Below are 42,656 nucleotides of genomic sequence, written 5' to 3' on the forward strand. Positions count from 1 at the left end.
CCGCCGGCGCTGCCGCGAGTTCGCCCGCCGCGCCCGCCTCGCCGTCCGCCGCCGCGCCCGACGCCGCCACCGTCGGCGCGACCGTCAAGGCCGCGATGAAGAAGTCGACCGCGGTCCACGTCAAGGGCACGAAGAGCGAAGACGGCAAGATGAAGGTCGACATGCAGTTCAACAAGGACAGCGTGAGCGGCTCGATCGAGAAGGACGGCGTCGAGGTGCCGGTGCTGCGCGTCGGCGAGAAGGTCTGGATGCGGTTCAGCAAGTCGCTGGTCAAGGAGACCGGGATGCCCGCCGAGGCCGCGGCGATGGTGAACGACAAGTGGGTGTCGCTCGACTCCCCGCTCGCCCAGGGCATGGGCGAGGTCTTCAAGCTGTTCATGGACTTCGACGTCTTCATCGGCTCCATGGCCGACGACGTCGACAAGCCCGGCTACTCCGCGGCCGAGCCCGCCGACGTGGCGGGAACCCCGGCGCTGCGCTACAAGAACGGCAGCCGGACGATCTTCCTCGAAGCCGAGGGCTCCCACCGCCTGCTGCGGCTCGAGTCCCCCTCGGAAGGCACGATGGAATTCAGCGGCTGGGACCAGCCCGTCCCGGCCCAGGCCCCGCCCGCTGCCGAAATCTACTCCGGCCCCGGCTCCTGACCGGACGGCCTCGCGTTCCCGCGCCGTTCGGGAGCGCGAGGCCTTGCGTCCACTGTGGACCGCAGCGTCACGAATCCGCTTTGGGCCGAGATAAGCCGTAACGGACCGCCGACCCGCTCGACCCCGCGGCCATCAAGGCGGCGATGAAGAAATCGACCGCGGTCCACGTCAAGGGCACGGTCAACAGCGGCGGCGACATCAAGATCGACCTGCAGCTCAACAAGGACAGCGTCAGCGGCTCGATCGAGAAGGACGGCGTCGAGGTCCCCGTGCTGCGCGTCGGCGACAAGATCTGGATGCGGTCCAGCAAGTCGCTCACCAAGAAGGCCGGACTGCCCGCCGCGGCCGCCGCGATGGTGAACGACAAGCGGGTGTCGCTCGACTCCGGCCCCGGTTCCTGACCAGACAGCCTCGCGTCCACTGTGGACCGTAGCCGTAACGAACCGCCGGACCGGGCGATAAGCGGATGCGCCCGGGGGTGTCCCAGGCCTGTCCCGAACGGAAACCGCATGACTCGCCCGGTCCCAAACCGTCTCCTCCTGCGCTGCGGTGCCATTGCGGCCGCGCTCGTGTGCGCCGCCTGCTCCGGTGCCGGAGGGAGTCCAACCCTGCCGCTGGTCAGCGCGGCGGCGAGTTCGCCGGTCAAGCCGTTCGACGCGCCGCCCGATGCCGCGACGGTCGGGGATACCGTCGCGAACGAACTGGGCATGGCCAGGGCGGTCCACCTCAAAGGCACGAGCGCCGACGGCCTCACCGTCGACCTGCAGCTCAACCACGACAGTGCGAGCGGCTCGATCGAGAAGGACGGCGCGCCGCTGTCGCTGGTGCGCGTCGGCGACAAGGTGTGGATCAAAGTCACCGGCGCGCTGGCCAAGATCACCGGACTGTCCGCCCGAGCCATGTCGACGATGGACGGCAAGTGGCTGCCGGCGGACGCTCCCCTGCTCCACGGCCGCGGCGCGAAGTTGAAGGACCTCCTGGACTGCGACTCCTTCCTCGACTCCGCCGCCGACGAGCTCGGCCAGCCCGGTTACTCCGCGGGCGAACCCGTCGACCTGGAGGGCACTCCGGCGGTGCGCTACCGGAACGGCAGCAAGGCGATCTACCTCGGGCGCTTCGGGACGACCTACTCCCTGATGCGGTACGAGTCCCCGCGGGACGGCGCACTGGACCTCGACCTGGGCGAACCCCACCCGGCCAAGGCCCCCTCCGCCGACGAGATCTACTCCGGTCCCGGCTCCTGAAGTTCTGCCGTCCGGGCGAACGAGTGCGACACTGCCCGAGATGATCGGTCTGCTGTACCCCACTCGCGATTGCGCCGAGGACGACTTCACCGCCCTCGCCGGATGCCTGGACGCCCGGCCCGGCGTGGAGTTCGCCTACGTGCCCTGGGCGCGGCGCGTGGTCGAGCGGGAGAACGTCCAGACCGCCGTGCGCGAGCTGAGCGAGCCGGACCGGCTGGTCCAGACGGCGGCGAAGTTCACGACGTCCCCGCGCGTGGTCAGCTGGGCGTGCGCGAGCTGCAGTTTCCTCGACGGCGTCGCCGTGGCCAAGACGCAGACCGACGCCCTGACGGACGCGCTGGGCGTCCCGGCGAGCAGCACGTCGCTGGCGTTTCTCGCCGCCGCGCACCGGCTCGGACTCAAGCGGATCTCGCTCGCCTCGGTGTACGCGCCGGACATCACCGACGCGTTCTCGGCGTTCCTTGCCGAGGAAGACATCGCCACCGTGCACGCCGTGTCGGCCGATGCCGGTTCGGACCGCGATCTGGCGGCGTGGGACAGCGGCCGCATCCGCGAACTGGTCGATTCCGCGGCCTCGTCGGACGCCCAGGCCGTCCTGCTCCCGGAGACCGCCCTGCACACCGCGCCGCTGCTCGCCGAGCTCGAAAACCGGGCGGGCAAACCCGTGCTGACCGCGACGCAGGTGACGCTCTGGCACTGCCTCACCCTGCTCGGCCGGCCTGCCGCCGGACCGGGTCTCGGCACGCTGCTCGCCCACCCGCATTGACCGTCCACTGTGGACAAACAAGATCCCGGGCATAACCGCGGCCGATCGCGGGTAATTCCCCGATCATGAGCAGCCACCTGATCGCCGTCACCGTCGACTGCCGAGACGCCGACGCGCTCGCCGAATTCTGGCGGGAAGCGCTCGGCTACCCGCCTGCCGAGCGGTGGCCGGACAGCCACGGACTCACCTACGTCGAACTGAAAGCGCCGGACCGGCCGTCGCTGCTGTTCCAGCCGGTGCCGGAGGGGAAGACCGTCAAGAACCGGCTGCACCTGGACATCGCGCCGGACACCGTGGAACAGCGCGACGAAGTGGCCCGCCTCGTCACTCTTGGCGCGAAAGTCGTGGAAGATCCGGAGAACGACCACTGGATCGTGCTGAAAGACCCCGAAGACAACGAATTCTGCGTCCTCCCCCGGCGGTCCTGACCCCGCGCTACGATCTCCGCCGTGCCCGACCCCCGAATGCCCGCGCATCCCGACCTCGGCATGCTCGCCGGGCGGTTGCTGTTCGCGGTGCAGCGGGAACTGTTCACCGCGCTGGCCGCCGAGGGTTTCGCCGACCTGAGCCCCCGGCACGGCGCGGTGCTCGCCTATCTCGGCCCGGACGGCGCCCGCGCGACCGAACTGTCCCGCCGCTCCGGACGGCGCAAGCAGGTCATCGGCACGATGGTCGACGAACTCGCGACGCTCGGCTACGTCGAACGCCGCCCCGACCCGGCCGACCGGCGGGCGAAACTCGTCTGCCCGACCGAACGCGGAGAAGCCATGATCGAGGCCTCGACCCGCATTCTCGCCGGGATCGAGGACCGGCACGCCCAGCGCCTCGGCCGGGACGAGTACGCGGAGTTCAAACGGGTGCTCACCGAGGTCACGGACGAGCAGCGGCACTTCGCCGGGCAGTGATCACTGGCCCGGCCAATTCTGCTGCGGCGGGCCGGAGGCGGGCCATTGCCCCGGCATCGGCTGCTGCGGATACGGCGGCTGGGGATACTGCGGTTGCTGCGGGTACTGCTGCGGCATTCCCGGAGCGCCGTACTGCTGCGGATACTGCTGCCCCGGATACTGCAGCCCCATCGGATACTGCGGCGTCCCCGGAACCGGTGCCCCGTAAGGCATGTCGTATCCCACGGGCGGAGGCGTCTTCGCGGACACCGCGGGCAGCCACAGCACCACCGCCAGGATCGCGATCACGCCGAACGCGATGGTGTCCCACCAGGAATGAGCGAGGATCACCCCGGCGAGCGCGCACAGCAGCTGCACCGGCGCGCCCCACAGCAGAATCCGGCCGACCGATTGCCGCCGCGCGAAAATCAACGCGATGCCGACGAGTACCACGATCGCCAGCAGCAGAGACGCCGCAGACAGATAACTGGACGGGCTGACGCGTCCGCCGCTCACGATGCTGCCGACCGACCAGAATCCGCCGAGTACCACATAGATCTCCAGCAGTGCGAGGACCACCGCCACCGCGATCCCGATCCCCGTCACCCTCGGCCGCACTGCCGGCTGAGTCATCCCCGGTCCCCTCCGTCACCCTCCGGAGGGAACACTCTACCAAGCGCATCCACCGTCCACAGTGGAACAACCGCCCCGGCCCCGGCGACCGGCCCGCCCGCCGTCTACGATCGGCCCCGTGACCGCCTACGACGACGTCTTCGACGACCTGGACGCTTCGGCCCTGCCCGAGCGGCAGCAGCGCATCCTCGCCACCATCCGGGACTGGGTGGGCAGGCACGGATACTCGCCGAGCACGCGCGAGATCGGCGAAGCGGTCGGGCTGCGGTCGACGTCCTCGGTGTCGAAGCATCTCGCCGCGCTGGAGGACAAGGGGTTCCTGCGGCGCAGCCCCACCGTCTCCCGCCCGATCGACGTGCGCGCCTTCCTCGGCGACCTGCCCACGCGCGAAAGCAGCGACTCCGTGCCGGTGCCGGTGGTCGGCGACATCGCCGCGGGCACGCCGATCTCCGCGCAGGAGCACGTGGACGACGTCATGCAGCTGCCGCGCGGGCTCACCGGCCGCGGCACCGTCTTCGGGCTGCGCGTGCGCGGCGATTCGATGGTCGACGCGGCGATCTGCGACGGCGACATCGTCGTGGTCAAGCAGCAGCCGGAGGCGCATTCGGGGCAGATCGTCGCCGCGATGATCGACGAGGAGGCGACGGTCAAGGTTTACCGCCGCCGCGACGGGCACGTCTACCTCGAGCCCCGCAACCCGGCCTACGACGTGATCGACGGCGACCGGGCCACGGTGCTCGGCGTGGTCGTCTCGGTGCTCCGCAGCATGTGAGCGGCGATGCCGGGGCGCACCGGCACCGCCACCCACGAGCCACCTCAGTCGACGGCCACCGGGACCCGGGTGTCGGCCAGCACCTCCGGCTCGGCCGCCCGGCCCTGCCACGGCCGCGCGACCACCCACAGCACCAGGCCGGACACCACCAGTCCGCCGAACATCACCGTGGCCATCGCGACCGCGTTGTTGCCCAGCAGGCCGACCACCGGCGACACCGCCGCGCCGACGCCGAACTGCACCGCGCCCAGCAGCGACGCCGCGGTCCCGGCGTTGTCGCCGTGCGCGTCGAGCGCGACCGCCGGCGCGTTCGGCAGGATCAGCCCGGCGAAGAACAGCACCACCCACACCGGCACCGCGACGCCGAACATGCCGCCGAAGCCGGTCAGCGCGGTCGCCAGCAGCACCGCGGCCGAGGCCGCCGCCGCGACGCTCGCGAAAAGCAGCACCTGGTGCGGTTCGAACCGGTTCATCAGCCGGGCGTTGACCTGCGTCGCGGCGATCAGCCACACCGCGCTCGCCCCGAACATCAGGCCGAACTGCTGCTGGTCGAGTCCGTACTGCTGCTGGAACACGAACGACCCGCCGCTGACGAACGCGAACAGCCCGGCCATCGCGAACCCGGCCACCAGCACCAGCCCGACGAACGAGCGGTCGGTGAACAGCGTCCGGTAGGACCGCATGGTCGCGCGGACCTTGAACGGCTGCCGCCGCGCGGGCGGCAGGGTCTCCGGCAGCGCCAGCGCCGCCGCGACGCCGCTCGCCAGCCCGATCGCGGCGAGCGCCACGAACACCCCGCGCCAGTGCGTCCACGCCAGCAGCGCGCTGCCGAGCGTCGGGGCCAGCACCGGAGACACGCCCATCACCAGGATGAGCTTGGACAGCAGTTTCGCCGCGGCGCGATCGGTGTAGAGGTCGCGCACCACGGCCAGCGCCAGCACCGCGCCCGCCGAGGCGCCCAGCCCCTGCAGCACGCGCGCCGCGCTCAGCAGCTCGACCGTCGGCGCGACCAGGCACAGCAGCGACGCGAGCACGTGGATCGCGCTTCCCGCGACGAGCGGAATCCGCCGCCCCATCGCGTCCGAGAGCGGGCCGGCGATCAGCTGGCCCAGGCCGAGCCCCAGCACCGTTCCGGTGAGGGTCAGCTGGATCGTCGACTCCGTCGTCAACAGTTCGCGGGTGATGTCCGGCAGAGCCGGCAGATACATGTCGATGGACAGCGGCCCCAGTGCCACCAGAACGCCCAGCACGAGCACCAGCTTCAGCTGGCTCCCGGCTTTCGGCGCTTCGCGTGTTTCGTTCACGCCACTCCCCTTCGTCGTGAGCACGCCAGTGACTTACGACGAAGGGGGCCGAGAAATTCCGGAACCCCCGAACAGATCACACCCTGGGAATCCCGCTTGACAAACTCAGCCGAGGCCGAGGGCGAATACGTGGAGGTCCGGATCGGACGGGAGCGTCACCGTCGCGATCTTCTTGCCCGCCGGGATTTCCAGCGGCGACGTCGCGTAGACCGAGGCGCCGATTCCCTGGCCGCCGGGCTGATTCCGGTACGCGGTGCGGGCCACGAGCGTATTGCCGAATACTGGTTCGGTTTTTCCGCCCGGCAACACCCAGTCACCGAACGAAAGATCGGCGGTCGCCGTCGTGCCGTCGGTGAACGCGACCGTCGCGCTCCCGCGATGGTCTCCGTTCGTCGCCGAACCGACGAAAAGCAGGCGGGCGGCTGAAGTTCCACCTAGATCGAGCTTCTGCCCGGACGGCACCGCGTTGTCCGGACGGCCGGACGGCGCGGCGGGCCAGACGAACGTCGTGCCCGCCGCGTGTCCGGTCGAACCCGGAGTGAGACCGGCGTCCGCCAGCGCTTTCCGCGAATAGCTGTTTCCGGCACCGTCGAAATTCGCCGAACCGCCGTCGCCGTCGTCGGAAATCCCGGCATTGCCGAAGGTCGCGGCGAGGCTTCCCTTCGGCGCGACCAAAACAATTACCGAGGAAGAAACGGTATGTCCGGCTCCGCGCAATGTCACCGGCACTTCGTAGTAACCCGCGGGAGTGCCCGCCGCCGCGGTCACGGTCAGGTCCGTTTTACCGCCGCCGGTGTGGTTGTCGAGCCACACCGAACGCGGTCCGGACACGGTGATCCCGGCGGGCGCCGACGTCGAGAGGTTAAGCGAGCGCAGGTGCCCGCCGAGCCGCTGGCCGTTCACCACGACGGTGCCGGAGCCGCCCGGTTCGAGGGTCACCTGGTTGGCCACCGAGCCGACGAACGGTTCCTCGTTGTCCCGATAGGACGGTGGTTGCGTGTTCGCCGCCCAGTTCCGGTCCGGCTGCGCGGACAGCGCGAAGTCGAGCCGACCGCCGTTGCGCGCGAGATCTTGCGGCAGCGACGTCCGGTCCCACCGGTGCCCGTTCAGCGCGAGGCCGTGGACGTACTGCGTGGTCGTCGAGGCTCCCGGCGCGCGGATGTCCAGCGTGCGGCCGCCGGGCAGGGTCAGCACCGCGCGCTCGAACAGCGGGCTGTGCACGGTGAGGTCCGGCGTGCCCGGAGTCGACGGGTACAGGCCCAGCGCGGCCCAGACGTACCAGGACGATTGCGCGCCGAGGTCGTCGTTTCCAGGCTCTCCGTCCGGCGTAGCGCTGAACAGCGTGGTCGCGATCCGGCGCACCACCTCTTGGGTCTTCCACGGCTGGCCGACGTGGTTGTACATCCAGGGAACGCCGAAGTCGGGCTCGTTGCCCGCCCACATGTACGGCTCGTTCGGGCCGACGTTGAGCTTCTGGAAGAACGTGTCGAGCCGCGCGGACACCGCCGCCGGACCGCCTATCGCGGTCACCAGCCCGGCCGTGTCCTGCGGCACGAGCCAGGTGTACTGCGCGGCGTTGCCCTCGTCGAAACCGTCCTGGCCGAAGGTGCCGGGCGCGGGCGGCTGGTAGGCCGGGCCGTCCGGGAACCGGCCGTCCTGGCCGCGCGGCTGCAGGTAGCCGGTCGCCGGGTTGAACAGGTGCTGCCAGTTCTGGCCGCGTTTCGCGAAGTCGCGGGCGACGCGTCGGTCGCCGATCGCGCCGGCGAACTGCGAGATGGCGAAGTCGTCGATCGCCCATTCCAGCGTGATCGAGGCGCCGACGCGGGCGTGGTCGCCGCGGGAGGCGTCGTTGTTGGGCAGGTAGCCGCGGGCGAGGTAGTCCGCGATCCCCCGGCGTTCCTGGTACGCGCCGGGCGTCTCGTCCACCGACGTCGCACCCTTGACCAGGTACTTCAGCGCGGTCTTGACGTCGAAGTCGCGCGCGCCGAAGGCGTAGAGGCTCGACAGCAGCGCGACCGAGCTGTCGCCGGTCATCTGCCCGGTGTAGCCGTTGGCCATCGGCCAGCGCGGCCACCAGCCGCCCTGGACCGCGTCGTTGGTCAGCGACTGCGCCATGTCGCTGGCTTCCTTCGGGAAAAGCATGCCGTGCAGGGGCGCGAGCGAGCGGTAGGTATCCCAGTCGGAGAAGTTGGCATACTGCGAATGCCCGGCCGGGAGCGTGCGGACCTGGTTGTCGAAGCCGAGGTAGCGGCCGTCGGCGTCGTTGAAAGTGTTGGGGTGCATCAGGCCGTGGTAGAGCGCGGTGTAGAACGTTTTGAGCTGCGCGGAGTCCTTGCCCGCCACGCGGATCCGGCCGAGTGCGTCGCGCCAGGCGTCCTTGGTGCCCTTGCGCATCGCGGCGAAGTCCCAGCCGGGGGTCATGTTCTTCTTCGCACCCTGAACGTCCACATAGGACATCGAGACCTTCGCGTGGACCACGCCGGCGTCGCCGAACGTCAGGTACGCCCCGGCTTTCGGCGCGTCGACCTGGTCGCTGCCGGGCTGGACGGTTTTGCCGTCCCAGGTGCCGTGCGCGGTGAACGGACGGTCGAAGGTGATGTCGTAGAAGACGGTGTACGTGTTCGGCTTTCCGCAGAAATGGCCGGTCGTCGCCTGGCCGCTGACCTCGCGGTCGCCGGTGATCCGCAGCCCCGCCGCGGAGTTGCCCGCCAGGCTCGCGCCGCCCTTCACGAGCACCTGCGCGTTCTGCCCCGCCGGGAAGGTGAACGCCGCCATCCCCGTGCGGGTGGTCGCGGTCAGCTCGGTGCGCACGCCGGAATCGGGGAACGTGACCGCGTAGTAGCCGGGTTCAGCCTGCTCGCCGTCGTGGGTGAAGCGCTCGACCCGGTCCCACGGTTTCGCCCCGACGTCGCCGGTGACCGGCAGGATCGGGACGTCGCCGAACGCGTTGCAGCCGACCGACGCGTGGTCGAGGCTGAAACCGCGGATCTTGTCGCTGTGGTACTGGTAGCCGGCGTAGGACCCGTCGGTGTCCGGCGAGAACTGCATCATCCCGAACGGCGCCGCGGGCCCGGGAAAGTTGTTGATCTCGCCGACGGAGGTACCGCCGCGGCCGGTCCCGATGAGCGGATCCACGTACGCCGCCGGATCGCCGACCAGGGCCGCCTGCGGCGCGGCCGCCGCGACGGTCCCCGCTCCGACGACCGCCGCCGTCGCCAACGCTGCCACGACTGAGTACCGCACAGCACCTCCCAGACCTCGTGTTGTCCGACCTTTCCGGCTCGCGGGCGGCGAGGTCAACCGGATGACAGAGATCTGGCCGGTTTCGACCGGACAGACATCCGACCGGCGGCACGGCAGACTCCTGCGGAGGTGCGTACGGGAATCAGATTCCGTCCGGGGTTTCCGCACAGACCTGCGCTTCGCGTGCCTGCCGGGCTAACCTCGACGGACATGACAGAACCTGCCACCCGGGACGTCGAGGGCCACGAGGTCGGCTCCGGCGTCTCCGTCATCCGCGAATACGCCACCGAGCCCGGCACCGGACCGCGGCTGCACCGGCATCCCTACCGCGAAACCTTCGTCATCCAGCGCGGGCGCGCGTTGTTCACCATCGGCGAGGAGCAGCGCGAGGGGGTCGCCGGGGAGGTGCTCGTCGCTCCGGCGAACACCCCGCACAAGTTCGTTTCCCTCGGTCCCGGACCCTACGAGGCGGTGCACATCCACGAGAACGACCGGTTCGTCACCGAGTGGCTGGAGTGAGGTCGAGCCGCATTTGTACGTCCCGTGTATCCCGTTCGGCGATGCTCGGCCCGGACCGACCAGGACCGGGAGGACACGGATGCTCAGGAAACTCGCAGTGCTCACCGCCGGAGCCGCGGCGGCGGCCACGGTCGCCGTCGCCGTTCCGGGCGTCGCCGCGGCGCTGCCGGCGGCGAACATGGAGGCCGTGCTGCTCGCGGCCCAGATCGACCCGCAGCGCGCCGACAGCACGCAGACCCCGGGCGCGCACGACAGCGTCCTGCTGGTCGAGAAGGCGCTGCAGGCGAAGGGGCTGCTGGACGCCAAGTACGTCGACGGCTACTTCGGCACCACCACGATCGACGCCTACTCGAAGTACCAGAAATCCCTTGGCTACACCGGAATCGACGCGTCCGGCCTGCCCGGCAAGACGTCGATGGAGAAGCTCGGCTCCGGCAAGTACACGGTGTCGAACGTCGTGTCCGCGGGCAGCCACGTGACTTACCACGGCGTCACGCTGAACACGCGCACCAAGGCGATGCTCCAGGCGGCGGAGAAGCTGTTCGGCAAGGACGTCGGCCTCACCCAGGGTTCGTACAACCCGGGCGGCGTCGGCGCGTCTGCCGGAACGCACGACGGCGGCGGCGCTTTCGACGTCTCGGTGGCGAACATGTCCTCGGCGACCCGCACTGAATTCGCCAAGGATCTCCGGAAAGTCGGGTTCGCGGCCTGGGTGCGCACGCCGTCCCAGGGCGACTGGGGCTACCACATCCACGCGATCGCGGTGAACGACCCGGATCTGTCCTCGGGCGCGCAGCACCAGGTCGGCGCTTATTACCTCGGGCAGAACGGCCTCGCCAACCACGGCAAGGACGACGGCCCCGCGGTCAACCCGAAGCTGACCTGGGAGCAGTACCAGCGCGGCTGACTCACCCGGCTGCCGCATTTGCTGGCGCGAGTGCGGCAGCCGTGGTTTTCTGGTGCCATGGCGGGAAAAACATTTCGGTTCGGGGTCGTCGCGGCAGCGCAGGAGGGCGGCGCGAAATGGCGCGAAACGGCCCGTCGCGCGGAGGATCTCGGATATTCGACCCTGCTGTCGCCGGACAATCTCCGCCTCCCCACCCCGACCGCGGCGCTGGCCATCGCGGCGGCGGTGACGACCGAACTGCGGGTCGGCACGTTCGTCTACGCCAGCCCGCTGCGCACCCCGCGCGCGGCCGCGTGGGAGGCGCACAGCCTCAGCGTGCTCACCGAGCGCCGGTTCGAGATGGGGATCGGCACCGGGATCCCGCCGATGCGCGAGGCCGCCGCCGAACTGGGCCTGCCGTACGGCACCGGCCCGGAGCGGCTCGCTCAGGTGTCGGACACGATCTCGCACCTGCGCCGCCTCGACGGTGACGCGCACACGCCGGTGATGGTCGCCGCGGGCGGTCCGAAAGCCCGGCGGCTGGCCGGGGAACGGGCAGACATCGTCACTCTCGCGGGCAGCGTACTCGCGAGCCGCGCCGAGACCGCGGAGTACGCCGCCGAGATCCGCTCGGCGGCCGGCGGCCGGGACGTCGAACTGGCGATGAACATTTTCGTCGTCGGCGAAGAGATCCCGCCGTGGATCCGCGGTTTCATCGGGCACGACCACGAAACCCTCGTCGAGCACGACTCCCTCACCCTCCTGCGCGGCGGACCGGCCGCGATGGCCGACGAGCTGCAGCGGCGGCGGGAGGAGCTCGGGGTGTCGTACTACAGCGTGAACGGCGCGTTCATCCAGGACTTCGCCCCGGTGATCGCGCGGCTCGCCGGGCGCTGACAGGTCTCGAACCAACAATCGACATTCTCGCCGTCAGCGAAGAAATCTCACCTCGGACACCAGAACTGGTGAGGTTTCCCGAAAAGTCTCGCAGCAACCGATCACCCAGTACAAGGGTAGTCGGCTTTCCTCGTTGACCGTCTTTGTCACGGTCTCCAGACGGTGGTCCGTATGCCGCTGTGCCGGCGCGCCGCTCAACCCAAAGTCTGGCCAGCCTCGCCTCTTGCAGCGTCGGCTCCGGACACCGAAGAGGTACCTTTGTCTGCTGCGCCGTCCCGAATTCGACGGATGGATTGGTCTACGACCGTCTCGTCTCGATGTCTCTGGACGGCTGTCCGCGACCACGGTGACGACGCAGCGTCGGTGTCGTCGGATTTCGAAAGTAGCAAGCCTGGCACTACCCACCGGTCATGCTTCTCACACCGAAGGCGAAGTCTCTACCGACGTTAATCGAAACGATCTCTGGGTCGGCGAATTTAACTGATCGATACTCTACCGGCGAGCAGACCAGAGACAATCAAGTGGTTCCCTGCCTGCACTTTTCCTTAAGCCAATCGATCAGCTGGTCAGCCTCGCTCTTGTGCAGATGATCAGTCAGCAGGAGTTCCACAAAAGCTCGAACCACTTGAGTTGTGTTCCCATAATGCTTACCTAGCTCCGCTAGCCAGTCGTGGTGGTCATGGCCGGCCGTGGACTCCAGGAGCATGCGAAGTCGCTCGGCACCACCGGCTAATGGCGGGCTCCAAGACGAAGAGGAGTCTGCTCGCCACCTGTCCGTAGCTGCGCGCAGCACAATCTCAGGTGCTTCACTGCCCGGAAGATACCCGAATTGTGCCAAGTCAGCACTGCCTCGCTGGTCACCGTCGAGAACACCGATCACCGCGAACCTATCTGGGCCGGCACTTCGGATCTCGTCGAGCAAGCGATGCACGCCAGACTCCCCTGATCGGGCATACCGTATGGTGACAGCACCGCTTAGGTCCGGGGCCGCAGCCTCAATCACCGCACGTAGGACCTGCTGGGCTGCCGCGTCCTCAACAATAACAACCGCGCAACTGCTGGCTCGGATGCCCAGGAAATCGCTGATCGCTTGAATCCCCAGGTCATGCCGGAAACCCTGTTCAGGTGGCCCTTTCAGGAGGGTCACGTTGCCGTCCGGCAACGGGTTGATGATTCCGGGTGAGTGGCTAGACACCACCATAGTTAGGTCCTGCTCGACCGCGAAAGCTGCCAACGCATCGGTCAAAGCGCGCTGCGAGAAAGACGCCAAATGGCTCTCCGGCTCCTCAAGCAGCACGACCGTGCCCGGCTCCAAGTTGCGGAGCCGCCACAGCAGATACGTGACCACCAGCTCTCCTCGCCCCATCCCAAGGAGGTCATATGTCTGGCTGTGCGCCTCGACTACGAAGTATGGGGTCGGGTTGTCGTCCTCACTGAACGCCGTTACTTCGTAGACCTCGATAGCCGCATAGGACCTCCGCAGGATATGACCGACCCTCCGGACGTCCTCCGCCAGCAGCGGCGCGGGATCTACCCCTTCTTTTAGGTCTTCCCGGTTGTCGTCACCGCTGAACAGCCGGATAAGCCCTTCGGTCTCCGCAGAGGGATCGATGTACACAACCGACGAAGGTCCCTCGCCTGACCTCAGTCGCTTTGACCGGTCGTAGTCCACTGTCCATTCCGCACCTGCGGTGCTACCGGTTACTGAGATCGACGACAGCCAGTGAGGCAGCTCTGGAATATGCCGTTGTCGATCTTCCTCGTCGCCATCGCCAAGACATCGAGCCAGCGCGCCGAGCGTGCGCGACTTTCCCGCACCGTTGCCACCGCACAGAACGGTGATTCCGGGCCCGAAGGTGAGGACATGCTCTTCCTTGTCTAAGTCGCGAAGTTCTGCTCTCGTGAGTTGACTGGTATAGTTGCGCTTCGACAACTGCGCTAGAATCCGCTCCCGGGCGACCTGCCTCAAAGCCACGGAAACTCCCCCCAATCCACGGCCATGGCGAACTCGTAGAGCCCACGATCCGCATTTACCTGGCCAGCCCGCTTCCAAGCCCGACCAATTTCCTCAGGTAACGGCGTCGCGCCAGTGGACAGCGGAACGCGGTCCGAGAACAACATCCATGCGGTCAGGTCGCGTAGGACGACCGAGGACACGTCCGCAACCCGAGATGTGGCACGATCATTGAAGACAGTCAGAACGGCACGGGCGCGCCCTGTCGTGAGGTCAGACTTCACCCGGCTCTGCTCTACAAGCTCGATTACGTCTGCGAGACCGGAGCCGTAGCTACCAAGGAGATCGTGGCGGTGCAGCTTCGCAGCCATGCATAACCAAGTGTGGATGGTAGCCTTGTTCGGCTTGCGCGATCCCGAGCGATTCAACAATGGAAGACTGAGAACGAACTTGATAGATTGCTTTGCCTGATTGACGGTTTCATCCGGGAACACCTCCGTGGAGCGGTACCTATTGGTAATCCGCTGCGCCGTCACCTTCTCAGTGAGAGACCGTTTCTCCAGAGTCAGCAAGAAACGGGCAATCAAGTCGTCATAAGCCATTCTGGCGTTCGAAAAGCCGATCCGATCCGCAGCTAAACCTTCATTGACCGCCCACGCAACGAGGCCGCGGACCTGATTGCGCGGACCTCCGACAAAGGCGTTCCGTTTCTCTGCCTCGGTGAGACTGGTGGGCTGGTTGAGCCGGAAGAAGAGCTCGTGCGGCTCGTCCGGGGTGTAGTCGGTCAGCGCGAACACGCGGATCGGGAACTGATTGAAACTTCGCTTGCGCGCGGGCGGCAACTGCTCGTAGCCGAAGTCGTTTAATTCGGTAATAGCAGGATCGATGGGTTCAATCTTGCCATCGATTGTGAACTTGTTGAGCACAAAGTCGCGGATGGCCGTCAGTCGCTGCTGACCGTCGAGCACGTCGTAAGTGTTGTCCTCCTTTGCTACCAAATGGATCGGCGGGACGTGCCATCCCCGAAGAATGCTGTCAATCAGACGCTGCTTCTTGTTCTTCGTCCAGACTTCACCTCGCTGAAACTCCGGCTGAAGATCGTATGTGCCGTCGTCGATGCGATTGTAAATAGTTGAGATGTCCGGGTCACTGGTAGTGAATTTCACCCGTTCCCTGCCTCCTGCTGGTCCCCTCGGACGGCGTCGATCAGTAGCAGCCGATCGTACCGGGAAGTGCGCTGGTCGCTGCTAGCAGTCCTAGGCTCAACTCAATGCGAGCATTATGGCTAGCGAGCAAGATCGCCCCCAGGCCCCACCAAACACGACTCCCTCGTCCTCTCACGCAAACCAGTCGGAATCACGAGGAGCTCGGGGTCTCGTACTACAGCGTGAACAACGCCTTTCTCAAGGACTTCGCGCCGGTCGTCGCACGCCTCGCCGAACGCTGCCCCGACCAGGCGGGAATAGCCGCGCCGGCCGGGGCATTGCACCGAGGGTGAAAGCTGTGACCTACCGCCAGTTCGGCGGCCCGGAAGTGCTGACGTTGTCCGAACTCGCCGTGCCCGAGCCGGGGCCGGGCGAGGTGCGCGTGCGGATCGTCGTGTCCGCGGTGAATCCGACCGACTGGAAGGCGCGTTCCGGCTCCCGCTTCGGCGTCGAGGCCGAGTTGTCCGTGCCCAACCAGGACGGGGCGGGCGTCGTGGACGCGGTCGGCGCCGGGGTGGACGGATTCTCCGTGGGCGACCGGGTGTGGCTGCTGCTGGCGGCCGCGCACTCGCCGACGTCCGGGACCGCGCAGGAGTACACCGTGCTTCCGGCGGACCGGCTCGTCCCGCTCCCCGACGAGTCCGGTTTCGACGAGGGCGCCGCCTTCGCGATCCCGGCGCTCACCGCGCACCGCGCGCTCACCGTCGCGGAGGACGGACCGCAGCGGCTCGCTCCGAATGCGTTGGCGGGCAAGACGATTCTCGTCAGCGGCGGCGCGGGTGCCGTCGGCAACGCCGCGATCCAGCTGGCGCGCTGGGCCGGAGCGACCGTGATCGCCACGGTCAGCACCGAGGACAAAGCAGCACTCGCGCGCGCCGCCGGTGCGCAGCATGTCGTGCGGTACACCGAAGGAGACGTCGCCGCCGCGATCCGGGAAATCGCGCCGGACGGGGTCGACGTGATCGTGGAGGTCGCCGTCGGCGTGAACGCTCCCCTGCACGCCGCGGTTCTCCGCCCGCGCGGGGTGGTCGCGGCCTACGGCGACGACCGCGGCACCGGGACCGTGACTGTCGACTTCGGACAGAACGTCTTCCTCAACAGCCGCTACCAGTTCCTGGTGCTCTACACCGTCGGATGGGACCAGCTGCGCGCCGGCGCGGAAGACCTGAACGCCGCCCTGCGCGACGGCGGGCTCCGGCTCGGCCCCGATCACGGACTCCCCGTCCACCGGTTCCCGCTGGCGGAAACCGCACGCGCGCACGAGGCGTCGGAGAAGGGCGTCACCGGGAAGGTGCTGATCGACGTCAGCTGAACACCGGCTCGACCCCGGTCAGCTCCACGCTCGCCGCCCACGCCCGGGCGGCGGCTTCGGGGTCCGCGTACGGCCCGCGCACCGGCTCCGGCCGGGGCTTTCCCTTGAGCCCGAACACGCGCGGACCCCAGATCTGACCACTGTGGACATCCGGACCGGCCGCCGCCCGCACCGCTGGCCGCGCGCCGCCGTCCTTGCCCTGCAAGGCAATGCGCGCGAGAATCAGCTTCCTGCTCCGCACATGCAGCGGCGGCCGGTCCGGAGTCAGGCTGTCCAGCGCCCCGCCCGGATGCGCGACCACACTCAGCAAACTGCTGCCGGACGCCCGCAGCCGCCGATCCAGCTCCAGCGCGAAGAGCGTTTGCGCGAGCTTCGACCGCTCGTACGCGGTTTTCGGATGATAATCCCGCTTGCTCTGCAGATCGTCGAAATCGAGCTTCGCTGACTTCGCCGCGAAGCTGCCCATGGTCACGATCCTCGCCCCCGGCTTCAACCGGTCCTGAAGGGCCGCGGTCAGCGCGAAATGCCCGAGATGGTTGACCCCGAAGGTCATCTCGTGGCCGTCCTTGGTCTCCCGCCGCTCCGGCCCTTCGAGATACACCCCCGCGTTCAGCACGACCGCGTCGAGTTCCCCGACCTCGATCCCCTTCACCGACGCCAGGTCGGCAAGGTCCAGCCGCGCCCACGACGCGCGCACCCCCGGGACCCGCTCGCGCAGCACCCGCAGCGCGACCTCCGCCTTGGCCGCGTCCCGGCTGCCGAGCACCACCTCCGCCCCCGCCTCGGCCAGCTGCTCCGCGACGAAATAGCCGATCCCCGCGTTTCCCCCGGTCACCAGCACCGTCATGACACCCTCCTAAAACTGAAGTGATTTCAACTTTAGACCCATTTCAGCTTTGGGGTAGCCTGGGGTGGTGGTCAACACAGGACGACGCGAACGCCGCAAGCTCGAAACCCGCCGCAGGCTGGACGAGGTCGCGCTGAGGCTGTTCCTGAAGCATGGCTACGACGGGGTGACCGTCGCGCAGATCGCCGAAGAGGCCGACATCTCCGTCGCGACCCTGTTCGCGCACGTCCCGGACGGCAAAGACGCCCTGATCTTCGACGACGGCTCGGAACGCCGAGCCGGAATCGTCGCCGCGGTCCGGGATCGCGCCCCCGACGAACCGGTTCTCGCGGCCCTGCACAAATTCTTCGCCGCCCGCGGCCCGTACTCGACGGACATCCCGCCGGAGCACGCCCCGAAACGGGACTTGATCGTGCAGACGCCCGCCTTGCGCGAGTACGCGCGTCGCCTATGGCATTCCTGCGAACCCGAACTGACCGCCGCGCTGGCCGGCGAAAGCGACCTGCCGCCAGACGACCCGGCAGTCCGGGCTTTGGCACGGTTCGTGCTGGAGATCCCGGATCTCACTGGAACCGCACCGGATCCCGCTGCCGCTTTGGCCTCGGTATTCGCGCTCCTGGAATCCGGATGGCCGCCGCGGTCTCAACCCGCGAACACCCTCACCAAGCAGCACTGACCTCGCGCACTTCGGCGAGCACTTCCCTTACCAGCGAAGCGAAATCCGCGCCGCTCGTCCCGATCCATTCGTCGTGCGCGATCTCCCAGGCGAGTCCGCCCAGTTTCGCGGCCACCTGCGCGGTCCGGCCTGGGACGCCGCGACGTTCGAGCGCCTCGATCATCGAATCGACAAGACCGATCCGTTTGCGCGCTTCGCGTTCCCGCAATTCCGGATTGGCGTCCAGTACCGCCTGACGCCGGGCGCTGAACTCGCGCCGGTCGCCGGCGAAGAACTCGCTGCCGAGCACGTCCAGCGCGTGCGTCACCGCCTCGAGCGGCCCGGCCGAGGGCGGCGCCGCGGCGATCGCGTCGACGAGCAGGCCGGTCAGCGCGCTTCCGCCGAAGAGCACCTCGCGCTTGTCCGGGAAGTGCCGGAAGAACGTGCTCTTGGTGAGGCCCGCGCGCTCCGCGATCTCGATCACGGTCGTGTTCTCGTAGCCGCGTTCCTCGAACAGGTCGAGGGCCGCGGCGGCGAGCCGTCCTGGTGCGTCGGGTTGCCAGCGAGCCATGGGAGCAGTCTACGGGACTTGGTCTCGTCACTGCGGTACGGTTGATGAGACCAAGTCCCATCACCGCCCGAGGAGAACCCGCGATGAGCAAAGCTGTCCGCTACCGCCGATTCGGCGGACTCGACGTCCTCGACCTGGAGGAGGTGCCCGAGCCGCACGCCGGACCGGACGAGGTCCGCGTCCGGGTCACGTCCGCCGGGCTGAATCCGATGGACTGGCAGATCGCCGCCCGGCCGGAAATGGCCGCGCGGTTCGGCATCACCCTGCCCGCCGGGTTCGGCAGCGATTTCGCCGGAGCAGTAGACGAAACAGGAGCCGGAGCCTCCGGTTTCACCGTGGGCGACCGGGTGTTCGGGGGCGCGATCGGGCGATCCGTCGCCGATTTCGTCCTGGTCAAGACTCCCGCCACGACGCTGTGGCGCACCCCGGAGGGCATCAGCGACGAGGTGGCGAGCACGCTTCCGGTGGCCGGTCTGACGGCCTCCGCCGCACTCGCCGCGATCGGGCTTCACACCGGGGACACCGTCCTGATCGGCGGGGCGGCGGGCGGCGTGGGCATTTTCGCCGTGCAACTGGCGAAACTGGCCGGCGCCCGGGTGCTCGGGACTGCTTCCGAGCGCACGTTCGGCTTCCTGCGCGAACTCGGCACCGAACCCGTGGCATACGGCCCCGGCCTCGCGGATCGGGTGCGCGCCTTGGCGCCCGAAGGGATCACCGCGGCGACCGACCTGTTCGGCAGGGAAACGGCCGAGACCGCGCTCGAACTCGGCGTCGCTCCCGAGCGGATCTCCACTGTCGCCGACGGGCCCGCCCTGCCGGGCATCCGCGCGACGGGTGCGTTCGATGCGGAATCCGGTGCCCTAGAACGAATTACCGACGCGATCCGCAGTGGCGAGCTCACCGTGCCGATCGCGGCGTCCTTTCCGGTCGAGCAGATCCGCGAGGCGGTGACGATGCAGGCCGGACGGCACGTCCACGGCAAGATCGTGGTCGCACTGTGAACCGTTGACACAGCACCCGAAAAACCAAGTCCGGACTTGGTTTTTCGGACCGCCGCCCGCCACCGGGCGTCCGGCGCGCTCCTCGCCAGCAGACGCCGGAAACGCCGTTCCCCCCAACGGACCCGCCGCTTCCCCGAACCGGACGCCGTCCCCTTCACCAGCCGTTACCACACGCCGCGGATCGGGCGGAACCTGACTTTCGCAGGTATCGGAGAGACTCCGGTCACCGGTATACCTTGACACCGGTCCAGGAAAGGTCTGGACCACTCTGCGGACCGGTACTGGTGTCCGAACGGACGTCGCCGCCGTCCGCCCGAGTCGTCCTATGTGGAGGCATCATGCACCGGCTGGACGCGGCACAGGATTACGCGCTCGGTTTGTTCCGCATCGTCGTCGGGTTCCTCTTCGCCTGCCACGGCGTGAAATCGCTGTTCGGAGTGCTCGGCGCGCACAGCGCGGCGCAGGTCGGCTCCTGGCCGGGCTGGTGGGCCGCGCTCATCCAGCTCGTCGCGGGCGGGCTCGTCCTGCTCGGCGTCGCCACCCGCGTCGCGGCGCTGATCGGATCGGGGTCGATGGCGTACGCCTACTTCTCCGTCCACCTGCCGCAAGGCATTTTCCCCATCGAGAACGGCGGCGAAGCGGCCGCGATGTTCTGCTGGGCGCTGCTGCTCATCGCGTTCACCGGCCCCGGCCGGCTCGCGCTCAGCGGGGCGCTTTCGGCGCTGCGGCCGCGGGATTCGCGCGTCGGAGCGGTCCCGCACGCCTAGCGGAACACCGACTGTCCTTGGGTCGATCCGCGCACGATCAGCTCGTACTCCGCCGGCCCGGGGACCGGCGGCTCGATCCCCTCGACCCGATCGGCGAGCACCGCGACCGCGGTCCGGGCCAGCTGCACCGGCCGCAGATCGACCGCGGTGATCGGCGGGACGCCCGACCGGGTGTGCTCGGAATCGGAATCCGCGCCGCAGGCGATGCGCACGTCGCCGGGCACCGCCAAGCCCCGCGCCAGCGCGGCGGCCCGCACCCCGGCGGCGTGCCGACCGGTCTGGCAGTACACCGCGTCCGGCGGCGAAGCCAGCGCGAACAGTTCCTCCCCCGCCTCGCGGCCGCCCGCCTCCCCCGCGACCTCCGCGCGCCGCACCGCCAGCGGCTGCTGCCCGCGGGCGCGAACCCAGTCCAGGTAAGCCTTTTCGGCGTCCAGGTTCCATTCATTGCGGTCGGTGCCCAGCACCGCCGCGACCCGCGTCCCGCCCGCCGCGGCCAGGTGGTCGAGCACCTCGGCGACGATCCGCCCGGTGCCGAGGTCGAGGTAGTCCGGCGACGCGGGCCGCGCCGGGTCCCGCCCGACGCCGAGGAACGGCACGCATTCGCGGTCCAGCATGGTGATCAGCGGATCGTTCTCGACCGGTTCGGTGATCAGGAACCCGTCGCAGGCGAGCCCGACCGCGGGCGCGTCGGCGCGCGTCGGGTCCGGCACCAGCATCAGGCCGTACCCGCGTTCCACCGCGGCCAGCGCGGCCGATCCGGCGAACCGCAGGAAGTAGTCGACGCCCTCCAGGAACGCGGTGTCCGACGGGTCGAGCGGCCGCACCACGAGCCCGAGCACCCCGAGCCTGCTGGACCGCAGCCCGCGCGCGACCGTGTCCGGCCGGTAGCCCAGCTCGCGCGCCGCCTCCCGCACCCGCTCCGCGGTCTCGGCCGCGACCGTCCCGTTCCCGCTGAAGGCATGCGACACCGTCGTCGGCGAGACCCCGGCGCGGCGGGCGACGTCCTTGATGGTCGCCCGCGTTCTTTTCCCGGCCATGACGCAGCAGCCTAACCTCGCCCAAATCGTTTTGGAACGGGGTTCGCGGAGAGCATTGCCCAAATCGATTTGGGTCCTTACCGTGGCCCGAGTCGATTCCCCGGTCCGGAGGTTCGCCATGACCGCTCCCGCCACCCCGCCCGTGTCGCCCGGCACGTCCGCCCCGCCCCCGCCCCGGTCCGGGCGCGGCCCGCGGGTGGAGGCCCACGGCATCGACGTCATCGGCGACGACGAACGGCACGGCCGCGCCCGTGACCTGTTCGGGGTGTGGGCCGCGCCCAACGTCAGCTACCTCAGCCTGGTCGTCGGCGGCGCGCTGGTGCTCAGCGGATTGAGCCTGCCGCAGGCGCTCGCAGTGATCGTCGTGGGCAACCTGTGCTGGGTGCTGGTCGGGCTGGTCTCGGTCAGCGGGCCGGCGGCGGGCGCGCCGAGCGAGGTCATCATGCGGGCGATGTTCGGCACCCGGGGCAACCGCTTCGTGATCGGCCTGAACGGCTGGCTCGTTTCGGTCTGCTACGTGGCGTTGAGCTGGTCCGCCGCGTCAGTGACCGCGTTCAGCCTGTGCGCGCGGCTCGGCATCGAACTGAACACCCTGGGCAAAGTCCTCGTGATCGTCGCGATCGCCGCCGCGACGCTGGTGATCAGCGTCTACGGCCACTCCGTGATCGTGCGCCTCTACCTGCCCCTGGCGATCGTGACGACCGCGGTTTTCCTGGTACTGGGCGGATTCCTGATCCGGCACACCGCGTGGAGCTACCAGCCCCCGACGCCGCTGCACGGAGTCGCGCTGTGGGCGGCGCTGGCCGGCGGTGTTGCGTTGGTGGCGTCAGCTTCCTTGTCCTACAACAACAGTGCGGACTTCGCGCGGTATCTCCCCCGCGACACCAAACCGTTCGCCGTCGCCGCCTGGACCGCCGCCGGAGCGTTCCTGCCGAGCATCGTGTTCACCGCGCTCGGCGCGTTCGCCGCGACCACTTTGGACATGAGCGATCCGCAAGCCGCGCTGGAATCCGTGCTGCCGCCGTGGTTCACGCCGATCTTCCTGATCGCGGTGATCCTCGGCGCGATCGCCAACAACGCGATGACCGTGTACAGCTCCGGCCTCGCGCTGCAAGCGATCGGCGTCCGCCTGCGCCGCTCCCGCAGCGTTCTGCTGGACGGCACCGCCGGCGTGCTGCTGACCCTGTACGCCTTGCTCGTGTCGGATTTCCTCAAGGCAGTCAACGACATGATGCAGCTGATGGTCGTCGTGCTCGGCCCGATGATGGCGATCTACGTGACCGACCTTCTGCTGCGCCGCAACCGCTACGACGGCCACGCCCTCGCCGACGAACGCCGCGGCGGCCCGTTCTGGTACGTCGGCGGCGTGCACTGGGCCGGAATCGCCGCGCTCGTCCTCGGTGCGACGGCTTCGGCGTCCTGCCTGGCCGTTCCCGGGATGTACACCGGGTTCCTGGCGAGCGCGGCCGGCGGAATTGACTTCTCGCTGCCAGCGGGAATGCTGATCGCTGCCGGCGTCTACCTGCTCGCCGGCCGCCCCCGCGCCACCGCCTGACCTCGACCGCAAGGAACGCGATGCACCTGCTCGTCAACGACCCGGACCCGCACGCCCGCGGAGTTTCCCGCGGCGCCCAGCTGCGCGAGGGCCTGACCGATGCGCTGGAGCTGTATCTGCGCTGGTTCGCCACCCTCGGCCGCACCGAACAGCAAATCCGCACCGACGCGCTCCGGCTGCTGGACAACGTCGCCGCCTGGCGGAGCCGCTACGCCGACGAGATCGAGGGCATCGCCGCGGGCGCCGGGATCGAACTGTGGCAGGCCGCTGCGCTCAACGGCCGTACCGAGATCATCGCCGCCGCACCGAGCACCCAGCCGGAGTGCTCAACCCTCGTGCGCGTTCCCGATTCCGGCTCCCCGTACGGCATTCAAACCTGGGACTGGCACATCGAGCTCGCGGAATGCTGGCACACGCAGGAAGTGCGCGGCACGCGGTACGCCTTCGCCGGGATCACCGAACACGGCATCCTCGGCAAGATCGGCGTCAACAGCGCCGGTCTCGGGCTGTTCTTCAACATCCTCGGCCACCAGGACGACTCCGCCGCGGGAATCCCGGTCCACGTGCTGGCCGCGGCCGTCCTCGGCGAAGCAGGCAGCATCGCCGAAGCTCTCGACCTGCTGCGAACAGCCCCGATCCGCACGTCCGGAGCCTTCACGCTGCTCGATCCCGGCACGGCAGTCTGCGCCGAGCTGAGCCCGGCCGGAGTAACCGCCCTCGACCCCGAAGCAGGTTTCCTGGTGCACACCAATCACTTTCTCGACCCCGACGCCGCCGCCCGCGAGAAACGCGGGCTCTTCGAACCGGATTCCCAGCTGAGGCACGCCATGATGACCACCCGGTTGCAGGATTACCCGATGCCCGCGCACGCCGTCGACCTCATCGCCTTCCTCCGTTCCGAACCCGGCGAACCGAAGCTGTGCTGCGTCCCGGACGCGGACGCCGCATTCGGTGACCGGTGGGCGACGCTGGCCACCGTCCTGATCGAACCGGCCGCGCAAACCGTGCGCGTGCACGCGGGCAGCCCGAACACGGTGACCGATTGGCGCCCGTTCGTCGCGGCGGAGACGGTGGTGGCCCGATGACGGCAGTGCACTACCGCGGTGGCCGGATCTTCACCGCGAGCGCGTCCGGCTGGGCGGAATCCATGGTCGTCCGCGGCGAAACCGTCGAATACGTAGGCAGCACCGCCGAAGCTGACCGGATCGAAGCACGGGTGGTCGACCTGGACGGGGCCTTCGTGCTCCCCGGTTTCGTCGACGCGCACACCCATCTGGTCATGATGGGCGAAGCGCTGGAGCAAGTGGACCTCTTCTCCGCGACTTCTCCCGAAGACATCCAGGACCGGCTCGCCCGCGCCGCCGCGGACGATCCGGCCGCACCCCGGATCCTCGGCCGCAGCTGGCTTTTCGACGCACTCGGCGAGCAAGCGCCGCACCGGAACCTGATCGACGCGGTGGTCCCGGACCGTCCGGTCTACCTCGCCGCCAACGACGTCCATTCCGCGTGGGTGAACGGCGCCGCGCTGCGCGAGCTGGGCATCGACCGCGACACGCCCGACCCGCTCGACGGCCGCATCGGGCGCGACGCGTCCGGCGAACCGGACGGCATGCTCTACGAAACCGCTGCGCTGCAACTGATGCGGCACTTCCTCGACCAGCAGACCAGCGACGCCGACCGCGACCGCGCACTGGCATCGGCGTTCAGGCACTACCTCGCGGACGGCGTCACGACCGCGGTCGACATGGCGCTCTCCGAGAGCGAGCTCGCCGCGCTGGAGCGGGCTCTCAACGGCGGGCGGCTTCCCCTGCGCGTCGCCGGCCACTGGCTGATCGAGCGCACCGGGAACACCGAGGACGACCTCCGCCAGGTCGAGCGCGCGGCGGAGTTGAGCGCGCGGTTGTCCGGGCCGTGGCTGCGGGTGGCCGGGATCAAGGTGATGGTCGACGGAGTCATCGACACTTGTACCGCGGCGATGAAAAAGCCCTTCGCGGACGGCAGCCACCCCGGCCCGTTGTGGCCGTTGGAAGCACTGGCCCCGGTCGTCGCGGCGGCGGACGCGGCCGGGTTGCAGGTCGCGATGCACGCGATCGGCGACGAAGCGTCGGACATCGCGCTGTCCGCGCTGGAGCACGCGATCGAGGTCAACGGCCCGCGCGACCGGCGGCATCGCCTCGAACATCTGGAGACCGTGGCCCCGGAAAACGTCCAGCGCCTGGCGAAACTCGGTGCGGTCGCGTCGATGCAGCCGGTGCACGCGGACCCGGCGATCCAGGACAACTGGCGCGCGATGCTGGGCGACGACCGCGTACAGCGCGGCTACCCGTGGCCGGAAATGACCGCCGCCGGCGCCGTCCTCGCGTTCGGCTCCGACGCCCCGACCGCGCCTCATCCGCCGCTCCCGAACATGTACGTCGCGACGACCCGCCGGTCCGCCCTGAACCCCGACCTGGAACCCAACCTGCCGGAATACGCCCTGCCCCTGGCGGAAGCCCTTGCGCACGGCACCCGTGACGCCGCGTACGCGTGCCGATGGGAGGGTCTGACCGGACAGCTCGCGCCGGGCTTGGCTGCGGATTTCGTTGTGCTGGACGTCGATCCGTTCACCGAAGCACCGGACGCCCTGCTGCGGGCCCGGGTGCGGCAGACGTTCGTGGCGGGCAAATCGGATTGACGGCTTCGCCGGAGGTGGGCAGGGTGGTGATCATGCGGTTTTCGATCTGCATCCCCAACTTCGGCGATTTCGCCGACCCGCGCGCGGTGGCCAAGGTCGCCGCGGCGGCGGAAGAGGCGGGCTGGGACGGCCTGTTCGTCTGGGACCACGTCGTGCTGGACAAACGTCCCGGCCGCCCCTTCGGCGATCCGTGGATCCTGCTGGCCGCCGCGGCCCTGGCCACGAGCCGGGTCCGGCTCGGCCCCATGGTCACGCCGGTCGCGCGGCGCCGCCCGCAGCAGCTCGCCCGTCAGGTGTCCACTTTGGACCAGCTGTCCGGCGGCCGGATGGTGTTCGGCGTCGGGCTGGGCGCGCCGCTCGACGCGGAGTACGCCGACTTCGGCGAATCCGTCGACCCGAAGGTGATCGCCGAGAAGCTGGACGAGGGCGTCGACCTGATCGCCCGCTTCTGGACCGGCGAACCGGTGACGTTCTCCGGCAAGCACTTCACCGCCCGCGACATCACGCTGCTGCCGACGCCGGTGCAACGCCCGCGCCCGCCGGTCTGGGTGGCGGGCCGGTGGCCCAACCGCCGCCCGATGCGCCGCGCGGCCCGCTGGGACGGGGTGGTGCCGATCTTCGAATCCGCCGGCCCGACGGGGCTGCCGGAACTGGCGGAGGTGCGGGACCTGATCGCCTACCTCCGGAGCCAGCGGGAGACCGACGCCCCGTTCGACGTGGTGGTCGGCGGAACGAGCCCCGCAGACCCGGCCACGGCGCGCGGGGTGGTCGAGCCCTTTGCCGAGGCGGGGGTCACGTGGTGGGAGGAAAGCCTGCCGTTCGGGAGCGCGGAGGAGGACAAGCTGGAACCGATGCTGCGCCGGGTGGAGGCGGGTCCGCCTGCGCTGTAGGCCGGGGGTTGCGATCGCGGTCGGATGTCGCTGTTCGGGATTGCGGTGCTAGGCTGCCGTTGGATTGGCTGTGTGCCTCGCCCGGTTCAGCGCGATCGACCGTCGCCAGCTCGTCAACGCAGCCGAATGCCGCCGCCCCGGCTGCCCAACGGGGATCGCCGCCTGCCCTGCCAAGCAGACGGCAGCGGCAGAACCCCTCCGGTTCTGCGCTCCGGCTCCGCCGACGTACGTGAGGGGAACCCTCATTGACTCTGATTCCCCCAGGGTTCCCCTCACGTACAGCTCCCACCCAGCCGGACCGGCGGGCATCGGCCGGGGACGGCTGCACCCGCGCCGCGCCATGCACCCGCGAGGCGCTACTGAGAAAACCTCAGTGCGACTGCCCCGACTCAGCCAACGCGTCGATGGCCCCCACCAGCTCGTTCAGCGCAGGCACCGCGGCCGCGATCAAATGCCGCCACGCCGGATGCACCCCGTCCAGCGCCGCGGCCAAGATCGCGGCGTTGTGCCCCTGCCACCGCTCGACCGCGGCGCGCCCCGTGTCGGTGAGTTCGAGCGCCACGGTCCGCCGGTCGTCCCCGCCGCTGGTGCGGGTGACCAGGTCCCGCGAACGAAGCCCGGTGACCATCGTCGTCACCGAATTCGGCGCGAGCTTCAGCAATTGCGCGATCCGGCTCGGCCGCGCACCCGGGTTCTCGAACAGGCAGGACAGCAATTCCAGCTGCGCGACCGACAGCGTGTTGTCCGGATCGGCAGTACGCGCGGCCCGTCGCATGGCGCGGCGGAGGCGGGCGACGACGTCGGCGAGGGCGGGTTCGGGCGCGGTCACCGGGCCTGCTCCGGGCGGGCCGCCAGTCCGGTCGCCGCGGCGAGGACGCCCGCTCCGGCCAGCACCGCGAGCGCGGCCGTTTCACCGCCGGTGTGCAGGCACAGCGTCACGAGTGCCACGCCGAGCGCCGTCCCCAGTCCGCGCGCCATGTTCACCAGTCCTCCTCCGGTGGCCGACATCCGCGCCGGGATCGCGCTCATGACAGCCGAGTTGTTGGCCGGAATGAACACTCCCAGACCGAGCCCGGCCACCACCAGCGACACGCCCACCTCCCAAGGAGCGGACGCCGGCCCCAGCGCCGCGCAGCCGGCCGCCGCGACGAGCGCGCCCAGCACGGTGCGTCCGCGGGAGCCGAGCCGCGCCGGGAGGACCCGGTCGGCCAGCACCGCAGCCACCGCGAACCCGGCGGGAAGACAGGTCAGCACCGCACCGGTTCCGCCCGCCGTGCCGAGGACCTGCGGCAGCAACGTCAGCGGCCCGAACAACACGAGGTAGCCGCACAGCGCCCCGGCCAGTCCCAGCGAAACCACCGGCGGCCGCAGCACCGACAGTTGCAGGATCGGGCTGCTCGCCGCCTTTTCCCGCAGCACGAACCCGATCGCCGCGCAGACCGTCGCCGCGGCCAGCGCGATGAGCAGCCACCCCGGCATGTCCAGCCCGGACACCCCGGAAATCACCAGCAGCAACGCCGTCGACGCGGTCGCGAGCAGTCCGACACCCGCCCCGTCGAACCGGCCCAGCGGCGTCCGCTCGCGAGTGCGCGGCAGCAGGTAGCGCCCGGCGATCAGCCCGGCCAGCCCGACCGGCGCGTTGACCAGGAAAACCCACCGCCAGCCGACAGTGTCGACCAGCAGCCCGCCCACCGCGGGCCCGAGCGCGAGCCCCAGCGCCTGCGCCGCCGCCTGCACCCCGAGCGCGGCGCGCGCCCGGTCCTCGCGGACGCTGCGCACCACCAGCGCGACGCTGTTGGCCTGCAACATCGCCGCCCCGATCGCCTGCACGACCCGGAACGCGACCAGCCAGCCGAGCGTCGGCGCGAGCCCGCACGCCACCGACGCGACGGTGAAGACGCCGAACCCCTGCACGTAAGTGAGCTTCCGCCCGACCGCGTCGGCCACCCGCCCGACCGCGGCCAGCAACCCCACCAACGCCAGCAGATACGCCAGCGACACCCACTGGACGGCCGCCAGCGGAGCCCCGTACTCGTGCTGCAGCGCGGGAAAGGTGAGCGTGACGATGCTGGCGTCGAGCTGCCCCATGAACGCGCCGAAACACACCGCGCCGACAGCGAACCACCCGGCATTCGGATGGTCCCGCACCGCCGCCGGCCGAGCCCGCTCCAGGCCGATCGTCACTGCCGCCTCCCGCTTAGTTAGTTCTGTTGCAGAACTACTGTACGGGATGTACGTACATATGGCAGCCCCGGGATGGTGACGTTTACCTGAGCGACGGGGTGAGATAGATCGCCCGACGAGTTAACTGGAGGTGACGAGCCGTCACATGACGGGAAGTTCTTCGTCGTCTTCACCGCCGCTGACCTGCGCGACGGACAGGAAACCGAGCCCTGATGACGTCGATCGAGTCGCCGCTCACCCGCTTCGCCACCGTGACGGCGAAAGCCCGAGCCGATTCCGCTGCGATGCCGCTCGGAGGCCAGTTCAGGCGGGATGCCCTCCGGGACCCAGGCCGGTAAGCGAACGAAGAAGCTGTCGCGATCAGCTTCCCGGACCAACGAGCACAGCTCGATCAACGTCAGCGTCAGCCCAGCCGCTCCGCCTTGCGCGTCGCAACCGGACTGCTGGACACGTCTCGTCGTGCAGACATGCTGCGGCGGACCCAGGCATCACCCCCGAGTCCGCCGCAGCACCCAGCGGGCTTTACCGCACCTCACTCACTGCTGGTAAGGAGCCGCCGCCGATTGGGCCGCCGTGATCAGTGCGCCCTTGTTCTTCGGCCAGAATGTGCTGTCCACGCACGAATACCGCGGCAAGAACCCGCCACAACTCCCGCTCTGGCCGCCGACCTCGAACGTGTAGCTGGCGACTCCCAGCGCGCCATAGGTGAAGTCATCCGTAGTGCCGCTCGTCGAGTAGCCCACGGTTTCCGTGTTGGTCCCCACCAAATACCCGTTCGAATCGCTGAACTTCGCGCCGAGCTTGCGCAGCGCGGCGTCGTTCGGCGCGGGGTCGGAGGTGAAGCCCCACGGGACGATGATGTCGTTCCCGTAGCTGTGCAACGTGATCATCGTGCCGCGCGCGGTGTCCGGAGCCGGGTCGTTGTCGCCGCTGCCGCGCTGTTCCGGGTAGATCGAGCGGAAAAGGTTCTCCAGCGCCTGGACCTCAGGTTCCGATCCCGCGCTCACTCCTTGGTACGTCTCGGCGCACGGCGAGTCCGAGTCCGCGCCCCAGCGGAAGGTCGAGTTGCGGTTCAGGTCGATGCCGATGTTCGTGCCACTGCAATTGCCCCGGCTGGTGTTCGCGTTCTTCCGTTGCAGTTTCGGCGAATTCCCGCCGGAGGCGACGATGTCGACGCCGTCCGGGTTCGAGATCGGGACCACCCACACCTCGGTGGTGTCCAAAATGGACGTCGCGGTGGCGTCGCTGCCGTATCCGTCGGCGAGGTAGTCGATCCAGCGCCAGGCGAGTTCGCCGGTCGAGATTTCCCGGGCGTGGATCTGCGCCATCAGCGCGAATTTCGGCTTCGGCGATGTCGTGGACAGCGTGCAGTCGCCGTCCTTTTTCTTGGTCAGGCAGATCGCCTTGATGTCGTGGCCGCCCTTGCCCTGGGTCTTCCGCCACGACTGGCCGATCGTGTACTCGGTCGCCAGATCCGGATGCGCCGCCGCGACTTTCGCCAGATGCGCTTCCTGTGCCGCAACAGTGCGATAGCCCCCGTAGAACGTGTCGCCGGCGGCGCGCGTGGTTACTCCTTTGTAGACAGTGTCGAAGAACTCCGGCGCGTAGCCGCGATTCCGCAATTGCCCGGCGACTGACTGGTTGCCGAGCACATAGGCCACACCAGGGCTGGTCCCGGCGACGTCGAACCCGGCGCGGGCCAAGGAAGCCGCCTCGGCGGGCGTAGCGGGGACGCGCCACGAGACCGGATCGTCCGGCGCGGCAGCGGCTGCGGCGGTCGTGGCACCGCCGAGTGCGACCAGCACTCCGACGACGCTGAGGGTGAGCCGGATCGAGAACCTGCCCGCCATCGGAGCTCCTCACGCAGCGAAGGAAGGCCACCCCGTGCGGACGGTGACCACTCGGCAGCGCACAGTGTGCTCTTCGGGACGAATCCGGCCCACCTCCGAAAGTCGGGTGTCAGCAGGTGACCGAAACCTTCGCGCCGCGCTCGAACGAAACGTGGACGTGGTCGAAGTGGTTCGCGGTCTCGCCGCCGCGGTCCTCCATCGCCGACCAGCCGCTGCCGTCGTTGTAGCGCTGCTGCCAGATCACGTACTTCGCGCCGAGCTCGTCCTGATGCGCGAGAACATAAGCGGCCAAAGCGTTTCCGGTCTTCGTGTCGACCATGAAGTCCAGCGCGAGACCGGCGGGATGATCGCTCGCGCCCGACCGTCCGGCCCGGCCGCCGACCGTCTCCACCGAAAACTTTTCCTTGAGGAAATTGCCCGCCTGGGCCACCGAGGGCTGCGTTCCGGCCAATGTGGACGAACACGCTTTCGCCGCCGGAGTCACCGAAGTACGAGAAGTCGTTTTGCTGGTCGGCGAAGACGAGGATGTCGTCGTCGGGGCAGCGCTGGAAGACGTCGTGGGCGGCGTCGAAGTGGTCGACGGAACGCTGCTCGAGGGCCGTGGCGCGCTGAACGCGTGCATCTCCGCGGCCGCGGCCGGGAACTGCTCCGGTTCGACCGAGCCGGCGGCCAGCCACACCGGCACCGCCAGTGCGCCGACGGCCAGGGCACCCGCCGCGGCAGGCAGCCGCCACGACTTCGATCCGTCCCGATGTCTACCGGACACCTCGCACCACCATCTCCTCGTTCGGGTCGCAAAGCCGCCACGACATTACGAACAGGACACGGCAATGTCACCGACAAGTGACAGCGGGCACAGCACGAACGGAATCACCGCAGGTCAGCGCGCGATTACCAGACGAACGCGCGCCCTGCTCAGGACAGCGGAATCTCCGCCGAATCGGTGAGCCGCAGCTTGCGCCGGGCCCGCTGGTAGAAGGTCGTCATGCCGAGCCGCACGACGCGGGCCGCGTTCGGCCGGGCGTGCAGGTCGATCGTTTCGCCGGGCCCGACGTACCCCGCCACCTGGCCGTCGACCTCCACCGCGAGCCGCCCGCTCGACGGCAGCACCTCCAGCGTCACGGTGTCCTGCACCGACAGCACGACGCCGCGGCTGTACGCCGAATGCGGCGCGGCGGGCGTGACCAGCAGTGCTTCCACCGCCGGGCTTGTGATCGGCCCTCCGGCGGAGAAGCTGTACGCGGTGGAGCCGGTCGGCGTCGCGACCACGACCGCGTCCGCGGCGTAGCTCACGAACTGCTCGCCGTTCACCAGCACCGCGACCACCGCGCTCCCGTCGCCGGGCACGCGCACCACCGCGACGTCGTTGAACGCGGTCTCGATCCGGCCGCCGAACCGCGCGTCCACGGCCAGCCGCGGCTCGACGGTGAACTCCTCGCGGTCGATCGCGGACAGCGCGAGCGGCAGGTCCGGCACGTCGACCTCGGCGAGGAAGCCGAGCTTCCCGAGGTTGACGCCGAGCACCGGCGCGTGCTGCCCGTCGGCGAGCCGCATCGCGCGCAGCATGGTGCCGTCGCCGCCGAGGCTGACCACCAGATCCGACCGTTTGCCCAGTTCAGCGGGCTGGACGGCGGTCGCCGAACAGTCAACCCTGGCGATCTCGTCGTCGATGCCGAGGATCTCGATCCCGCGCCCGGCGGCCCAGTCCAGCACCGCGTCGACCGCGGCTTTCGCATCGCGGCGCGGGTGCAGGACGAGTCCAGCGGAATGCATGCGGGGTCTCCTCGGTCGGCCTGTCCCCAGTCTGCCGTGCCGGAGCCGATTAGGCTCGGCCCTCGTGATCGAAAACTGGGCTGGCAATCTCACCTACCGCGCACGCGAGGTCGTCGCCCCGCGCACGCTGTCCGAAGCGCAAGAGCTCGTCGCCGGCTCGGCCCGGATCAAGGCCCTGGGCAGCCGGCACAGCTTCAACACGGTCGCCGACAGCCCGGACGGCCGCCAACTCGACCTCTCCGCCGTCGACCTCGCCCCGGAGATCAACGACGCGAAGCTCACCATCGGCGGCGCGACCCGCTACGGCGACATCGTCGCGCAGGTGCACGAAGCCGGGTACGCGCTGGCCAACCTGGCGTCACTCCCCCACATCACCGTCGCCGGCAGCGTCGCGACCGGCACCCACGGCTCCGGACAGCGGCTTCGCGGGCTGGCTTCGGCAGTGTCCGCGGTCGAACTCCTCGCCGCCGACGGCTCCCTCCACACCTTCTCCCGTGCCGACGCCGAGTTCCCAGGAGTAGTGGTGAACGTCGGCGCGCTCGGCGTCCTCACCCGGCTCACCCTCGATCTGGAGCCGACTTTCTCGGTGCGCCAAGACGTTTTCGACGCCCTCCCCTGGTCCGCCGCCCTGGAGCACTTCGACGAAATCCAGGCCGAGGGCTACAGCGTCAGCCTGTTCACCAACTGGGCGCGCGACGTGATCGACCAGGTCCTGCTCAAGAACCGCGTCCCGGCGGAGATCCCCGAGACGCTGTTCGGCGCACTTCCCGCCGACGGCCCGCGCCACCCCGCGCACGCAGCGGGCATCTCGGCGGAAAACACCACTGTGCAGGGCGGAGTTCCCGGACCGTGGTACGACCGGCTGCCGCATTTCCGCCTGGAATTCGCGCCGAGCGTCGGAGCGGAATTGCAGAGCGAGTACTTCGTGCCGCGTGCGCACGCGACCGCGGCGTTCGAGGCGTTGCGCAGCCTGGGCGACCGGATCGCGCCGCTGCTGGTGGTGTCGGAAATCCGCACCGTCGCCGGCGACGAACACTGGCTGAGCCCGGCGTACGGCGGCGACCGGGTGGCGATGCATTTCACCTGGCAGCAGCGGCAGCCGGAGGTGGAAGCGGTGCTGCCGTTGATCGAGGAGAAACTCGCGCCCTTCGGTGTTCGCGCCCATTGGGGAAAGCTGTTCCACGGCGCGGCTTTGGATTTGGACCACCACGGGGTGCGGCGGTTCCGGGAGCTGGCGGCTGAGCTGGACCCGGCCGGGAAGTTCCGCAATCCGTTCCTGGACCGGCACTTGCTCCGGAGGTCGTGAGTGTTTGTGCCGGTGAGAACCGGCATCGCCGCGCACTACCGCCGAGATGCCCGCGCGATCATCCGGGCCAGATCCGCCACCAAAGCCGGATCATCGGGCAGCTGCCCAGTCGCCACCCGGATATGCGGCGTCCCCGGATTCCCCGCACGCGTCCCCGACCCGGCGGAAACCCCATTGGCCGCCAACGTCATCAACGTCCTCGACTCCTCCGGAACCGGCACCCACAGCGTCAACCCGTCCCGCGCGCGCACCGAAATTCCATGTTCCCGCAACGCTTCCGTCAAAGCCGCCCGCCGGTGCGCGTACCGGTTCCGAGCCCGGTTCAGCAATTCCGCACTGCCGGGATCGGTCAGCAGAAACGCCTGCGCGTCCTGAAGAATACGGCTCGACCACACCGACCCCGGCCCGCGCTGCTGCCGCACCCGTTCCACCAGCACCGCCGAGCCGCCGATCACGCAACTGCGCAGTTCAAGCCCGAACGCAGTGCAATACGAACGGACCAGCAACACCCGGCCCGGCAAAGACGCGCCGAGGCTCACCGAAGGAGCCGAAGCCAACGGCCCGAAATCATCGTCCTCGATCACCGCGATGTCCTCTTCGGACAGTACCGCCGCTAGTTCCGCGAGCCGGTCCGCCGGAACCGAATGCCCGAGCGGCGACTGCGCACGCGGCTGATAGACAAACGCGACCGGCCGATGCTCCAACGCCGCGGCCAAGGAGGACGGCATCGGCCCGTCCTCGTCGCACCGCACCGGCACCACGTGGATCCGCGACCGGCGCAGCAATTCGCGCAGCCACGGCGTCGTCGGCGCCTCCAGTGCGATCACGTCGCCCGGCCGCGCGACTGCCTGGCAGGCCAGCAACATCCCGTCCTGCCCGCCGGCCGCGACGGTCCACGATTCGGCGGCGAACGGCCACGTCGGCTTCACCGCGGCACGCAATTGCGGAGTGATCGAATTCTTCACCGGGCCGCCGAACCGTTCCGTGTGGACACCCGCCGCGACGGCATCCTCCAGCGGCGGCAGCAGTCCGGGATCCGGAAGGCCGTGTTCCAGGTCGACGGTCTGCCAGCCGGAAAACGCGCGTTCCGGCGGCGGGCTCGACGGCGGTTCCAGCACTATCGTGCCGCGCCGCCGCCCAGTGCCGATCAACCCGGCCGCGCGCAGCTGCGACCACGCTTCGGCGATCGTCGTGGGACTGACCGAAAGCTCCGCGGCCAGCGCCCGCACGGTGGGCAGCCGCGTGCCCGGCGGCACCTCCCCGTCGCGGATCAGGCCGGACACCGTCCCGGCCACGCCGCGCGCCGTGCGCTCGCCGATGCGGGACCCGAGCCAGCCCGCCCCGACCGGCAGCGTCGTCGTCGCGAGTTCGCCCGTGGCCACGCACCGGCTCCCCTCGTCACCCGGAAATCCGAAAACCTCTGACCCGATCAGAAGCTAGAGCGGCAACGGCACGCGGCAAAGGCGTTTCACATCCTGGCGGGCCCTCCCGGTACAAACGCCCGTGACGTCCGACACCGCCGCGATGTCCGGTTTCGGATTATCCCTCGATCAGGTTAGGCTAACCTTCATGAGTCACTCCTGGCCGGAAGCACCGGCGCTCGCCGGCACCGGGCTCGCTCTCGGCTACGGCGCGAAACCGGTGGTCCAGGACGCCGAGATCGTCCTGCGCGCGGGCGAGGTCACCGTCCTGGTCGGCCCCAACGGGTCCGGCAAGTCGACGCTGCTGCGCTCGCTCGCCCGGCTGCATCCGCTGACCGCGGGCGACGTCACGCTGGCCGGGCAAGACGCGCTCGCCTTGTCTCCCAAGGAGTTCGCCCGGCACGTCACGCTGCTGACCCAGTCGCGCCCCACGCCCGGCGGCGTGCGCGTGCGCGACGTCGTGTCCTACGGCCGCCATCCTTACCGCGGCCGCTTCGGCTCCGGCGATCCCGAGGGACCGGAGCTGGTCGAGCGCGCGATGCGGCACACCGGCGTCGACGGAATGGCCGAGCGCCCGGTGGACGAACTGTCCGGCGGCGAACTCCAGCGCGTCTGGCTGGCGACCTGTTTCGCCCAGGACACCGGCGTCGTCCTGCTCGACGAGCCGACCACCTTCCTCGACCTGCGCTACCAGATCGAAACGCTGGACCTCGTCCGCGATCTCGCCGACGAGCACGGCGTCGCGGTCGGCGTCGTGCTGCACGACCTCGACCAGGCCGCCGCCGTCGCCGACGAGGTGGTGCTGCTGTGCCGCGGGGCCGTCCGCGCGACCGGCCGCCCGGCCGACGTGCTGACCGCCGGCCTGCTCAGCGACGTCTACGGCCTGCGCATCGACGTCCACGTCGACGACGAGGGGCACGTCCGCACGCGCCCGGTCGGACGGCACACCTCCCGGCCGCGGCCGGTCCGCTCAGCTTGACCTGTCCCCTAGTTCAAAGGAAAACCCCGTGTCCAGTGTGTTCTCCCGTCCTGCCCGAAGGACGGTCCTGACGACCGCGGCGGCAGCGCTCGCGGCCTTCGCGCTCGCCGCGTGCGGCACCACCGAAACGCCCGCGGACCAGGGAGCGGCCGCCTCCGCGAAACCCTCCGGCCCGGTCCACCTGACCGACGAACGCGGCAAGGTCGACCTGCCCGCGCCGGCCGCGAAGATCGTGTCGCTGGAATGGGGCCTCACCGAGAACCTGCTGGCGCTGGGCGTGAAGCCGATCGGCGCGGCGGACGTCAAGGGCTACAACACTTACGACAAGGTCATGCCGCTCGCCGCGTCCACGCCGGACGTCGGCACCCGCGGCGAGCCGAGCCTCGACGCGATCGCCGCGCTGCACCCGGATCTCGTGGTCACCACCACCGACCTGCCGGACAACGTCATCGCGCAGCTCTCGAAGCAGACGAAGGTGCTGACCCTGCGCGGCTCCGATTCGGCCGACCCGATCGGCTATCTGCGCAAGACCGTGACCACGCTGTCGGAGGCGACCGGAACGCAGGAGCAGGGCCGCAAACTGCTCGCCGAATTCGACACGAAGGTCGCCGAGGGGAAGAAGAAGCTGGCGGACGCGGGCAAGTCCGGGGCCAAGTTCGTCATGGCCGACGGCTACTCGACCTCCGGCACGGTCACCGTGCGGATGTACACGAAGGGCTCGTTCCTCGGCAGCATCGCCGGCCAGCTCGGCGCCGCCAACCAGTGGACCGGCGAGGGCGACAAGGTCTACGGCCTCGCCTCCACCGACGTCGAAGGACTGACCAAGATCACCGATCCGGCCACGTCCTTCGTCTACGCCGCCAACGCCGCCGAATCCGACGTCTTCACCCAGGACCTCGCGGGCAACGCCGTCTGGAAGCAGCTGCCGTTCGTCAAGGGCGCAAAACTGCACCGGATCCCGGACGGCATCTGGATGTTCGGCGGCCCGAAGTCCGCGATCGCCTACGTGGACGCGCTCACCAGCGCTCTGACGCGCTGATCCGATGACCGCACCAGCCCTCGCACCCGCCCGGCCGCGCGCCGCACGGCGCACCGCGTCCGCCGTCTTCCTGAGCGGGCTCGTCGCGCTGCTCGTCCTCTCCGCCGTGCACCTGCTGCAAGGCACGTCGCACGTCGGGCTCGGCGAACTCCTGCGCGCCGTTTTCCCGGGCACGGACGACGACGCGCGCAGCCAGGCGGTGGCAGTGCTCGTGGCCAGCCGGCTCCCCCGGCTGGCCGCGGCGCTGCTCGTGGGGCTGGCGCTCGGGTTCGCGGGCTGCGTGCTGCAGTCGGTGGCACGGAACCCACTCACCTCGCCGGACACGCTCGCGGTCAACGCCGGCGCGTACGTCTCGGTGGTCGGCGTCGCGGCGTTCGGGATCTCGCTTCCCTTCTACGTCAACGGAATCGTCGCCTTCGTCGGCGGTCTCGCGGCGGCCGGACTGGTGCTGCTCGTCGCGCGCAGCAGCAGCGGCGGAGCCGCCCGGCTCGTACTCGCCGGGTCCGCGATCGCGCTGGCACTGACCGCGCTCACGTCGGTGCTGCTGATGTTGTTCCAGGAGCGGACCGCGGGCCTGTACGGCTGGGGCAGCGGCACGACTGTCCAATCCGGACTGAACCAGGTTTCCCTTGCCGCACCGGTGATCGCGGTCGGCATCCTGGCCACTCTCTTGCTCGCGCACCGGCTCGACGTTCTCGGTCTCGGCGACGACCACGCGCGCGTGCTGGGCATCGACGTCCGCCGCACGCGCACTTACGCCGTCGTCGTGGCGGTGCTGCTCTCGGCGGTCGCGGTGACCGTCGCCGGGCCGATCGGATTCGTCGGCCTGTGCGCACCGGTGATCGCGAGGTTGCTGGCCAGCCGGGTGCCCGGGCTCGGCAAACATCCGCTGCTGCTGCCGCTCTCCGGGCTGACCGGGGCGCTGGTCGTCGTGGCCGCCGACGTTCTGCTGCGCGCGCTCGTCCCGGCGGACAAAGCGGTTTCGGTGCCGACTGGCGTCGTGACGACTCTGGCGGGCGCGACCGTGCTGGTCTGGCTAGCGCGACGACAGCCGTCCGGAACACCGTCCGCGCGCGGCACGCACGGCACCGTCCGGTCGCGCCGCTGGGTGGCCGGAACCGGTGTCGTGCTGGCGATCGCGCTCGTCGCCGCGGTGATCGCCGCGCTCTTGCTTGGCGACCGGATCGTGCTGCTCGGCGACGTCCTGAACTGGCTGCGCGGCGTGTCCGGCACCGAGGTGTCGTTCGCGCTCGACCTGCGCTGGCCGCGGATGCTCGCCGCGCTGCTCGGCGGCGCGGCCCTGGCCGTCGCGGGCGCACTGGTGCAGGCGATCTGCCGCAACCCACTGGCCGAGCCGAGCCTGCTCGGCGTGACTCCGGGTGCGAGCGTCGGCGCGATCAGCGTCGTGCTTCTGGTGCCTGGCATCGGAATCTGGCCGATGATGGGTGCGGCGACCGTCGCCGCGTTCGCGACGTTCGCCCTTGTGCACTGGCTCGCCACCGGCCGCGGTTCGACCGGCCGCGGACTGTCCTCGGACCGGCTGGTGCTGGTCGGCATCGGCGTCAGCGCGGGCGCGCAGGCGATTACGACGCTCGTCGTGGTGCTGACCTCGCCGTGGAACGCGCATCTGGCGCTCACCTGGCTCGCCGGCTCGACCTACGGCCGGGAGTTCAGCCAGGTCCTGCCGGTGCTGTTGTGCCTGGTCATCGCCCTGCCGATCGCCTTGTCCAGCGCACGGACGCTCGACCTGGTCTCCCTGGACGAGGACGTGCCGCGGGTGCTCGGCGTCCCGCTGGACCGGTCTCGCCTCGCCTTCGCCGCACTCGCCGCGGTGCTCACCGCCGCCGCTGCGTGCGCGGTCGGCGCGCTGGGATTCGTCGGGCTCGTGGCCCCGCACGCCGCACGCGCTTTGGTGGGCTCCCGCCACTCGCGCTCGCTGCCGGTGGCGGCCGCGCTGGGAGCGGTGCTGGTGTGCGTCGCGGATACGTTGGGGCGCACCGTCCTCGCCCCGACCCAGATCGCGGCGGGCTTGGTGACCGCGCTGATCGGGGCGCCGTACTTCGGCTGGCTGCTGTGGCGGAGCCGCGCGAACGCCTAGTCGAACCAGGTGTCCAGCGCGACTTTCAACTCGGCTTCACCTCCGGCCCAGGCGATAACTCCGTCCGGCCGCAGCAGAAACGATTCGGTATTCGTCACCGGCACCACCTCGACCCGTTCTCTTGCCAACGCGGCGAGATCGCGGCTTTTCGGATCGAGCACTAAGACACCGCGTCCAGCGCGAGTGTGCTCCGACAGCCGGGTGATCCGTCCGTCATCGTCCACAAGGGACCGATCCGGACCGTGCAGCCCGACTGGTTCTTCAGCGGGATAAGGGAATTCGTATCGCTCCGCCACGCCGGACAGCAGATCCGAGAAGTACCGGTTCGCCTGCGGCAGATCCATCAACTCGGCGACAATCTCGCGCAGCGCGTCGACGTGCGGCCCCGGCGCGAGCAACGCCGACTGCGCCCGCGTATTGCGCAATACCGCCGCGCCGACCGGGCCGCGTTCGCGGAAGTAACTGTCCAGCAACGTTTCCGGCATTTCCCCGCGCACGACCGCAGCCAATTTCCAGCCGAGGTTCGCCGCGTCCAGCAGCCCGAGGTTGAGCCCTTGCCCGCCGCTCGGCGAGTGCACGTGGGCCGCGTCGCCCGCGAGCAGAACCCGGCCGCGCCGGTAGTCGTCGGCCTGGCGCGCTTGGTCAGCGAACCGGCGGGAATCGCGTACCTCCGTCACGACGACCTCCTCGCCGGTCACTCGTCGGATGGCCGCCGCCAATTCCGCCGGAGTGACCGGACCGTCCGGCTCGCCGTCGCGGGCGAACTCGGTGACGCCAGCCATCCTGCCGCCGTGCAGGAAAGTCCCGCCCGGGTAGCGTCCGGCGGGCGACACCGGCCCGTCGAACCGGACTTGGCCCGCGATTGTCCGCAGCAATGGCGGCGTGCCCGGGAACCCGAACCCGGCGAGACTGCGGACCTTCCCCCGGCCACCGTCGCACCCCACCAAGTAAGCCGCGGTGATCCGCTGTTCTCCTTGCGGGGTATCGACAATCGCCGTCACACCGTCCACATCAGACTCGATTTCCGTGACCCGATGCGCCCGCCGTACCGGGACGCCGAGCGCGTCCGCGTGTCCAGCAAGCAGCCGCTCCAACTCCGGCTGCCAGATGTGCGTACGCGGTCGGTCCTCGTCCGGCAGGAGCTTGTGGATGTTCGCGAAGTGGCCGAGCGAACTGCCGTGATCACGGGCGAAGTCGCGCATTCCCTCCTCGTGCGCCGCGGCCAGCTGCGGTCCGAGTCCGCGCCGGGCCAGCGCCTCCGTCGCGAGCACGCCGATGCCGCGTGCCTTCCGTTCCGTCGCGGGCCGCGCAAGCCGCTCGAGCACCAGCGGCCGGATCCCGCCGAGCCGGAGTTCAGCAGCGAGGAACAACCCGACCGGACCCGCTCCGACGACTACTACATCTGCGTCCATGACTCTCCTTAACTTGTTAAAGACTAGACTGCCCTGAACTAGTTAAGGAGGCAACCGCCGTGCCGATCGAGATCCCCGCCGCGGTCCGGACCGCACTCGCCCTGGTCGACGCCGACGGCCTCGACAAGCTGACCGTGCGCCGCCTCGCCACCGAACTCGGCGTCAAAGCACCCGCGTTGTACTGGCATTTCAGCAGCAAACGAGCCTTGCTCGACCACCTCGCCGACACCCTCGTCGCCCCAGTCCTGGACGACCTCCCGCCGCTCGACACCCCGTGGCTGCCCTGGCTGGAACAAGCCGGAACCGCCCTGCACACCGCACTCCTAGACCATCGAGACGGCGCACGCATCGCACTCGGCGCAGACCTCCGGACCGCCCGCTCACTGGGCGAATTCGCCGAGCGAGCCGTCGACGTACTGCACCGCGCCGGGTTCCCGCTCGCCGACGCGACCCGCTGCGCCGGGGTGTACGTGCATTTCATTCTCGGCCGCGCCGTCGAGGACCAGACCTGGCCGGACGATCTGGAGGCGACCCTCGAAAGCATCCCGTTTCCGCTGATGGCCGCGGGATTGCGGGAACGACAGGCAGCCGGAAGCACCGTCGAGCACGACTTCGGCTACGCACTCGGCATCCTGCTAGCCGGTTTAGCAGCGACACTTAAAGGTGCAATGACTCACTAAGTTGTACTGTTGCACTTTTTGCATGGTTACACCTATGCTCGATGCCAGACCACACCGGCACGAGAGGGGAAGACCATGAACGAGACACCGCGCACCGCCATCGTCGGCGGCGGCCCGGGCGGACTGCTCGCCGCGCACGTCCTGCACGGCCACGGCATCGCCGCGACTGTGTACGACGCCGACACCGCCGTGGACTCACGAGATCCCGGCGGCACGCTCGACCTGCACGCCGACAGCGGCCAGATCGCCCTGGAAGACGCCGGACTGCTGTCCGCCTTCCACGAGCTGGCTCGCGTCGAAGGCCAAGCCATGACCAGACGCGACCACCACGGAACCCTGCTGAAGGAGTTCACCCCCGCCGACGACGACACCGCCGCCCCGGAAATCGACCGCGGCCAGCTGCGCACGATGCTGTACGAGCGGCTCGCACCCGGCACCGTCCACTGGGGACACAAACTCACCGACCTGACCACCGAAAACGGCGTCCACCGCTTGCACTTCGCCAACGGCTCCACAGTGGACGCCGACGTCGTAGTCGGCGCGGACGGCACCTGGTCAAAGGTGCGCCGCCGACTCACCGACGCTCAACCGGAATACCTCGGAGTGTCCTTTTTGGACGCCCGATTCGACGACGTCGAAACCCGGCACCCGGAAATCGCCGCCTTGGTAGGCAACGGACAACTGTTCACCGCCGACGGCGCCGGCCGCGCAGTGATCGTGCAGCGCAACAGCAACGGCGTGATCCGCGGCTACGTGGCTTTCCGCGCCGAAGAGGACTGGGCCGCACGGGAAGGCGTCGACCTGACTGACCGCACCTCGGTCCGCGAGTACCTGCTGCGCGAATTCCGCGGCTGGGGCTCGAAGGTGCTCCCGCTGCTGACCGACAACGACGGCGATTACGTGGCACGCGCGTTCACTGCGCTGCCCGCTCCCCTGACGTGGGAACGCGTCCCCGGCATCACCGCAATCGGCGACGCCGCACACGCAATGGCCCCGTTCGGCGGGCACGGCGCGAACCTGGCCCTGCTCGACGGTGCGGAATTGGCGAACGCATTGCACGAGGAGCCGGACGTCGAAGCCGCGTTGACCCGCTACGAGACCGCGATGTTCGCCCGGACCGGTCACCTCGCCGCCTCCGCGAACGCCGCGCTGCGAGGCTTCTTCGCCGACCAGCCGGAGGGTGGCGCGCAGGACGTTCCGGATCGGGAGGAAGAACTCCGCGCTTACGAGGCGCGGGCTGCTGAGTACCGCGCTTCACGCACGCACGCCGCTCGCTAGCCCCGCTCCCCTGCTACGGAGTTTCCTGCCGCTGGCCGCCAGTACGGAACTCTCCACCGCTGAACACTCGCCGCGCGACTCCCCGCCGCTGGCTGCCAGCCACGGAACTCCCCACCGCTGAGCACCCGCCACACAGCTCCCCGCCGCTGGCCGCCAGTCACGGAACTCCCCACCGCCGAACACCCGCCGCGCAACTCCCCCGCCACTGAACGCCAGCCGCGGAACTCGCCGCCGCCAAACGCCAGACACGACACGCCTCCGCCGCCGAACGCCCCGCCTCGGAACGCCCCGCGCCAAACGCCGTGAGGGGACCCCTCAGGGAATCTGATTCCCTGTGAACTGCGCCCCGGAAGTTGGACTGGGAATCCAGTTCCAG

39 protein-coding genes are annotated in these 42,656 nt (G+C 69.4%); 24 read left to right on the top strand and 15 right to left on the bottom strand.

Translation table 11 applies throughout. From position 1 onward, the window contains the following. From EIZ44_RS40445 to EIZ44_RS40470, 6 genes are all read left to right on the top strand, one after another. On the top strand, positions 1-644 hold a 644-nt coding region (locus EIZ44_RS40445), incomplete at its 5' end, for a hypothetical protein (protein ID WP_134734193.1). 143 nt (positions 645-787) lie between these two features. Next, a complete protein-coding gene (locus tag EIZ44_RS40450) occupies positions 788-1,045 on the top strand; it encodes a hypothetical protein (protein WP_205670117.1) in 258 nt (85 codons plus the stop codon). Between the two features lie 108 nt (positions 1,046-1,153). Next, complete coding sequence (locus tag EIZ44_RS40455; protein WP_134734194.1) at positions 1,154-1,888, top strand: hypothetical protein; 735 nt, start codon at positions 1,154-1,156, stop codon at positions 1,886-1,888. Between the two features lie 40 nt (positions 1,889-1,928). Further along, positions 1,929-2,654 carry a maleate cis-trans isomerase family protein gene (locus tag EIZ44_RS40460; RefSeq protein WP_167754432.1) on the top strand — a complete coding sequence of 242 codons (726 nt, stop codon included), beginning with the start codon at positions 1,929-1,931 and terminating at the stop codon, positions 2,652-2,654. Positions 2,655-2,719: 65 nt separating this feature from the next. After that, positions 2,720-3,082, top strand: coding sequence for a VOC family protein (locus EIZ44_RS40465; RefSeq protein ID WP_037819495.1), 363 nt, complete (start codon positions 2,720-2,722; stop codon positions 3,080-3,082). 21 nt (positions 3,083-3,103) lie between these two features. Further along, positions 3,104-3,559 carry a MarR family winged helix-turn-helix transcriptional regulator gene (locus tag EIZ44_RS40470; protein WP_240691548.1) on the top strand — a complete coding sequence of 152 codons (456 nt, stop codon included), beginning with the start codon at positions 3,104-3,106 and terminating at the stop codon, positions 3,557-3,559. Here the strand turns inward: EIZ44_RS40470 and EIZ44_RS40475 are convergent, their stop codons facing one another. Beyond that, entirely contained in the window at positions 3,560-4,171 is a 612-nt protein-coding gene (locus tag EIZ44_RS40475) for a hypothetical protein (RefSeq protein WP_134734196.1), read from the bottom strand. It abuts the gene before it with no gap. A 118-nt stretch (positions 4,172-4,289) separates the two neighbouring features. Here EIZ44_RS40475 and lexA point away from each other — a divergent pair, with 118 nt between their 5' ends. Beyond that, positions 4,290-4,943 carry a transcriptional repressor LexA gene (gene lexA, locus EIZ44_RS40480; RefSeq protein WP_043833424.1) on the top strand — a complete coding sequence of 218 codons (654 nt, stop codon included), beginning with the start codon at positions 4,290-4,292 and terminating at the stop codon, positions 4,941-4,943. 44 nt (positions 4,944-4,987) lie between these two features. Here the strand turns inward: lexA and EIZ44_RS40485 are convergent, their stop codons facing one another. Both EIZ44_RS40485 and EIZ44_RS40490 read right to left on the bottom strand, forming a co-directional pair. Then, positions 4,988-6,247, bottom strand: coding sequence for a Bcr/CflA family multidrug efflux MFS transporter (locus EIZ44_RS40485; protein ID WP_205673465.1), 1,260 nt, complete (start codon positions 6,245-6,247; stop codon positions 4,988-4,990). Between the two features lie 105 nt (positions 6,248-6,352). Next, positions 6,353-9,490 (bottom strand): GH92 family glycosyl hydrolase, encoded by a 3,138-nt coding sequence (locus EIZ44_RS40490; protein WP_240691549.1) that lies wholly within the window; start codon positions 9,488-9,490, stop codon positions 6,353-6,355. A gap of 210 nt (positions 9,491-9,700) precedes the next feature. Between EIZ44_RS40490 and EIZ44_RS40495 the strand changes: the two genes are divergently transcribed. The 3 genes from EIZ44_RS40495 to EIZ44_RS40505 all read left to right on the top strand — a co-directional run bounded on the left by EIZ44_RS40495 (position 9,701) and on the right by EIZ44_RS40505 (position 11,792). After that, entirely contained in the window at positions 9,701-10,009 is a 309-nt protein-coding gene (locus EIZ44_RS40495) for a cupin domain-containing protein (RefSeq protein ID WP_037819489.1), read from the top strand. A gap of 79 nt (positions 10,010-10,088) precedes the next feature. After that, on the top strand, positions 10,089-10,916 hold the full coding sequence (locus tag EIZ44_RS40500; protein ID WP_134734198.1) for a peptidoglycan-binding protein: 828 nt from the start codon (positions 10,089-10,091) through the stop codon (positions 10,914-10,916). 57 nt (positions 10,917-10,973) lie between these two features. Continuing rightward, complete coding sequence (locus EIZ44_RS40505) at positions 10,974-11,792, top strand: LLM class flavin-dependent oxidoreductase (RefSeq protein ID WP_134734199.1); 819 nt, start codon at positions 10,974-10,976, stop codon at positions 11,790-11,792. 517 nt (positions 11,793-12,309) lie between these two features. Here EIZ44_RS40505 and EIZ44_RS40510 read toward each other — a convergent pair. Together EIZ44_RS40510 and EIZ44_RS40515 are read right to left on the bottom strand one after the other, a co-directional pair. Beyond that, entirely contained in the window at positions 12,310-13,767 is a 1,458-nt protein-coding gene (locus EIZ44_RS40510) for an ATP-dependent nuclease (RefSeq protein ID WP_134734200.1), read from the bottom strand. Next, positions 13,758-14,912: a DUF262 domain-containing protein gene (locus tag EIZ44_RS40515; RefSeq protein ID WP_134734201.1), complete on the bottom strand. Its 1,155-nt coding sequence runs from the start codon at positions 14,910-14,912 to the stop codon at positions 13,758-13,760. Before EIZ44_RS40515 ends, EIZ44_RS40510 begins: the two co-directional genes overlap by 10 nt. A 328-nt stretch (positions 14,913-15,240) precedes the next feature. Between EIZ44_RS40515 and EIZ44_RS40525 the strand changes: the two genes are divergently transcribed. Beyond that, on the top strand, positions 15,241-16,263 hold the full coding sequence (locus tag EIZ44_RS40525; protein ID WP_134734203.1) for an NADPH:quinone reductase: 1,023 nt from the start codon (positions 15,241-15,243) through the stop codon (positions 16,261-16,263). Here the strand turns inward: EIZ44_RS40525 and EIZ44_RS40530 are convergent. Then, positions 16,256-17,110, bottom strand: a complete 855-nt coding sequence (locus tag EIZ44_RS40530; RefSeq protein WP_134734204.1) for an SDR family NAD(P)-dependent oxidoreductase — start codon at positions 17,108-17,110, stop codon at positions 16,256-16,258. The genes EIZ44_RS40525 and EIZ44_RS40530 overlap by 8 nt on opposite strands. Positions 17,111-17,177: 67 nt before the next feature. Here EIZ44_RS40530 and EIZ44_RS40535 point away from each other — a divergent pair, with 67 nt between their 5' ends. After that, positions 17,178-17,786: a TetR/AcrR family transcriptional regulator gene (locus tag EIZ44_RS40535; RefSeq protein WP_134734205.1), complete on the top strand. Its 609-nt coding sequence runs from the start codon at positions 17,178-17,180 to the stop codon at positions 17,784-17,786. On the opposite strand, the gene EIZ44_RS40540 is transcribed toward EIZ44_RS40535, so the two are convergent. Then, complete coding sequence (locus EIZ44_RS40540; protein ID WP_134734206.1) at positions 17,770-18,336, bottom strand: TetR/AcrR family transcriptional regulator; 567 nt, start codon at positions 18,334-18,336, stop codon at positions 17,770-17,772. The genes EIZ44_RS40535 and EIZ44_RS40540 overlap by 17 nt on opposite strands. Positions 18,337-18,419: 83 nt before the next feature. Between EIZ44_RS40540 and EIZ44_RS40545 the strand changes: the two genes are divergently transcribed. Both EIZ44_RS40545 and EIZ44_RS40550 read left to right on the top strand, forming a co-directional pair. After that, positions 18,420-19,337 carry an NADP-dependent oxidoreductase gene (locus EIZ44_RS40545; RefSeq protein WP_134734207.1) on the top strand — a complete coding sequence of 306 codons (918 nt, stop codon included), beginning with the start codon at positions 18,420-18,422 and terminating at the stop codon, positions 19,335-19,337. A 338-nt stretch (positions 19,338-19,675) separates the two neighbouring features. Beyond that, positions 19,676-20,104 (top strand): DoxX family protein, encoded by a 429-nt coding sequence (locus tag EIZ44_RS40550; protein WP_043833439.1) that lies wholly within the window; start codon positions 19,676-19,678, stop codon positions 20,102-20,104. On the opposite strand, the gene EIZ44_RS40555 is transcribed toward EIZ44_RS40550, so the two are convergent. Continuing rightward, positions 20,101-21,141, bottom strand: a complete 1,041-nt coding sequence (locus EIZ44_RS40555) for a LacI family DNA-binding transcriptional regulator (protein WP_134734208.1) — start codon at positions 21,139-21,141, stop codon at positions 20,101-20,103. The genes EIZ44_RS40550 and EIZ44_RS40555 overlap by 4 nt on opposite strands. Positions 21,142-21,259: 118 nt before the next feature. Between EIZ44_RS40555 and EIZ44_RS40560 the strand changes: the two genes are divergently transcribed. From EIZ44_RS40560 to EIZ44_RS40575, 4 genes are read left to right on the top strand one after another with little or no spacing between them, the layout of a single operon-like run. Beyond that, complete coding sequence (locus EIZ44_RS40560) at positions 21,260-22,696, top strand: purine-cytosine permease family protein (protein ID WP_051172351.1); 1,437 nt, start codon at positions 21,260-21,262, stop codon at positions 22,694-22,696. Positions 22,697-22,716: 20 nt separating this feature from the next. Continuing rightward, complete coding sequence (locus EIZ44_RS40565) at positions 22,717-23,781, top strand: C45 family autoproteolytic acyltransferase/hydrolase (RefSeq protein WP_043833442.1); 1,065 nt, start codon at positions 22,717-22,719, stop codon at positions 23,779-23,781. Beyond that, positions 23,778-25,370, top strand: coding sequence for an amidohydrolase (locus EIZ44_RS40570; protein ID WP_043833445.1), 1,593 nt, complete (start codon positions 23,778-23,780; stop codon positions 25,368-25,370). The genes EIZ44_RS40565 and EIZ44_RS40570 overlap by 4 nt, the downstream gene beginning before the upstream one ends. Before the next feature lie 32 nt (positions 25,371-25,402). Continuing rightward, positions 25,403-26,260 (top strand): LLM class flavin-dependent oxidoreductase, encoded by an 858-nt coding sequence (locus EIZ44_RS40575; protein ID WP_134734209.1) that lies wholly within the window; start codon positions 25,403-25,405, stop codon positions 26,258-26,260. Positions 26,261-26,630: 370 nt separating this feature from the next. On the opposite strand, the gene EIZ44_RS40580 is transcribed toward EIZ44_RS40575, so the two are convergent. The 5 genes from EIZ44_RS40580 to EIZ44_RS40600 form a co-directional block, all read right to left on the bottom strand. Continuing rightward, a complete protein-coding gene (locus EIZ44_RS40580; protein ID WP_037819471.1) occupies positions 26,631-27,089 on the bottom strand; it encodes a MarR family winged helix-turn-helix transcriptional regulator in 459 nt (152 codons plus the stop codon). Next, positions 27,086-28,444: an MFS transporter gene (locus EIZ44_RS40585; protein ID WP_037819468.1), complete on the bottom strand. Its 1,359-nt coding sequence runs from the start codon at positions 28,442-28,444 to the stop codon at positions 27,086-27,088. The genes EIZ44_RS40580 and EIZ44_RS40585 overlap by 4 nt, the downstream gene beginning before the upstream one ends. Positions 28,445-28,980: 536 nt before the next feature. Then, complete coding sequence (locus EIZ44_RS40590) at positions 28,981-30,294, bottom strand: M14 family zinc carboxypeptidase (protein WP_134734210.1); 1,314 nt, start codon at positions 30,292-30,294, stop codon at positions 28,981-28,983. A 109-nt stretch (positions 30,295-30,403) separates the two neighbouring features. After that, positions 30,404-31,060: a VldE C-terminal domain-containing protein gene (locus tag EIZ44_RS40595; RefSeq protein WP_134734211.1), complete on the bottom strand. Its 657-nt coding sequence runs from the start codon at positions 31,058-31,060 to the stop codon at positions 30,404-30,406. Positions 31,061-31,209: 149 nt separating this feature from the next. Continuing rightward, positions 31,210-32,067 (bottom strand): NAD(+)/NADH kinase, encoded by an 858-nt coding sequence (locus EIZ44_RS40600; protein WP_037819461.1) that lies wholly within the window; start codon positions 32,065-32,067, stop codon positions 31,210-31,212. 64 nt (positions 32,068-32,131) lie between these two features. Here EIZ44_RS40600 and EIZ44_RS40605 point away from each other — a divergent pair, with 64 nt between their 5' ends. Beyond that, positions 32,132-33,373, top strand: a complete 1,242-nt coding sequence (locus EIZ44_RS40605; protein ID WP_134734212.1) for an FAD-binding protein — start codon at positions 32,132-32,134, stop codon at positions 33,371-33,373. Positions 33,374-33,408: 35 nt separating this feature from the next. On the opposite strand, the gene EIZ44_RS40610 is transcribed toward EIZ44_RS40605, so the two are convergent. Continuing rightward, positions 33,409-34,755: an aminotransferase class I/II-fold pyridoxal phosphate-dependent enzyme gene (locus tag EIZ44_RS40610; RefSeq protein ID WP_134666492.1), complete on the bottom strand. Its 1,347-nt coding sequence runs from the start codon at positions 34,753-34,755 to the stop codon at positions 33,409-33,411. A gap of 187 nt (positions 34,756-34,942) precedes the next feature. On the opposite strand from EIZ44_RS40610, the gene EIZ44_RS40615 reads away from it, so the two are divergent. From EIZ44_RS40615 to EIZ44_RS40625, 3 genes are read left to right on the top strand one after another with little or no spacing between them, the layout of a single operon-like run. Continuing rightward, positions 34,943-35,773, top strand: a complete 831-nt coding sequence (locus EIZ44_RS40615) for an ABC transporter ATP-binding protein (protein ID WP_134666490.1) — start codon at positions 34,943-34,945, stop codon at positions 35,771-35,773. 28 nt (positions 35,774-35,801) lie between these two features. Next, a complete protein-coding gene (locus EIZ44_RS40620; RefSeq protein WP_134666488.1) occupies positions 35,802-36,812 on the top strand; it encodes an ABC transporter substrate-binding protein in 1,011 nt (336 codons plus the stop codon). A 4-nt stretch (positions 36,813-36,816) separates the two neighbouring features. Further along, positions 36,817-38,910, top strand: a complete 2,094-nt coding sequence (locus EIZ44_RS40625; RefSeq protein ID WP_134734213.1) for an iron ABC transporter permease — start codon at positions 36,817-36,819, stop codon at positions 38,908-38,910. Here the strand turns inward: EIZ44_RS40625 and EIZ44_RS40630 are convergent. Further along, positions 38,907-40,322, bottom strand: coding sequence for an FAD-dependent monooxygenase (locus EIZ44_RS40630; protein ID WP_134734214.1), 1,416 nt, complete (start codon positions 40,320-40,322; stop codon positions 38,907-38,909). The two genes, EIZ44_RS40625 and EIZ44_RS40630, sit on opposite strands and share 4 nt — an antisense overlap. 59 nt (positions 40,323-40,381) lie before the next feature. Between EIZ44_RS40630 and EIZ44_RS40635 the strand changes: the two genes are divergently transcribed. Together EIZ44_RS40635 and EIZ44_RS40640 are read left to right on the top strand one after the other, a co-directional pair. Next, positions 40,382-41,002, top strand: coding sequence for a TetR/AcrR family transcriptional regulator C-terminal domain-containing protein (locus EIZ44_RS40635; RefSeq protein ID WP_134734215.1), 621 nt, complete (start codon positions 40,382-40,384; stop codon positions 41,000-41,002). Between the two features lie 75 nt (positions 41,003-41,077). After that, positions 41,078-42,280, top strand: coding sequence for an FAD-dependent oxidoreductase (locus EIZ44_RS40640; protein WP_134734216.1), 1,203 nt, complete (start codon positions 41,078-41,080; stop codon positions 42,278-42,280). Positions 42,281-42,656 lie beyond the last annotated feature (376 nt).

The organism is Amycolatopsis nivea (assembly GCF_004522235.1).
In the GTDB taxonomy this organism is placed as follows: domain Bacteria; phylum Actinomycetota; class Actinomycetes; order Mycobacteriales; family Pseudonocardiaceae; genus Amycolatopsis; species Amycolatopsis nivea.

Bases quoted from the DNA above. Each gene is read 5' to 3' on its own strand.
- EIZ44_RS40560 (WP_051172351.1), top strand. From the start codon at position 21,260: ATGACCGCTCCCGCCACCCCGCCCGTGTCGCCCGGCACGTCCGCCCCG.
- EIZ44_RS40545 (WP_134734207.1), top strand. From the start codon at position 18,420: ATGAGCAAAGCTGTCCGCTACCGCCGATTCGGCGGACTCGACGTCCTC.
- EIZ44_RS40615 (WP_134666490.1), top strand. From the start codon at position 34,943: ATGAGTCACTCCTGGCCGGAAGCACCGGCGCTCGCCGGCACCGGGCTC.
- EIZ44_RS40625 (WP_134734213.1), top strand. From the start codon at position 36,817: ATGACCGCACCAGCCCTCGCACCCGCCCGGCCGCGCGCCGCACGGCGC.
- EIZ44_RS40575 (WP_134734209.1), top strand. From the start codon at position 25,403: ATGCGGTTTTCGATCTGCATCCCCAACTTCGGCGATTTCGCCGACCCG.
- EIZ44_RS40565 (WP_043833442.1), top strand. From the start codon at position 22,717: ATGCACCTGCTCGTCAACGACCCGGACCCGCACGCCCGCGGAGTTTCC.
- EIZ44_RS40540 (WP_134734206.1), bottom strand. From the start codon at position 18,336: ATGGCTCGCTGGCAACCCGACGCACCAGGACGGCTCGCCGCCGCGGCC.
- EIZ44_RS40455 (WP_134734194.1), top strand. From the start codon at position 1,154: ATGACTCGCCCGGTCCCAAACCGTCTCCTCCTGCGCTGCGGTGCCATT.
- EIZ44_RS40600 (WP_037819461.1), bottom strand. From the start codon at position 32,067: ATGCATTCCGCTGGACTCGTCCTGCACCCGCGCCGCGATGCGAAAGCC.
- EIZ44_RS40555 (WP_134734208.1), bottom strand. From the start codon at position 21,141: ATGGCCGGGAAAAGAACGCGGGCGACCATCAAGGACGTCGCCCGCCGC.
- EIZ44_RS40570 (WP_043833445.1), top strand. From the start codon at position 23,778: ATGACGGCAGTGCACTACCGCGGTGGCCGGATCTTCACCGCGAGCGCG.
- EIZ44_RS40475 (WP_134734196.1), bottom strand. From the start codon at position 4,171: ATGACTCAGCCGGCAGTGCGGCCGAGGGTGACGGGGATCGGGATCGCG.
- EIZ44_RS40465 (WP_037819495.1), top strand. From the start codon at position 2,720: ATGAGCAGCCACCTGATCGCCGTCACCGTCGACTGCCGAGACGCCGAC.
- EIZ44_RS40630 (WP_134734214.1), bottom strand. From the start codon at position 40,322: ATGGACGCAGATGTAGTAGTCGTCGGAGCGGGTCCGGTCGGGTTGTTC.
- EIZ44_RS40590 (WP_134734210.1), bottom strand. From the start codon at position 30,294: ATGGCGGGCAGGTTCTCGATCCGGCTCACCCTCAGCGTCGTCGGAGTG.
- EIZ44_RS40640 (WP_134734216.1), top strand. From the start codon at position 41,078: ATGAACGAGACACCGCGCACCGCCATCGTCGGCGGCGGCCCGGGCGGA.
- EIZ44_RS40460 (WP_167754432.1), top strand. From the start codon at position 1,929: ATGATCGGTCTGCTGTACCCCACTCGCGATTGCGCCGAGGACGACTTC.
- EIZ44_RS40530 (WP_134734204.1), bottom strand. From the start codon at position 17,110: ATGACGGTGCTGGTGACCGGGGGAAACGCGGGGATCGGCTATTTCGTC.
- EIZ44_RS40505 (WP_134734199.1), top strand. From the start codon at position 10,974: ATGGCGGGAAAAACATTTCGGTTCGGGGTCGTCGCGGCAGCGCAGGAG.
- EIZ44_RS40450 (WP_205670117.1), top strand. From the start codon at position 788: ATGAAGAAATCGACCGCGGTCCACGTCAAGGGCACGGTCAACAGCGGC.
- EIZ44_RS40550 (WP_043833439.1), top strand. From the start codon at position 19,676: ATGCACCGGCTGGACGCGGCACAGGATTACGCGCTCGGTTTGTTCCGC.
- EIZ44_RS40500 (WP_134734198.1), top strand. From the start codon at position 10,089: ATGCTCAGGAAACTCGCAGTGCTCACCGCCGGAGCCGCGGCGGCGGCC.
- EIZ44_RS40495 (WP_037819489.1), top strand. From the start codon at position 9,701: ATGACAGAACCTGCCACCCGGGACGTCGAGGGCCACGAGGTCGGCTCC.